Origin of the sequence: uncultured Pluralibacter sp. (assembly GCF_913775985.1) — a bacterium.
Taxonomy (GTDB): Bacteria; Pseudomonadota; Gammaproteobacteria; order Enterobacterales; family Enterobacteriaceae; genus Pluralibacter.
The window spans coordinates 55,856-107,772 of sequence record NZ_CAJYMB010000012.1 but is presented as its reverse complement, the minus strand read 5'-3'; the positions used below and the strand labels follow the sequence as shown (position 1 = coordinate 107,772).

Below are 51,917 nucleotides of genomic sequence, written 5' to 3'. Positions count from 1 at the left end.
GCTACCAGTGGGACCGCGCGGACCAGATAGTGCGGCAGATGCAGACGGACGGGACGCCGGCGCTGCCGGAGGAGAAGTACCGTCAGGCGCAGTGGGGGTACGACGCGGCGGGAAGGATGACGCGCAGCGTGCAGCCGGAGGCGGACGAGCGGTTCTGGTGGGGCGCGGCGGACAACCGGACGACGGCGGAGCGGCTGCCGGTGTGGAACAACATGCTGCGGCGCCTCGACGGGGTGGCGCGGGAGTACGACGGTTTTGGCCGGATGACGGTGCGCCGCGACACTCACCGGGACGTAACCCAGCGCTATTCCTGGGACGACGAGGACCGCATCAGCGCTTTAGGTTTCCTGCAGATAAAAGAAGTTTCGACCGAGTGAATAGTCGTCCGTGGTCAAAGACAGGAAAACAAGTTAATTTTGAAACTAAAAATGTAGATGGCGATGTTATTGCTAACGTTCATTTAGATGTCGGGAATTTTTAATTATGCAAAAAAAACAAACCAAAACTGATTTTATATGACATTTCTTCAACGATTTTTGATCCTCTCATTGAGTGGCAACCTGCCTCTCTTGAAGAGACATATGTAGCGATTGACTTATGTATTGGTATGGGCGATGGTGAAAAAGGGAGTAATTATTTCTATGTAACAATTGCCACTCCAGAAGCTTTGAGAAAGCGCGCTCGTAATTTCTTAATAGTAGAGAATAGAGTCATTGTCATTGATTATTTTGACTACTTTTCACTTGTGAAAATAATTGGGGATATACTTGAAAAGTTTATCAAGGAGAGCTGGGATGAATCTTGTTGCATGTTGCAACGTTATTTTTCCTAGGAGTATGAAGACTATCATCATGAAAAATAATGGTTAAGCTGCGGAGCTGAACGGCCTGCCGGAGATGATGACCGACGCGCAGGGCGAAACGGTGTGGCAGGGGGCTGAACACGTATGGGTATGTGGTGGAGCCGCTGACGTGGATGGATCCTCTGGGGTTTATAGATGTTCTAATTTCGTAGATAAAGGTAAATTAACTTCTCACTTTAATAAACATGATGGAGAATTTAGAACAAAAACTGAAGCTAATTATCTGAATATAGGTCGAGACATAATAAATCATGGACATAAAAATCAATATAATTATAAAGGCGAGTTAGGGACCGATTTATGTTCCTTTAATGGATAATACATTTAAAGATGCTACAAAAGTAGATTTTATCGGGGCTAATTCTGAAGGTTATATCACGACTATCCATACTAAAAGTGGGAAGGATATCTGGAAAATTCTTAATGGAGATCCTAAGGATACCGTTAGCAAAACTGTTACAAGAAATATAGATGGATTATAAATATGAAATGCTATGCTAGATTAATATCTTTAAATGATGACATCGAAGAAGAGGCTGTTATATCTTTGGGTGATAGAGAAATATATTGCTTTATTGATAGCGCTCCATATCCATTAATTGAAGGTGTTATATACTTAGTAGATATAGGTTTATCCTTCCTCGACGAAGAGCTGTTGAGTGAGACTGAGGATGCGCACCTTTCTCTCAGAAGGATTAGTGATACGTTTTCATATGAAATTGTTGGTTTTTTGTCTAACAACCAGCTAATCACCGACGGTGTTATTTTCCAAGATGAAATTTTTTTAGAGGGGTTTTCATTTCTCAATTCTAAGTATGTAGCGCTAAAGCCTAATAGAATTAATATTTCTTTTTTATAAATTTATCCGCTGAACACATTCTATGTGGCTGATGTTTTTTTGAGAGAAGTACAACTGGAGTAAAGTTTAATTTCACTTATTCTTTTGTTTTATAAGTCTTATGAATGAACACGCATGATTTTTCTGCTGTGTAATGTGATATTGCTAGCTATTTACGTTACTAACCAATTTTAATTTTATTTAATAACGCTTTTTGACTATGAAAAATATATTATTTAGCCTTGTGAAGGCTGAAATTCTTCATGATCTTCCCAACATTAAAACCAGATAATAAAAGTGTTCATATTAATTCTATGGGGACATGAGGTTCTTAAAATTTATAGGCGTGCTGTCTATGATCTAAAAAGGATATTAAATGGTTTTTATATATGAAGAATAGCATTGAAAAAATAATTTATTTAGAGTGAATGCAACTAATCACACGGTGCCGAAATGCTAACTATTTGCCACATTCATAATTATCCTGAACACCATTTTATATCCACCGTATTAAGCCGGGTGAATTGCAACGACATTGATTGTAAGTTAGTTAAGGTTATAATTTACAAGGTTGAGGATGGCGAATGTATAAACAATTATACCTATTATGCGACAGGCGCGGAAATTGAGGCTATCATACCTGATAACCAAAGTATTGATATTGTCCTTTATGATAGAGATAAAAAGAGAAGAAATAATAATGACAGATTTATTGTTTTAAAGATTAGATCTATTATGACGAAAATGATATGTAAATATTGCCTGGATAATATACTGTGTCGCTTTAGTCATAAGGTTTAACTACTTGAATTAATATTCTGCCTCCCACCACCTCAAAATCCCTACCCGCCACGTCACAATTACCGGCAATCCCCCTCCCCCCACACCAAAAAAATCAACACCCACCCTCTATGTGTCTTTCGATAAATTCGCTAGCCTGTCTGAAGCCAATGGGGATCCTTCCACACCTTTTCCCCGTTTTGCGCGACCCGCCACGATCCCCCGTGGCAATAAAAACGACAGAGGAGGCAACCGTGAGCCCAGCATCCACTTCACCGCACGCGTTAGCGCAGCGCGTGCTTGAGACAGAACCCCAATACATTGATGCGCCGATGACGCCCGCCGCCGCGTTTCTGGTTGTGAAAGTCAAAGACGACAGCGCATCCCTCGACACGGTTCGCTCGGTTATCGCCAGCACTGAGGACCTGATTAAAAATGTTCAGATACGCTCCATTGCGGCGGGCTTCAACTGTAATGTCGGTATTGGCTATCGCGTCTGGCAGAGCCTGACCGGCAAGCCAATGCCCAAAGAGCTGAGGCCGTTTCAGGAGGTGAAAGGCGCGCAGCATACGGCGGTGGCGACCGAGGGCGATTTGCTGTTCCACATCCGCGCCGGCGCGACGGATCTGATTATCGAGTTCGAGAAAATCCTGCTGGATGCCTTTGGTGATGCGATTACCGTCGTTGACGAGGTGGCGGGGTTCCGCTACTTCGACGGGCGCGACCTGCTCGAATTTGTTGACGGTACCGCGAACCCGGTTGGGCATTCACTACCGCAGGCAACCATCGTCGGCGATGAGGATCCCGATTACGCGGGCGGCAGCTATGTGGTTATCCAGAAATACCTGCATAACCTGGCCGCCTGGCGCGCGCAGAAGGTGGAGACTCAGGAGGCGATTATTGGGCGTACCAAGTACGACAACGTCGAGCTGCCGGATGCGGAGGAGGGACAAAAATCCCATAAGACGCTGTGTACGATAGAGGACGAGCAGGGGGAGCACGATATTTTACGCAACAATATGCCCTTTGCGTCACCGGGGCGCGGGGAATACGGCACCTATTTTATCGGCTATTCCCGCCATCTGTGGGTTATTGAGAAGATGCTTGAGCGGATGTTTATTGGCAACCCGCCGCCGCTGCACGATCGGATCCTGGATTTTTCCACGGCGGTGGCGGGGGTGACCTTTTTTGTTCCCGCCCGCAAATTCCTGAGCGATCTGGCCGACTGAGCGCTTATCGCTGCTCTCGTATCTTAGGGCCGGGCGGTATTTCCCGGCTTTAATATCCGGGCGTGAGTCATAACGAGCAGTAAAATCAGGTGATCACCATCGGCCATTCCGGCGGGGTCTGCTGCATGACCTGTACCATCACGTCTTTGATGTTGTTCCACACCGCGGCGAGTTCCACGAGGGTGATGCCGAGCAGGCCGGTGGCGAACCAACAGGCGGCAGCGAGACCGGCGAGGCTGGTGAGCACCGCCAGTCCGGCAAGATCGGATTTACGCAGCTTGATATTCAGGGTACTGGCTAAAAACATCAGCACGGCGCTTACGAGCGGCCAGCGGAGCAGGGCTACGCCGGTAGTGACAGAAACCATGACAAGATCCTCAGAGTGTGCAATTCCCTGGATAGCTCGGCGTTGCGGTATAGCTGCAGGCAATCTGGCTATCGGCGGGCGATAATGTAATACAAAATAGCAGCAGAGCTGACGCTCAATAGTGTGAACTATATCACATTTGTTCTTTTATTCACCAGAGGTGTGCTTAAGGCCTGGCCGCGTTTTTATATGCGGAAAATTACGCTGAAAAGAACAGGTGGGTAAGGTAATACCATTAATAATTCAGGCAGTTATGTGTTCAGGTATTCAGGCGTTGCGCTGCACGATCCGCCGCCGGAAAGGGGTTTCGCAATTAAAGTAACGCCAGCGGCGCTGTATTCATCGTATGATTAAAAAATCGTCCACAAAAATTTACGTTATCGTCAACTCAGCAGACCAGTTTTTTCATTGCAATCCTGCGCAATTAACCGCCGATTGTGCCGCAGTCCGAATCTCCCCGATGTTGGCTAAAAGCGCAAATACCCGGCACGCCGCTATTAAGTGTGTTGCCTGCGGGGAATTATTAATGCAATTTACGTGTCTGTCTGCCGGGTTCAGACTGCATAACAGAGACTTTTAACAGGGATATCCGCTGAGTATGGCAGGCCGTTCGCGATGTAATGCGCTAAATTGTATAGCTATTGTGGTACTGGCCGCGATGCCGGTGCTGTGCGCCTTGTGGCTGGCGCAGGTGCGGGCGGTGACGGAAACCCATAATCAGCACAGCGTGTTGGGGCAGCTGATTCTTAATAAGTCAGAGCGGGTTATTCAACAGATTGGGCTGGCTATCGACAGCGCGTCGGCCTGGCGCGGCCCCGCCTGTTCGCCGCAGCATCAGCAGGATATGCTGAACATCGTGCGCGGTCGGCTGTATGTTGAAGATCTTATTTACGCCCGCGGCCGCCAGTTTATGTGCTCCACCGCCGTTCATCCCGCCGGCCCCTGGACGATGGCGCCCCCCAACTATCACCGGCAGCCTGAAATCTCCATCTACTATTATCGCGACACGCCATTTTATCCCGGCTACCGCATGACCTATATGCAGGTGGGTAACTACGTAGCGGTGGTTAATCCGCTCGCCTACAGCCAGGTGGAGTCGGAAGATGCTTCCCTGATTTTTGGCCTGTACGATACCCGGGCCGACTCCTTTTTTACCCTCAGCGACCGGGCCGACCCGGCGCTGCTGAAATCGCTGGTGCGCGATGACGTGCCGCGGTTTACCCACGACGGTCGCTTCTACACTATTGTCCACTCCGCGAAGCGCCACATCGCTATAATTCTTTCGTCATCCGCCGCGCGCTGCGCGCAGAACTTCCGCTATCAGCTGGCGCTCACGCTGCCGGCGGGCATCATTGTCAGCATCATTCTCCTGCTGCTGTGGGGGCGCATTCGCCAGCGGCTGGCCTCGCCGGAGCGCCTGCTCCAGCGGGCGATCAACAAACGCCAGCTGGCGCTGTACTATCAGCCGATTATCAATATTAAAAATCAGCAGTGCGCGGGCGTGGAGGCGCTGCTGCGCTGGCCCGGCGGGGCCGGGCAGGTGATGACGCCGGACGAGTTTATTCCGCTGGCGGAGCGCGTGGGGCTTATCGAGCAGATTACGGACTACGTCATTAAAGAGGTGTTTATCGATCTCGGCGATTTCCTGCACCGCAATCCGCAGATGTACGTCTCCGTTAATCTGGCGGCTAGCGATTTTCTCTCGTCGCGGCTAATCGCCGTTATTGATGAAAAAACGCGGCGCTACCGGGTCAATCCGCAGCAGATCAAAATTGAAGTTACCGAGCGGGCGTTTATCGACGTGCCGAAAGCGTCGCCGGTTATTCAGGCCTTCCGTCAGGGCGGCTACGAAATCGCGATTGATGATTTTGGCACCGGCTATTCCAACCTTTATAACCTTTACTCCCTCAACGTCGATATCCTCAAAATCGACAAATCCTTTGTGGATACCCTGAGTAACAACAGCAGCCACCTGATTGTCGAGCACATTATTGAGATGGCGCAGAGCCTGCGGCTGAGGATCATTGCAGAGGGCGTGGAAAACGGCGAGCAGGTGAAATGGCTCTACAAGCGCGGGGTGCAGTGCTGTCAGGGGTGGTACTTCGCGAAGGCGATGCCGCGCCAGGAGTTTATTCACTGGCAGCGGCAGTCGGCATCCTGGGTGGCATCGAAAATGGATCAGGCAGAGATCTGATGCCGGTAGTCGCTCGGAGTGCGGTCAAACTCGCGGCGGAAGACGCGGGAAAACGTCTGCTGCGATACGTAGCCTAAATCCATCGCGATATCAAAGATCGGGCGGCGCGTGTTGCGCAGCTCTTCAGCCGCCAGCAGCAGCCGGCGCTGGCGGATGTATTCGCCCAGCGTCTGGTGCGTTACGGTGCGGAACATCCGTTGCAGATACCACTTCGAATAGCCAGATTTCCTGGCGACAACGTCAATATTTAGGGGTTGATCGATATGTTCATCAATCCATTCAACCAGAGTCTGAATAATTTGCTGATGGGACATAAGCGGCCTCTCTCACAATTCTGATTCGTCGTTTCGTCTGCGGGCGAGTATAATTCCTCAAGTTAACTTGAGGTAAAGCGCTTTATGGAAAAGAAATCAACTCGCGTAAAAACGCTGCTCACGCCGGGTGAAGTGGCCCGCCGCAGCGGCGTTGCCGTATCGGCCCTGCATTTTTATGAGAGCAAAGGGCTTATCCAGAGTACCCGCAACGCCGGCAACCAGCGGCGCTACCGCCGCGACGTGCTGCGCTTCGTGGCGATCATCAAGATTGCCCAGCGCATCGGCATCCCGCTCTCTACTATCAGCGACGCGCTCGGCGTGCTGCCGGAAGGGCATAGCCTGAGCCCGAAGGCGTGGAAGCAGCTCTCTTCCCAGTGGCGCGAGGAGCTGGACAGCCGCATTCACACGCTGGTGGCGCTGCGCGACCAGCTCGACGGCTGCATTGGCTGCGGCTGCCTGTCGCACCGCGACTGTCCGCTGCGTAACCCCGGCGATATGCTGGGCGAGAAGGGGCCGGGGGCGCACTTCCCGGAGGAGGAGAGTAAAGGCTGAGCCGCGCCGTGGCGATTATGCTGAAAAATCTCCCGCTCTGTGCTGCGGTTCTATAGTTAGGATTGAAACCAACGGGAGACAGACATGCTGACGCTGCACCACCTTAACCTTTCCCGCTCCCAGCGCGTGCTGTGGGCGCTGGAAGAGCTGCATTTGCCTTACGAGATTGTTCACTACCAGCGCGAGCCCACCATGCTCGCCCCGGCGGCGCTGAAAAAGGTGCATCCGCTGGGTAAGTCGCCGGTGCTGGAAGACGACGGGCAGGTGCTCGCCGAGTCCGGGGCGATCCTTGAGTATTTGCAGGAGAACTACGATCCGGACAGCCGGCTAAAACCCGCTTCAGCGGCAGACAGGATCCAGTACCGCTTCTGGCTGCACTACGCGGAAGGATCGCTGATGCCGCTGCTGCTGATGAAGCTGGTATTTAGCCAACTCGGCAAGCGGCCGGTGCCGGTAGGCCTGCGCACCGTGGGTAAAGTTCTGGGAAAGGGGATACAAAAAGCCTGGCTTGATAAGCAGCTGGCGACCCACGCCGGATTTATTGAAGCGCATCTGGCGGAGCATATCTGGTTTGCGGGGGAGCAAATGAGCATGGCGGATATTCAGATGATCTATCCGGCGTTTGCCCTGCTGGCCCGGGGAGAGCAGGGGCCGCTGCCGCATCTCGAACGCTGGAAGCAGCGGGTCGAAGCGCTGCCGGCCTGGCAAAAGGCGATTGCCCAGGGCGGGCCGCTGGACTTTCCGGGGAGTTAAGCGGGTTGCCTTGAGACGTGGAGAGTGCCACCGGCGCTCTCCACGGGCGACTAGTGCTTGAAGCTGCCGAAGAAGCCGTGCAGGCCGCCTTCAATTAGTGCGCCGATGGTGTGGCCCGCTACGGTGCCGATGCCCGTACCGGCGACACCGCCGACCACGCCGCCGAGTCCGGCGCCAGCGCCGCCGCCGATAATATTACCCGCGACCGGGATCACGGTCCCGATAGCCGCGCCAACGGTGCCGGCAGCGGCTGAGCCGACGCTGGTGCCGATAACGCCGCCGAGCGCCGCGCCGCCAAAGGTCAGAGCGTCCTGAATAAAGCCCGCGCCGCTGACGTCTTCTACTTCATGAACAGTTAATTCCCGCATGATTATTTCCTCATTAATCCATCAATCCCTGCCACGATCAGTGGCTTTTGAAAATGCCGCCGACCAGAGACGTTACGCCGTGCCATACGCCGCCAATGGCGTTTGCGACGCCGTGGACGCCGCTCTGGAGCGTATTGCCAATAAAGCTGCCGATCGCATCGCCGGTATTACGCGCCGGCGCGTCAAGCTTATCGTTGATAAAGCCCGTGATGGCATCGGAAATAAACCCGGCGCCGCTAACGTGCTGAACTTCTGTTTCGCTTAATTCTTTCATACCTGTCTCCTCATAAGAATCGAGAATATAACCCTAAAGGGTTAATACCATAGTCCATTACACAGCTGGGTAGGATATAGCGCAGCAGGGATGTTGAAAATATATCCTGGACAGGCGTGAAGCCTGTCTTTTTGATATCTCTCCCTGGTACGATGAGTTAAGTTTAAAACATATTTGGCACATTGCGACAAGTTAAATTTTTAAATTTTGAGCCTGTCTAAAAATAGGGTTATAAAACATTGGTTTTATTCCCCACTTTCATTGTGAACTGTGCAGAGCGAAGCCTTTTTATTTTTACGGGTATAAACAGGAATAATATATAATCAAATGGAATTAACCTCTGGTCAATTTACAGCACCGCTAAGGTATTATACTCTCAGCAGAATCTCTCAGGTGGAGCGCCGTCTATGTTTCGCAAGGAAGCTCTTGAAAACAGAAAAATGAAATGGAAAGGCCGGGCGATCCTGCTGCCCGGTGTGCCTTTCTGGCTGGTGAGCTCGCTGTGCCTGCTATTTATCATTGCGTTCATCACCTTTATTATTAGCGGAACCTACACCCGGCGGGTCAGCGTTAGCGGCGAAATCAGCAGCTTACCGCGCCCGGTTAAAATATTCTCTCCCGAGCAGGGCTTTATTACCCGCCAGTTTGTGACTGAATCCCGGCACGTTAAGAAAGGGGACCCGCTCTATCAGATTGACGTCAGCAAAAGCACCCGCAACGGCGTCGTTAGCGATAATCAGCAGGAGAATATACGAAATCAGCTTAAGCGCGTTGATGATATTATCGCCAGGTTGAAAGAAAGTAAGAATATTACCCTCGCCTCGCTGGAGAAACAGCGCGCGCTATATAGCGATGCGCTGAAAAACTCTGCCGATATTCTGGCGAAAGCCAAAGAGGGGATCCGGATCATGAAAAATAACATGACCAATTATCAGGATTACCAGCTACGGGGCTTAATCAATAAAGATCAGCTTACGAATCAGGTGGCTATTTACTATCAGCAGCAAAATAATTTGCTGGGGCTCAACGGACAAAATGAGCAGAACGCGCTGCAGATAACCACCCTGGAGAGCCAGATCCTCACCCAGTCGGCGGATTTTGATAACCGTATTTACCAGATGGAGTTCCAGCGCTACGAGCTGGAAAAAGAGATGGCCAATGCCGATGCCAGCGGCGAGATAATTATTCGCGCGCTTTCAGATGGCAGAATCGATTCATTGAGCGTTACTCCCGGCCAGATGGTCAGCCCTGGCAGCAGCCTGCTGCAAATTATTCCTGAAGATATCAGCGGCTATTATTTCGTGCTGTGGGTGCCTAACGACGCGGTGCCTTATATCTCGGTGGGCGATAAGATTAACCTGCGCTATGAAGCTTTCCCTTCCGCCAAGTTTGGCCAGTTCGCCGCCACCATCACTCTGATATCCCGCACGCCGGCCTCTCCGCAGGAGATGCAAACCTACCAGGGCGCGCCGGGCAGCGAGCAGGGCGCGTCGGTGCCCTATTACAAAGTGCTGGCCAGGCCCGCGCTGCAGCATATTCGCTATAACGACAAGCAGATGCCGCTGGAAAACGGCATGAAGGGGCAGGCGACGCTGTTTCTCGAAAAGCGCCGCATCTACCAGTGGATGCTCTCTCCCTTCTACGACATGAAACAGAGCGCGACGGGGCCGGTACATGACCAATAAAACGCCATTTAAACGCCTGCTGTCGCAGCTGGAAACCAGCATTCGCCAGCGCATACCGATGGTGCACCAGACTGAAGCCTCGGAGTGCGGCCTGGCCTGCATGGCGATGGTGTGCGGCCACTTCGGCAAGAATATCGACCTGATTGCCCTGCGCCAGCAGTTCAATCTCTCGGCGCGGGGGGCGACGCTCGCCGGGATTAAAGGTATCGCCGGGCAGCTGGGCATGGAGACTCGCGCCCTGTCGCTGGACATGGATGAAATCAGCGCCCTGAAAACGCCCTGCATCCTGCACTGGGACTTTAACCACTTCGTGGTGCTGGTCAGCGTCAGAGGCAACCGCTTCGTGCTCCACGATCCGGCCCGCGGCCGGCGGGTGGTCGGACAGGCGGAGATGTCGCAGTACTTCACCGGCGTGGCGCTGGAAGTGTGGCCCGGCAGCGAGTTCACTCAGGAAGTGGTGCAGAACCGCCTCAACCTGCGCTCGCTGGTGCGCAGCGTCCACGGCCTGAAAAAGACGCTGGGCAAGATCTTCTGCCTCGCGGTGGTGGTGGAGGTGATCAACCTGATGCTGCCGGTGGGCACCCAGCTGGTGATGGACCACGCGCTGCCCGCCGGGGATCGCGGGCTTCTGACGCTTATCTGCCTCGGACTGCTGTTTTTCATTTTGCTGCGATCGGCGCTTGGCACCCTGCGGGCCTGGACCTCGCTGGTGATGGCCACGCTTATCAACGTTCAGTGGCAGTCCGGCCTGTTTAAGCACCTGCTGCAGCTGCCGCTGGGCTATTTCGAGCGGCGCAAGCTGGGGGATATTCAGTCGCGGTTCGGATCGCTGGATACCCTGCGGGAAACCTTCACTACCAGTATTGTCGGGGCGATCATGGACGGCATTATGGTGGCGGGCCTGCTGGTGATGCTGGTGCTGTACGGCGGCTGGCTGACCTGGGTGGTGCTCGGGTTCACCGCCGTATACGTGGTGCTGCGACTCGTAAGTTACAACTACTATCGCCAGCTGTCAGAAGAGTCGCTGGTGCGCAACGCCCGGGCCAGCTCCTATTTTATGGAGACGCTGTATGGTATCGGCACCGTAAAGATGCAGGGAATGGGCGAGCGGCGCGGCACCCACTGGCTCAACCTGAAGATCGACGCCATTAACTCGGGGATCAAAGTCACCAAAATGGATCTGCTGTTCGGCGGGATCAACACCTTTGTCTCCACCTGCGATCAGGTGGCGATCCTGTGGCTCGGCACCAGCCTGGTGATCGATAACCAGCTGACCATCGGCATGTTCGTGGCTTTCGGCGCGTATCGCGGCCAGTTCTCAGAGCGGGTGGCGTCGCTCACCAACTTTATGCTGCAGCTGCGGATGATGAGCCTGCACAACGAGCGTATTGCCGACATCGCCCTCCACGACCGGGAGCCGAAAAAGCCCGACTTGCCCGGCGCGGCGGCCGGTACCATGCAGCCGCTGTCGCTGGTGACCGAAGGGCTCAGCTTCCGCTACGACAGCCAGTCGCCGCCCATTTTTAGCGCCGTCGATCTGCACATTGCCGCCGGGGAAAGCGTGGCGATCACCGGCGCATCCGGCAGCGGAAAAACCACCCTGATGAAAGTGCTGTGCGGCCTGTTCGAGCCGGACAGCGGCAAAGTCTTCGTGGAGGGCAGCGATATCCAGCTGATGGGCCTGAACAATTACCAGAAGATGATTGGCTGTGTGATGCAGGACGATAAGCTCTTTTCCGGCTCGATCCGCGAAAATATCAGCGGCTTCGCCGAAGAAGTGGACGAGGCGTGGCTGGTGGAGTGCGCGAAAGCCAGCTACATCCACGACACCATCGGCAAAATGCCGATGGGCTATGAAACCCTGATCGGCGAGCTGGGCGAAGGGCTCTCCGGCGGCCAGAAGCAGCGGCTGTTTATTGCCCGGGCGCTGTACCGGCGGCCGGGGATCCTGTTTATGGACGAGGCCACCAGCGCCCTTGACGCGGATAGCGAACGCTTCGTCAATCAGGCCATCCGCCAGCTGCGCATCACCCGCATTATTATTGCGCACCGGGAGTCCACTATCGCCTCGGCGGACAAAGTACTGACCCTGAATGTTGCCAGCTAGTTTAGCGCCTGTTTCATTCTTCTTGATGAGTGGTGAATTTTAGCCAAATGACGCAATCATCGGTTGAAATACCCCTGCCAAAAGCCAGATAATCGTTTGCCTTTTTTGCCGAAGCCTTTCGGCCGCCGGTTTTTATGCCGTTCATGCCGGACGAGGTTTGCTTTGAATACCGTTTTACCTGCGCGGAGCTAAACGTTTGCTTTTTGCGGCACCCCTCGCCGCAATACGGCACATGGAGATGACGTTTAACTGGCAGTGGAGTGTCCACCACGCGGGTAGGGCAACGATAATAACGCTTAGGGGAAGTTTTTATGTCAGTGCCTTCAGCACGCAGCGGCGGTTCGTTAGACGCCTTATTCAAGATTTCAGCGCGCGGCAGCAGCGTGCGTCAGGAAGTGCTCGCCGGGTTAACCACCTTTCTGGCGATGGTCTATTCCGTGATTGTGGTGCCGGGTATGCTCGGCAAAGCGGGCTTCCCGCCCGCCGCCGTTTTCGTCGCCACCTGCCTGGTGGCCGGGGTCGGCTCCATCGCGATGGGCCTGTGGGCAAACCTGCCGCTGGCCATCGGCTGCGCCATCTCGCTGACGGCATTTACCGCCTTTAGCCTGGTGCTGGGCCAGCACATCAGCATTCCGGTAGCGCTCGGCGCGGTGTTCCTGATGGGCGTGCTGTTCACCATTATTTCCGCCACCGGTATCCGCAGCTGGATCCTGCGCAACCTGCCCCAGGGCGTCGCCCAGGGCACCGGTATCGGCATCGGCCTGTTTCTGCTGCTGATTGCCGCCAACGGCGTGGGGCTGGTGATCAAAAACCCGCTGGACGGGCTCCCGGTAGCGCTCGGCCACTTCGCCAGCTTCCCGGTGATCATGTCCCTGATTGGCCTGGCGGCCATTATCGGCCTTGAGAAGCTCAAAGTGCCCGGCGGCATTCTGCTGACCATTATCGCTATCTCGATTGTCGGGCTGATTTTCGATCCGGCGGTGCACTTTACCGGCATTTTCGCCATGCCGTCCCTCAGCGACGGGCACGGCAACTCGCTGATTGGCAGCCTCGACATCGTCGGCGCGCTCAATCCGCTGGTGCTGCCGAGCGTGCTGGCGCTGGTGATGACCGCGGTGTTTGACGCCACCGGCACCATTCGCGCGGTGGCCGGGCAGGCCAACCTGCTGGATAAAGACGGTCAGATCATCAGCGGCGGCAAGGCGCTGACCACTGACTCCCTTAGCAGCGTATTTTCAAGCCTGGTGGGCGCGTCTCCTGCCGCGGTGTATATCGAATCCGCCGCCGGCACCGCCGCGGGCGGCAAAACTGGCCTGACGGCGATTGTGGTCGGCCTGCTGTTCCTGCTGATCCTGTTCCTTTCGCCGCTCTCCTACCTGGTGCCCGCCTACGCTACCGCGCCTGCGCTGATGTACGTGGGTCTGCTGATGCTGAGCAACGTGGCGAAAATCGACTTCGGCGATTTCGTGGACGCGATGGCCGGGCTGATTACCGCCGTGTTTATCGTCCTGACCTGCAACATCGTCACCGGTATCATGATTGGTTTTGCGACGCTGGTGATTGGCCGCATCGTCTCCGGTGAGTGGCGCAAGCTGAATATCGGCACGGTGGTAATTGCGCTGGCGCTGGTGGCGTTTTACGCCGGCGGCTGGGCGATTTAAGCTTTTACAGTGAGTCAGTAAACGGGCGGCCCTGGCCGCCCGTTTTGTTTTTTAGGGCACATCCTGTTGCGTCTGTGCCGCGGGCGCGAGAGTATTATTGCGGAACAACACAGGTTTAACATCGCATACAGGGATAGCATGGAAATCTTCTTCACAATCTTGATTATGACCCTTGTGGTCTCGCTCTCCGGAGTTCTCACCCGCGTTTTGCCGTTCCAGGTGCCTCTGCCGCTGATGCAGATCCTGATTGGCGCCGTGCTGGCCTGGCCGACGTTCGGCCTGCACGTTGAATTCGACCCCGAACTGTTCCTGGTTCTCTTTATCCCGCCGCTGCTGTTCGCCGACGGCTGGAAAACCCCCACCCGGGAATTTATCGAGCACGGCCGCGAAATTCTCGGCCTGGCGCTGGCGCTGGTGCTGGTCACGGTGATCGGCATCGGCTTCCTGATTTACTGGACCGTGCCGGGCATCCCGCTGGTGCCGGCGTTTGCGCTGGCGGCGGTGCTGTCGCCGACGGATGCCGTGGCGCTGTCGGGTATCGTCGGGGAAGGACGGATACCGAAAAAAATCATGGGCATCCTGCAGGGCGAGGCGCTGATGAATGACGCGTCCGGCCTGGTGTCGCTGAAGTTCGCGGTGGCGGTGGTGATGGGCACCATGATCTTCACCGTCGGCGGCGCGAGCCTTGAATTTCTCAAGGTCGCTATCGGCGGTATCCTGGCCGGGTTTGTGGTCAGCTGGCTCTACGGCCGCTCGCTGCGCTTTCTCAGCCGTTGGGGCGGCGACGAGCCGGCGACGCAGATCGTGCTGCTGTTCCTGCTGCCGTTTGCTTCCTATCTGATTGCTGAACACCTCGGCGTTTCCGGCATCCTGGCGGCGGTGGCCGCGGGCATGACCATTACCCGTTCCGGCGTGATGCGCAGCGCGCCCCTGGCGATGCGCCTGCGCGCCAACAGTACCTGGGCGATGCTGGAGTTTGTGTTTAACGGCATGGTGTTCCTGCTGCTGGGTCTGCAAATGCCGGGCATCCTTGAGACGTCGCTGGTGGCCGCCGAGGCCGATCCGAATGTCGAAACCTGGATGCTGTTCATGGACATCGGCCTTATCTACCTCGCCCTGATGGTGGTGCGCTTCGGCTGGCTGTGGACCATGAAGCGTCTGAGCCTGCGTTTCCTCAAGAACAAGCCGATGGAATTCGGCAGCTGGAGCACCCGCGAGCTGCTTATCTCCACCTTTGCCGGGGTGCGCGGGGCGATTACCCTCGCCGGTGTGCTCTCGATTCCTCTGCTGCTGCCGAGCGGTGACGTCTTTCCGGCGCGCTACGAGCTGGTGTTCCTGGCGGGCGGGGTGATCCTGCTGTCGTTGGTGGTGGGCGTGCTGGTGCTGCCGATGCTGCTGCGCCATATGGAAGTGGGCGATCACTCACAGCAGCAGAAAGAGGAGCGCCTGGCGCGTTCCGCCACCGCCGACGTGGCGATTGTCGCCATCCAGAAAATGGAAGAGCGCCTGGCGGCGGACACCAAAGAGAACATCGACAACCAGCTGCTGACCGAGGTCAGCTCGCGGGTTATCGGTAACCTGCGCCGCCGCGCCGACGGGCGTAACGACGTGGAAACGTCGATGCTGGAAGAGAGCCTCGAGCGCCGCTTCCGCCTGGCGGCGCTGCGCTCCGAGCGCGGGGAGCTGTACCACCTGCGCGCCACCCGCCAGATAAGTAATGAGACCCTGCAGAAGCTGCTGCACGATCTCGATCTGCTGGAGGCGCTGCTGATCGATAAGCAGTAATCGCCGCTAATTGTCTGCACTAATGAAAAAGCCTTCTCAGCGAGAAGGCTTTTTTTTCAGGTACCGGCGGGCTAGGAGAGATCGACGTTGCGGCTGCCGAACAGCCAGGTCAGCGCAAACCCCGCGCCGTAGGCAATCAGCAGCCCCGCCGCGTAGACCAGCATTCCGGCGAAGATCCCCTGCCCCGAGGTCATCAGCGGCAGCGACACCAGCCCGGACGGGCCGAACACGGTGTTGAGACCAACGGGCAGCCCCAGCCACGACACCAGCCCGATAAAAAAGCCCCCTGCGGCGCCGCCGATGCAGGCGGTAATAAACGGCTTGAGGCGCGGCAGCGTCACGCCGTAAATCAGCGGCTCGCCGATGCCCAGCAGCCCCGGAATAATCGCCCCTTTGATCTGAGTGCGCAGCACCGCGCCTTTCCTGGCCCGGACGTACAGCGCCAGCGAGGCACCTACCTGGCCCGCGCCGGCCATCGCCAGGATCGGGAACAGCGAGTTAAAGCCCTGGGCGTCCATCAGCGCGAAATAGACCGGCACAAAGCCCTGGTGAATGCCGAACACTACCGCGATCAGGAACAGCCCCGCCAGCAGCGCCGTGCCGAACGGATTGCCGTTAAGGTGCAGGAATAGCCACGACATTCCGCGGAACAGCTCGCCGCCGATGGGCATAATCGCCGTGAAGGTGACGGCGCCGGTAATCAGCAGGGTGATGGCGGAGGTGAGGATCATATCGAGGTCATCAGGGATAATGCGTCGCACCCGGCGCTCGATCCACGCCCCGAGCATGCAGGCCAGCAGCACGCCGATAATATTGCCGCGCGGGTCGATGGCCAGCCCGAAGAAATCCGGCATCCCGGCGTAGTAACCCACGGTGCCGTCCGGCACGTAGCGCAGCACGAACAGCGAGGCAATAATCGCCCCGTTGACCCCGGAGCCGCCGAACGCCTTTTGGGTGTTAAAGCCAATCAGGATGCTGAGAAAGGTAAACAGCCCGGTGCTGAACAGCTTCATGTAGGCAATCAGGCTGCCGAGCCAGCGTGCCTGCACCGCGCCGTCGACGGCGAATATCTGCTGCAGCAGGGTGGCGACGCCCAGCAGCAGGCCCGCGGCGATAAAGCCCGGGATCAGCGGAGTAAAAATGGTGGCGAATTTAGTCAGAAAGTTATGCACGGCGCTGTTCTGCCGGCCTTTCATTTTGGCTTTTTGCTCGCTGGCCTGCGCCTTCAGGCTGGCGCTGGCAGGTGCGGTTTCTGCCCCGGTATCACCATCTTCCAGTAGCGCGCTCATCATCTCGCTGGCGGTCTGGGCTTTCCCCGGCCCGAGAATGATTTGCAGCTGATCGTCGCCGTTAATCACCCCCAGCACGCCGGGCGCGGCTTTCAGCCCCGCGATGTCGGCGGCGTTACGGTCAACCAGCGTCAGGCGCAGGCGGGTCATGCAGTGGCCGCAGAGGCGGATATTATCTTTGCCACCCGAGAGGCGCAGCAGCTGCGCGACGGTGGCCGGGGTGAGCTTTGCCATCGTTAGCGGCTCCCGATGTCCTGAATAGCCTGGCGGATAAAGCCGCGGCTGCTTGAGAGCAGGGCGCGGGCGTCGTCGGCGCTTACGTCCGCCAGCAGCATCACGATAGCGGTTTTGCAGTGGCGATCGCAGGCGTTCAGCGCCGCTTCGGCCTGCGCCGGCGTACACTCGGTGGCCTGCACCACAATATTCACCTGGCGCTGCAGCAGCTTGGCGTTGGTGGCTTCCACGTCAACCATCAGGTTACCGAACACTTTGCCGGATCGGATCATCGCCCCGGTGGTCAGCATGTTGAGGATCAGCTTCTGGGCGGTGCCCGCCTTCATGCGCGAGGAGCCGGTCACCACTTCCGGGCCCACCAGCGGTTCGATGGCGAAGTCCGCCAGCTTGCCAATTTCGCTGCCGCGGTTGCAGGCCACGGCGGCCGTTTTTGCCCCGACGCTGCGGGCGTAGGTCAGCGCGCCAATCACGTACGGCGTGCGCCCGCTGGCGGCAATGCCCACCACCACGTCGCGCTCGCTGAGGGCCAGGTTGCGCAGATCTTGCTCGCCCATTTCCCGGCTGTCTTCGGCGTTTTCTACCGCCTGCAGAATGGCGGTTTTACCGCCGGCAATCAGGCCAACCACCTGTTCACGTGGGGTTCCGAAAGTTGGTGGGCACTCACTCGCATCCAGGATGCCGAGGCGGCCAGAGGTACCCGCACCGCAGTAAATCAGGCGTCCGCCAGCGGCGAACGCGGCGGTAATCGCATCCACCGCGCCGGCGATCGCCGGCAGCTCGGCCTCGACGGCCAGCGCCACTTTCTGGTCTTCGGCGTTAATCACCTTCAGCATCTCCAGCGTTGATAAGGTATCGATATTTTCGCTGGCGGCGTTACGGCTTTCGGTGGTCAGGGCGGATAAATCAATTTTCATGGCAGTCTCGGTCATGGTGGTTGGTTGGAATAATATATTCCAAAACTGGGAGTGTTTAAGTAATTTTTTATGAATATGGCGAGATCTGCGATCCCGGTAGCGGATTGGATACCGTCAGGCCGGCGGCTGCCAGAAGCCTTCGCAGCACTCCAGCCACGCCCGGGCGCTGTGGGAAAGGTAGGCGCCGTCGCGCCAGATCATGCCCAGCGACCAGTGCAGCTCGCTGTTGAGGGGCAGCCAGCGCAGGGTTTTCTTGTCGAGCCGCTCGCAAATAGGCTCCGGCAGCACCGCCACCCCGATACCGGCCTGCACCATTGCCGCCAGGAAGTCCCACTGGCCGCTGCGAACCGCGATGCGCGGAGTAATACCGCGGGCCTGAAACAGCTGCATCAGCTGGCGGTTAAGGGCGAAATCTTCGTTGTAAATCAGTAGCGGATGGGCGGCGAGCTGCTCGGGATCGAGGGTTTTAACCTTCAGCCACTCGCCGGAGCGCGGCACCAGCACGCACAGGGGATGACTGAACAGCGGCAGGGTAGCAAGGCCGCTCTCTTCGTCACCGGGCAGCACGGTCATCGCTACGTCCAGATCGCCATTCATTACCGCCTGCTGCACCGTCAGGCCGCCAAATTCAGAAATTTTTAATTCCACGCCGGGATAGCGCTGGCGAAACAGGCTAATGGGGCCGGCCATCATCATTCCGACCATTGGCGGGATGCCGAGGCGCAGCAGGCCCTTGTGCAAATGGTTGATATCGCTGAGCTCCGCTTCGAGCTGGCGAAACTCGCCGAGAATGGCGAGGCCCCGCTCAAACACTACCCGGCCGGTATCGGTCAGCAGCAGCTTGCGCCCGTCGCGAATAAGCAGGGTACAGTTGAGTTCATCCTCGAGGTTTTTCAGCATTTTGCTGATGGTCGGCTGGGTGACGAACAGCTTCCCCGCCGCGCGGGTAAAGCTCTGCTGGCGTACCACTTCGACGAAATAGCGCAGCGTTCTGATATCCATAATTATTCCTCGGGACTATACCTTTAATGATTTTAATTCATTTCTGCCGCAGCTGGCGCGTCCCTATAATGAAACCCTCCCATCTTTTCAGGAACTCCCGATATGGCCGTGGCCCTGAGGCGCATTGCGCCCGCCTTGCTGCACCGTTTGCTGGTGCCGATTCAGGTTGTGCTGTACGCCGGATTATTTATTTTTGCGCAGCATTTAGTGGACTGGGGACATCTGCCGCTGCCCGCCAATCTGGTGGGGATGCTGCTGATGCTGCTGCTTATTGTTCTTCGCATCGTGCCGCTGGCCTGGGTGCGGGCGGGCTCCCGCTGGCTGCTGGCGGAGATGCTGCTGTTTTTCGTTCCTGCGGTGGTGGCGGTGGTGAACTACGCCCAGCTGCTGATGATCGACGGCTGGCGCATCTTTGCCGTGATTGCTATCAGCACTCTGCTGGTGCTCGGCAGCACGGCGTGGGTGGTGGATAAAGTGTACCGCTATGAAGTGCGCAGGATGAACCGTGAATAATTTTCAGCTCAGTATTCTTTGCCTGGCGATCACCCTCGGGCTCTATTATGCCAACAAGCGCCTCTACCGCCGCTTTCACAAGCTGCCGCTGATGCCGCTGGTCTTTACGCCGCTGCTGCTGGTGCTGCTGCTGGTGTTCGGCCACATCTCCTACCAGAACTATATGGGAGAGGCGCACTGGCTGCTGTGGCTGCTGGGCCCGGCCACCATTGCATTCGCGGTGCCGGTGTATGACAACCTGGCGGTGATCCGCCGCCACTGGATGTCCCTGAGCGCGGGCGTGGTCACCGCGACCGTTGTTGCAGTCACCAGCTCGGTGTGGCTGGCGCGGCTGTTTACCCTGCCCGATGAGATCCAGCGCAGCCTCGCGGTACGTTCGGTAACCACGCCGTTTGCGCTGGCCGCCGCCGGACCGCTGGGCGGCCAGCCGGAGCTGGTGGCGCTGTTTGTGGTGATCACCGGGGTATTCGGCATGGCGGTAGGGGACGTGCTGTTTATGCGGCTGGCTATCCGGGAAGGGATGGCAAAAGGAGCCGGGTTTGGCGCGGCCTCCCACGGCGCGGGCACCGCCCACTCCTACGAGCTGGGGCCCCAGGAGGGGATGGTTGCCAGCCTGGTGATGATGCTGTCCGGGATTGTCACCGTGCTGGCAGCACCGCTGGTGTCGCTGGTTATGTTTTAGCGGATCCGCTGCTTATTTTTAGCTGTCAGTATTTAAATATCCCCATGTTGGGGATATATTAACATCTGGAACAGTGACGAGATAAGCTCATGGATGCGCTCTTCATAGAACTGCCGGCGTTTGAACGCTACCGCGCCGAATACCTTAGTGATGATGACTTTAAAGCGCTACAGCAATTGCTGCTTAAAGATCCTTATTGTGGTGATGTGATTCAGCACACGGGAGGCCTGCGGAAGTTACGATTTGCCGATCCGCGCAGGCACAAAGGTAAGCGGGGAGGTATTCGAATCATCTATTACTGGTACCCTGCTTTGTCTCACTTTCTGCTTTTTACGCTTTACGATAAAGATCAGCAGGATGATTTAACTATCCGGCAGCGTGAAATATTGCACCAGCTTCTGCAGCAGGCAAAACGGAGGACTCGCGATGACTAAGCGCGATATTTTCAGTGAACTACAGGAAGGTATGGAGGCGTGGGATACGTTCAGCGCGGGTAAAAAAACACTGCGCACGCACCGTATCAGCGCTACGGTTCCGGCTATCTCACCGGGCGAACTGATTAAAGTCCGCGAACAGCTTAATTTATCGCAGGCCGTTTTTGCGGGCTACCTGCGCGCAGGCCTCAAAACGTACCAAAACTGGGAGCAGGGTCTTGCCCGGCCTAACCGGCAGGCGGTGCTGCTGATTCGAATGATTGAAAAGAGCCCGTCGGTTTTGTCTCAGCTTGCGGCTATATAAATCACCGCAAGCTGTCTCCTCATCGTCATTCCCCGGCCCCCAGGTCGGGGATAATCTTTCTCTAGTGCGAATGCCCTTTATCAATCCCGATGCCGGTCTGAGAGCGGATAAACTGCGCGCGGAACTGCTCCCGCTCGCGGCGTCCGTCCGCCGTGTTATCGGTGATGGAGAACAGCCAGATGCCGATAAAGGCGATGGCGATGGAGAACAGCGCCGGATACTCGTAAGGGAAAATGGCTTTTTCGTGGCCGAGGATCTGCACCCAGATGGTCGGGCCCAGAATCATCAGGATGATTGCCGTCAGTAATCCCAGCCAGCCGCCGAGCATCGCGCCGCGGGTGGTCAGCTTCGACCAGTACATGGAGAGCAGGATAATCGGGAAGTTGCAGCTGGCGGCGATGGAGAAGGCCAGCCCCACCATAAAGGCGATGTTCTGATTCTCAAACAGAATGCCCAGCAGGATCGCCACGACACCCAGCACCAGCACGGTAATTTTTGACACCCGCAGCTCTTCTTTCTCGGTGGTGCCCTTTTTAAAGACGTTGGCGTACAGATCGTGCGACACCGCCGAAGCGCCCGCCAGGGTCAGCCCGGCCACCACCGCGAGGATCGTCGCGAAGGCCACCGCCGATATAAAGCCGAGGAACAGGTTGCCGCCCACCGCGTCTGCCAGATGTACCGCCGCCATGTTGTTGCCGCCGATAAGCTGGCCTGCCGCGTCTTTAAACGCCGGGTTGGCCCCCACCAGCATGATGGCACCAAAGCCGATGATAAAGGTCAGGATGTAGAAGTAACCCATAAAGCCGGTGGCGTAGAACACGCTCTTGCGCGCCTCTTTGGCGTCGCTCACGGTGAAGAAGCGCATCAGGATATGCGGCAGCCCGGCGGTGCCGAACATCAGCCCGAGCCCGAGGGAGAGCGCCGAGATCGGATCTTTCACCATCCCGCCGGGGCTCATGATCGCCGCGCCTTTCGGGTGAACCGCCATGGCTTCGGCGAAGAAGCGGTTGAAGCTAAACCCGACGTGCTTCATCACCATGAAAGCCATAAAGCTTGCGCCGAACAGCAGCAGCACCGCTTTGATAATCTGTACCCAGGTGGTGGCCAGCATGCCGCCAAACAGCACGTACATCACCATCAGCACGCCCACCAGCACTACCGCAACGTGGTAGTTGAGGCCGAACAGCAGTTCGATAAGTTTGCCGGCGCCCACCATCTGCGCAATCAGATACAGCGCGACCACCACCAGCGATCCGCAGGCAGAGAGCATGCGGATCGGCCCCTGCTTGAGACGGTAGGAGGCCACGTCGGCGAAGGTGTAGCGGCCCAGGTTACGCAGGCGCTCGGCGATCAGAAACAGAATGATCGGCCAGCCCACCAGGAAGCCCAGAGAGTAGATAAGCCCGTCGTAGCCGGAGGTGTATACCAGCGCCGAGATGCCGAGAAACGAGGCGGCGGACATAAAGTCGCCGGAGATGGCCAGTCCGTTCTGGAAGCCGGTGATATTGCCGCCGGCGGTGTAGTAGTCGCTGCGCGAGCGCACCCGGCGCGAGGCCCAGTAAGTGATATACAGCGTCATGGCGACGAAAATCAGGAACATGATGATCGCCTGCCAGTTGGTGGGCTGGCGCTGAACGTCACCGGTGATGGCGTCGGCGGCGCTGGCCGCCAAAGGAAGCGTGGCGACAAGCGCCGTCAGGATCTTTCTCATGGTACTTTCACCTCGCGCAGTACCGCCCGGGTCAGGCGGTCAAACTCCCCGTTGGCCCGCCAGACGTACACGCCGGTCAGGAGAAATGAAATGACGATAACGCCCATGCCGATGGGAATACCGCGGGTGACGCTGGTACCAGGATACAGCGGCGTGCCGAGCCAGCCTGGCGCAAAGGCAATCAGCAAAATAAAGCCGACGTAGACGATAAGCATAATGATCGATAGCAGCGCGGCAAACCGTTGCCGCTTTTCCACAAGCTCCCTAAAGTGCGCGTTATTTTCTATCTGCTGACAAATATCTTGATTCATCACAGCATCTCCAGAGGTCAATCCCCTTTTATGCGAACGGCGGGCGCATCGGGCGCGCCCCCGGCCAACATAGCGGGAGGAAGGGTAGGGTAGAGTTTTTAGTCAGAGCACCGTACAGCGTCCTCTCCGTGCCGGAGAGGGTTAGGGGAAAGGGATATTTCGTACGGGGTATCCCTTTCCGGGGCCCCCTTCTGAACAGAAGAGGGGCGCATTAGCGTTATGAAGGCATGGCGATGGACTGCTTCTCTTCGAGCAGTTTTTCCACGACGCCAGGATCCGCAAGCGTTGAGGTATCGCCGAGGTTTCCGGTATCGCCGGCGGCGATTTTGCGCAGGATGCGGCGCATTATCTTGCCGGAGCGGGTTTTCGGCAGCGAGTCGGTCCAGTGCAGCACATCCGGCGTGGCCAGCGGGCCAATCTCTTTACGCACCCAGCTGCGCACTTCCGCGTACAGCTCCGGGCTCGGCTCTTCGCCCTGGTTGAGGGTAACGTAAGCGTAAATCGCCTGGCCCTTGATGTTGTGCGGAATGCCCACCACTGCCGCTTCGGCAATTTTCGGATGCGACACCAGCGCTGATTCGATTTCGGCGGTGCCGAGGCGGTGGCCGGAAACGTTAAGCACGTCGTCCACGCGGCCGGTTATCCAGTAATAGCCGTCTTCGTCCCGGCGCGCGCCGTCGCCGCTGAAATACATGTTTTTGAAGGTCGAGAAGTAGGTCTGCTCGAAGCGCTCGTGATCGCCAAACAGCGTCCGCGCCTGGCCCGGCCACGAGTCGGTAATCACCAGATTACCTTCGGTGGCGCCGTCCAGAATCTGCCCTTCGTTATCCACCAGAGCGGGCTGAACGCCGAAGAACGGCCGGGTGGCGGAGCCGGCTTTTAGCTCGGTTGCGCCGGGAAGCGGGGCGATCATGAAGCCGCCAGTTTCGGTCTGCCACCAGGTGTCCATTACCGGGCACTTCTCGTTGCCGATTTTCTTCCAGAACCACTCCCAGGCTTCCGGGTTGATGGGCTCGCCCACCGAGCCGAGAATGCGCAGCGAGGAGCGGTCGGTGCCTTCAATCGCTTTGTCGCCTTCGGCCATCAGGGCGCGAATGGCGGTCGGCGCAGTGTAGAGGATATTGACCTGATGCTTGTCCACCACCTGGCACATGCGCGCCGGGGTTGGCCAGTTAGGTACGCCCTCGAACATTAAGGTGGTGGCGCCGCAGGCCAGCGGGCCGTACAGCAGGTAGCTGTGGCCGGTAACCCAGCCGACGTCGGCGGTACACCAGTAAATATCGCCGTCGTGGTAATCAAAAACGTATTTGAAGGTGGTGGCCGCATACACCAGATAGCCGCCGGTGGTGTGCAGCACGCCTTTCGGCTTGCCGGTTGAACCGGAGGTGTAGAGGATAAACAGCGGATCTTCGGCGCCCATCTCCACCGGCTGGTGGCTGTCGCTGGCGCCCGCCATCAGATCGCTCCACCACAGGTCGCGATTTTCCTGCCAGCCGATATCGCCGCCGGTGCGCTTGAGTACGATGACGTGTTCAACGGTGGTGACGTTCGGGTTTTTGAGAGCGTCGTCGACGTTTTTCTTCAGCGGGATTGCGCGGCCCGCGCGCAGGCCCTCGTCGGCGGTGATCACCATCCGCGAGCTGGAATCGACAATGCGCCCGGCGACCGCCTCCGGCGAGAAGCCGCCGAAGATAACTGAATGCACGGCGCCGATGCGCGCGCAGGCGAGCATCGCCACCGCTGCTTCCGGCACCATCGGCATGTAGATGGCGACCACGTCGCCTTTTTTAATCCCCAGATCGGTAAGCACGTTGGCGAAACGGCAGACGTCGGCGTGCAGCGCCCGATAGGTAATGTGCTTGCTCTGGCTGGCGTCGTCGCCCTCCCAGATAATGGCGGTCTGGTCGCCACGCTGGGCAAGGTGGCGATCGAGGCAGTTAGCGGCGAGGTTAAGGGTGCCGTCTTCGTACCATTTGATGGAAACATTGCCCGGGGCAAACGAGGTGTTTTTAACTTTCTGGTACGGCGTCATCCAGTCGAGAATTTTGCCCTGCTCGCCCCAAAAGGCGTCAGGGTCGCTTACGGACTGCCGGTAGTCCGTTTTATACTGTTCCGGGTTTATCAGGCAGCGTTCCGCAACAGATGCGGGAATAGGGTGTTTATGGACCTGGCTCATGGCAATTATTCTCCTTGTTAGGATGTTAATAATATGTCACATAAACGTTAATTAAAGGTCTTTTAACGGGTTTGTTTATAATTTGGGCGACAGATCACGCATTGTTTGTGTTGGGTAAAAAATAATCGAACGAACATCAGCGGTGAAATAATCACCATTGGGTATTTATTTAATTTTATTATTTAAAATATATTCTATAACAATAACTTATTTATACTAACTGTATTTAATTCTGGCTAGATCCACTTTTGTCACATTAAAGCCCCGTTATTAAAGGCTTGCGTAGCATAGCGTGCAGATGATACTGATACGGCGCGTTAAAAAATCTATCTATAGACGCCGCACAAGTCACTCCCATTTAGTATTCGTCATATGTATTAGTTATGGCGCCCTGCACAGAGGAAGTTAACTCATGAAAAAGGCTAAAATAAGCCTCGCCTGGCAGATCCTGCTGGCGCTGGTCTTCGGTATTCTCCTTGGAAGCTACCTCCACTACCACAGCGCGGACCGCGACTGGCTGATTGTCAATCTGCTCTCCCCGGCGGGCGATATCTTTATTCACCTGATCAAAATGATCGTCGTCCCGATCGTTATTTCAACCCTGATCGTCGGCATCGCTGGTGTAGGCGATGCGAAATCCCTCGGGCGCATCGGCGCGAAAACCATTATCTATTTCGAAGTGATCACCACGGTGGCTATCGTGGTCGGCATTACGCTGGCTAACGTATTCCAGCCGGGCTCCGGCATTGATATGTCGACGCTGGCAGCGGTGGATATTTCAAAATACCAGAGTACTACTGCGGAAGTGCAGAGCCACGCCCACGGCCTGGTAGGGACGCTGCTTTCGCTGGTGCCGACCAACATCGTGGCGTCGATGGCGAAAGGCGAAATGCTGCCGATCATCTTCTTCTCGGTGCTGTTTGGTCTGGGCCTGGCCTCGCTGCCGGCTAACCACCGCGAGCCGCTGGTGACCGTGTTCCGCTCCATTTCTGAAACCATGTTCAAAGTCACCCATATGATCATGCTCTATGCGCCGATCGGGGTGTTTGCGCTGATCTCGGTCACCGTGGCGAACTTCGGCTTTGCCTCCCTGTGGCCGCTGGCGAAGCTGGTAATTCTGGTGCACTTCGCGATTCTGTTCTTCGCGCTGGTGGTGCTGGGGATCGTGGCGAAAATCTGCAATCTGAATATCTGGACTCTGATCCGCATCCTGAAAGACGAGCTGATCCTGGCGTACTCCACCTCCAGCTCGGAGAGCGTGCTGCCGCGCATCATCGAGAAGATGGAAGCCTACGGCGCGCCGGCGTCGATCACCAGCTTCGTAGTGCCTACCGGCTACTCGTTTAACCTGGACGGCTCCACGCTGTACCAGAGTATTGCCGCTATCTTTATCGCGCAGCTGTACGGCATTGAGCTGTCCCTCGGACAGGAAATCATTCTGGTGCTGACCCTGATGGTGACCTCAAAAGGGATCGCGGGCGTGCCCGGCGTTTCGTTTGTGGTGCTGCTGGCGACCCTTGGCAGCGTCGGTATTCCGCTGGAAGGGCTGGCGTTTATCGCCGGTGTTGACCGTATTCTCGACATGGCGCGTACCGCGCTGAACGTGGTGGGCAACGCGCTGGCGGTGCTGGTTATCTCCAAGTGGGAGCATCAGTTTGACCGTAAGAAAGCGCAGGCTTACGAGCGTGAGGTGTTAGGTAAATTCGACTCGAAAGCTAACTCTTAATCTTCAGGTATAAAAAAGGGGGAACGTTCGTTCCCCCAACAAATCACCCCGGTTACCGTTATCCCAGCGCGCTCTCGCGCAGCCGCGACTTCAGCTTATTATATTCCTCAATGACGAACTGCTCGGCGGCGCGCTGATCGCTGATGCGCTCCACCCGCACGGCGCAGTATTTATACTCCGGCGTTTTGGTTATCGGGCTCAGGTTTTCCGCCACCAGCTCGTTGCAGGCGCCGATCCACCACTGGTAGGTCATGTATACTGCGCCTTTGTTTGGCCGGTTGCTGACCTTCGCCCGGGTGATTATTTTCCCTTTGCGCGAGTTAACCCACACCAGCGCCTCGTCCTCAATACCCAGCCGTTTGGCATCTTCGGTGTTGATCTGGGCGTAGCCCGGCTCGTCCGCCAGCGCCGCCAGCGCGGCGCAGTTGCCGGTCATCGAGCGGCAGGAGTAGTGGCCCACTTCGCGCACCGTGGAGAGCACCATCGGATACTCGTCGCTGAGTTTGTCCATCGGCGCGACCCAGTCGCAGGTGTAGAACTGCGCCAGCCCGTTCGGCGTGTCGAAGCGCTCCTCAAACAGGTACGAGGTGCCCTGGTCGGCGTCGGACTCGTCCCGGCACGGCCACTGGATATAGCCCAGCTCGCCCATCTTCTCGTAGGTGGCACCGAGGAAGTCCGGGCACAGGTGGCGCAGCTCGTCCCAGATTTGCTGGGTGTTGTCATAGCGCATCGGGTAGCCCATCCGGGTGGCGATTTCGCTGATGATTTGCCAGTCGGTTTTCAGATCCCACTTCGGCTCCACCGCCTTGAAGAAGCGCTGGAAGCCGCGGTCTGCCGCGGTGTAAACCCCTTCGTGTTCGCCCCAGGAGGTGGACGGCAGGATGACGTCTGCCGCCGCGGCGGTTTTGGTCATAAAGATATCCTGCACGATGACCAGCTCCAGCTCTTCAAAGGCCTTGCGTACCGCAGACAGCTCGGCGTCGGTCTGAAGCGGATCTTCGCCCATGATATATGCCGCGCGCACTTCGCCGTGTGCCACCCGGTGGGGCAGCTCGCTGATGCGGTAGCCGGTGTGCTCCGGCAGGCTCTCGACGCCCCAGGCTTTAGCGAATTTTTCGCGGTGCTCCGGGAACTTGACGTACTGGTAGCCCGGATAGGTGTCCGGCAGCGCGCCCATGTCGCAGGCGCCCTGCACGTTGTTCTGCCCGCGCACCGGGTTGACCCCGACGCTCGGCTTGCCGAGGTTGCCGGTGAGCATCGCCAGGCTGGTGAGGGAGCGCACGGTTTCCACACCCTGATAGAACTGGGTGACGCCCATGCCCCACAGGATCGCCGCCGATTTCGCCCCGGCGTACATCCGCGCGCAGCGGCGGATCTCCTGGGCGCTGACGCCGGTGATCTCTTCCACCGATTCCGGCGTGTAGCCTTCGACGATTTTGCGGTACTCCTCGAAGCCTTCGGTACGGCTGGCGACAAACCCCTGGTCGTACAGGTTCTCTTCGATGATCACGTGTCCGATAGCGTTCAGCAGCGCAATATTCGAACCGTTTTTCAGCGCGATGTGCATGTCGGCAATGCGCGCGGTTTCGATTTTGCGCGGATCGCAGACGATGATTTTCGCCCCGTTGCGTTTGGCATTGATGACGTGATTCGCCACGATAGGATGGGAATCCGCCGGGTTATAGCCAAAAATAAAGACCAGATCGGTATTATCGATCTCGTTGATAGCATTGCTCATTGCGCCGTTTCCGACCGACTGGTGCAGACCTGCAACCGAAGGGCCGTGTCAGACGCGCGCGCAGCAGTCCACGTTGTTGGTGCCAATCACCGCCCGCGCGAACTTTTGCATAATGTAGTTGGTTTCGTTACCGGTACCGCGTGAGGAGCCGGTGGTCTGGATGGCGTCCGGGCCGTATTTGGCCTTGATTGCGCTAAGGCGCGTCGCCACGTAGTCGAGCGCCTCATCCCAGGAGACGGACTCCAGCTTGCCACCGCGCTGGCGGCGGATCATCGGGCTTTTCAGACGCGGGGTGAGGATCTGGGTATCGTTAATAAAATCCCAGCCGTAGTAGCCTTTCAGACACAGGGTTCCCTGATTGGTTTTGCCCTGCGCCGCCTCCGCCCGGACGATTTTGCCGTTATCCACCACCAGGTTTATCTTGCAGCCCGATGCGCAGTAAGGGCAAACCGTGACGACTTTTTTCATCGGTTGTGCTCCATTCATTCAATACGTAAATGCACTCAGCGCACTTATATGCAGCTTCTATGCCACTTTTAATTGTGTGGGTATATGGGGGCTTGCGGCGGGTTTAGCAATGACGACGCCGGGATTTCGTCAGTTTTGACGTGTCGAACGGAGGGAATAGAAGAGGGTTAATCGACATTATGCATAAAAAGCGAACATGACGATGCGCGGCATTGTGAGTATGATTAAATCCTATCGGACTAAAAGAGGTGCCTGCGATGAGAACCACTCAGCAGATGAGTATCACGCTGCCGAATGAAATGGCCGCACAGGTAAAGGCCAGAGTAGCCAGCGGCGAATATGCCTCGGAAAGTGAGGTTATCCGTGAAGGACTGCGGGCGCTGATGGCCCGGGATAATGCGGTTGAGAAGTGGCTGCGGGAAGAGGTCGTCCCGGAATGGCAGGCTGTGCAAAGGGGGGAAGCGAGTCGCCTCAGCAGTAATGATGTCAGGGACAGACTCAACGCCGCATACGGTAAGGATACTGGAGATGAATAATGGATTACCGGGTAGAGTACTCTTCGGCAGCGGCGGATCGGCTGGTGGCGCTGTATGAATATATTGCTCAAGCGGCCGGGCCAGAAATCGCGCGAAGATTTACCCACAAGTTAGTGGATTACTGTGATTCGCTGGCGCAGTTTCCGCACAGGGGAAACTGCAGGGACGACATTCTGCCGGGTCTTCGAATCACAAACTACCGTAAACGCACGGTAGTTGCGTTTGTTATCCGCGACAAAACAGTCACTATCGTGGGCATATGGCACGGCGGGCAAGACTATGAAGCCGGCCTGCCCGAGCCAACCCTTTACTGAGGATGCCTGGCCGCCGGTGCTGCGGTTTTCCCCGGCTCCCCCATCGCCTGCTGAATAATCGGAATGGGCGTCAGCAGATGCTCGCGCATCAGGTCGCTGGCGCGGGCCGCGTCCCGGGCGAGAATGGCGTCCACCAGCGCCTGGTGCTGAACGTGTTTATCCTCCAGCATCTCCACTGACAGCACCGTTTTGCGCAGCCAGATAAAGCGGTAGCGGGCGGCGAGGTCGAACAGCCGCTCGCGCATTTGCAGCAGATAGCGCGAGCCGCACCCGGCCACGATGGCGGTGTGAAACGCCTGGTGGCGGCGGTCCCACTCGTCGAGCATCTGCTCGCTGGCGTCAACGGCGTCCAGCTTGCCGAGCATGTGCGCCCGGGCGAGGATCTCGGCTTCCCAGTCGTCACCGCCCCGGGCGATGGCCAGCTCCACCAGCATCGCCTCGGTGCTGGCGCGGGCGTCGAAAATATCCAGCAGCTCCTGAACCGACATCGGCGCCACCCGGTAGCCTTTCTGATTGACCACCGTGACCAGCTGTTCGGCCACCAGCTGCGAGAGCGCCTCGCGCAGCGGCCCGACCCCGAGCCGGTAGCGGTCGGTGAGCAGGCTCATGCGCAGCTTTTCGTCGGGCTGGTAGACGCCGCGAATAATATCGTTTTTCAGCCAGCGGTATCCGTCCAGGGCTGTCGGTTGCGCGGTAGCGGTCATGCATCACTCCTGAGCGTCCCGGCTGCTGCCGGGACGGGCATTATCGGGAACTGTTAAGGGCGATTTTGGGCCACAGCGCCAGCTTGTTCCAGCGCGACATGATCGGCACGGTGCAGATAATCGCAATGGCCAGCGCGCCGGTGGACAGCACTTCCAGCTGCTGGGCCGGGCGGAACAGCATTACCACCAGCACCGCGCAGATAAAAGCGATCACAAGCCAGGTCAGCCACGGGAACAGCCACATTTTCAGCGTCAGCTCGCAGCCCTGGGCGCGTAGCAGCTTGCGCATCCGCAGCTGGGAGACGGCAATCACCAGGTAGACCAGCAGGGCAATCGCGCCGGAGCTGTCGATCAGGAATTTGAAGACTTTCGCCGGGGCGTAATAGTTGACGATAACCGTCAGAAACGCCGCGCCGGTGGAGAGCAGCACCGCCACATAGGGCGTTTTGCTGCGGTTAGTTTTACCCATTGCCGCCGGGGCATCGCCGCGGCGGCTCAGGGAGTAGAGCATCCGCGAGGCAGTATACAGCGCCGAGTTCAGGCAGCTGGTAACCGACAGCAGGATAACCCCGTCCATAATCAGCTTCGCGTAGGGAACGTTCAGCAGCTCCAGCACCGAGCGGTAGGAGCCGATGCTTTTCAGCCCCGGCGTGTTCCACGGGATCAGCGCCACCACCACAAAAATCGAACAGAGATAAAAAATCGAGATGCGCCAGATGACCGAGTTCGTTGCCCGGCGGATGTGCTTGTCCGGCGCGTCGGACTCGGCGGCGGCGATGGTGACGATTTCCGCGCCCATAAACGAGAACATGGTAATAAGCATCGCGCTCAGCACCGCGCCGAAACCGTTGGGCATAAAGCCGCCCTGGTCCCACAGCCGCGAGATGCCGCCGACGTCCGCGTAGGGATAAAAGCCGCTAATCGCCGCGGTGCCCAGCCCGATAAACGCCAGAATCGCGATCACTTTGCACAGCGCCAGCCAGAATTCGAATTCGCCGTAGTTTTTGACGCTCAGCAGGTTGCTGCCGGTCAGCGCCAGGGTAATCACCAGCGAGAAGAGCCACACCGGCACGCCCGGCACCCAGCCGTGCAGAATAATGGCGGCGATATTGGCCTCCAGCGGGATAACCAGCACCCAGAACCACCAGTAGAGCCAGCCGATGGTGTAGCCGGCCCAGCGGCCGATAGCCTTGTCGGCGTAGGTGGAAAACGAGCCGGTATCCGGAGTGGCGATGGCCATCTCTCCCAGCATGCGCATGATCATCACCACCAGCAGCCCGGCGAAGAGGTAGGAGAGCAGTACGGCGGGACCGGCCTCGGCAATGGCGACGCTGGAGCCGACAAACAGACTGGCGCCGATGACGCCGGCAATAGACAGCATGGTGACGTGGCGTGATTTCAGCCCGCCGCCGAGCGCGTGCGATGTTGAACGTTGCTCCATAAAAAGCCTCTCAAAGTAAATTACCCGGGAGAGCGCGCCGGCAGTCTGTACGCGGGAGCCGCGCCGGGAAGGGCGGCGGCAGCGTTATTTACCGCCGCCGAGCCAGGTCCTGGCCGAACGTCCCGCGCCGCTTCCTGCGCCGGAGCACGCGTTTTATTGTTTTTTTACGGCATCGCGAATATTTCCCTGGTCACGATTTTTCTCTCTTACGCTTTTTTCGCTTCGTCAAAGCACTCGCCGATAATCGCCAGCCCCTGGTGCACCTGCGCCTCTTCTACCGTCAGCGGGACCAGAATGCGCAGCACGTTGTAGTACGGGCCGCAGGAGAGCAGGATTAAGCCCTTCTCCCGGGCGCGTGATACCACCTCGGCAGTAAGCTTCGCGTTGGGTTTCTCGCGATCGCCGTCTTCAAACAGCTCGACGGCGATCATCGCCCCAAGGCCGCGCACGTCGCCGATTTCCGGATGCTTCTCGGCAATCGCCAGCAGGCCGTCGCGCAGGGATTTACCCAGCGCGTTGGCTTTCTCCAGCAGGTTCTCCTGCTCGAAGGTTTTCAGCACCGCCAGCGCGGCGGCGCAGGCGATCGGGCTTCCGGCGTAGGTGCCGCCGAGACCGCCGGGGCCGACGGCGTCCATGACTCCGGCGCGGCCGGTGACGCCCGCCAGCGGAAAGCCGCCGGCAATGGATTTAGCGAAGGTGGTGAGATCCGGCGCAACGCCCATCTGCTCCATCGCAAACAGGGTGCCGGTGCGGCCCGCGCCGCTCTGCACTTCATCGGCAATCAGCATGATGCCGTGCTCGTCGCACAGGGCGCGCAGGCGTTGCATAAAGGCCGGGCTGGCGGCGTAAAATCCGCCTTCGCCCTGCACCGGCTCGATAATGATGGCGGCCACGTCTTCCGGCGCGGCGTCGTTTTTAAAGATGCGCTGAATGCTGGCGATGGCGTCATCTTCGCTGATGCCGTGCAGCGGGCAGGGGAACAGCGCGCGGTAGACCTGGCCCGGCATCAGGCCCATGCCCGCCGAGTACGGATTTACTTTACCTGTCAGCGAGAGGGTGTAGTGGGTGCGGCCGTGGTACGCGCCGCTGAAGGCGATCACCCCGGCGCGCTTCGTGGCGGCGCGGGCGATTTTAACCGCGTTTTCTACCGCTTCGGAGCCGGTGGTTACCAGCAGGGTCTTCTTGGCAAAGTCTCCCGGCACCTTCTGGTTCATGATTTCGCACAGCTCAAGGTACGGCTCGTAGGCCAGTACCTGGAAGCAGGTATGGGACAGCTTTTTCAGCTGCGCTTCTACCGCGGATACCACGTCCGGGTGCAGGTGGCCGGTGTTCAGTACCGCAATACCGCCGGCAAAGTCGAGATACTCGCGCCCCTCGACGTCCCAGACGCGGCAGTTTTCTGCGCGATCGGCAAAGATCGGGTGGATCTGGCCAACGCCGCGCGGGATAGCGCTTTCGCGGCGCTGCATAAGGTCTTTGTTGCTGCTCATGATCTGTTCTCCGCTTAGATGCCGATACACATGTATTTAATTTCTAAATAATCTTCGATGCCGTACTTAGAACCTTCGCGGCCCAGGCCGGAGGCTTTGATCCCGCCAAACGGCGCGACCTCGGTCGAGATAATCCCGGTATTGATGCCGACAATGCCGTACTCCAGCGCTTCTCCTACCCGGAACACCCGGCCCAGATCCCGGGCGTAGAAGTAGGCGGCGAGGCCAAACTCGGTGTCGTTGGCCCGGGCGATAACGTCCTCTTCATCGGTAAAGCGGAACAGCGGCGCCAGCGGGCCGAACGTTTCCTCTTTCGCCACTTTGGCGTCGTTGGGGACGTCCACCAGAATGGTGGGCTGGAAGAAGTTGCCGCCGAGCGCGTGCGGCTTGCCGCCGGCCACCAGGCGCGCGCCTTTGGCCAGCGCGTCGGCGATGTGTTCTTCCACTTTGGCCACCGCTTTTTCATCAATCATTGGCCCGACGGTAATGCCGGACTCGGTGCCGTTCCCGACGCGCAGCTTCGCCACCGCCTGCTGCAGCTTTTCGGCGAAGCGGTCGTAGATGCCGTCCTGCACGTATAGGCGGTTGGCGCAGACGCAGGTCTGCCCGGCGTTGCGGAATTTGGACGCCAGCGCCCCTTCCACCGCTTTATCGAGATCGGCATCGTCAAAGACGATAAAGGGCGCGTTGCCGCCCAGCTCCAGCGACACTTTTTTAATGTCTTTCGCGCACTGCTCCATTAGCTGGCGGCCAATGTCGGTGGAGCCGGTAAAGGAGAGCTTGCGCACCAGCGGGTTGCTGGTTAGCTCGCCGCCCACGTCGCCGGCAGATCCGGTGACTACGCTGAATACGCCGTCAGGAACCCCCGCGCGCCGGGCCAGCTCCGCCAGCGCCAGGGCCGAGAACGGCGTCTGGCTGGCGGGCTTGACCACCATCGTGCAGCCCGCGGCCAGCGCCGGGCCCGCTTTGCGGGTGATCATCGCCGCCGGGAAGTTCCACGGGGTAATGGCGGCAGTGACGCCGATGGGCTGCTTGATCACCAGCAGGCGCTTGTCCGCCTGGTGGCCGGGAATGGTGTCGCCGTAAACGCGCTTGCCCTCTTCGGCGAACCACTCGATAAACGAGGCGGCGTAGGTGATTTCCCCTTTGGCTTCTGCCAGCGGCTTGCCCTGTTCGAGGGTCATCAGACGGGCGAGATCGTCCTGGTGCTCCACCATCAGATCGAACCAGCGGCGCAAAATGGTGGCGCGCTCTTTGGCGGTCAGGGCGCGCCAGGCGGGCAGGGCGCGGGCGGCAGCGTTAATGGCTTCGCGGGTTTCGCCAGCGCCCATTTTCGGTACGCTGCCGAGCGTGTCGCCGCTGGCCGGGTTGGTAACGCTGAGGGTTTCGCCGCTGTCGGCGTCGCGCCAGTGTCCGTCAATGAAGGCCTGCTGGTGAAAGAGAGTGCTGTCGTTAAGTTGCATGGTGGCTTCCTGTAAAGAGACATCCTGTGAATAAAAAAGTGGTCGGCCTCAGGCGGCGGGCCTGGCCCGCGCGCGGTGACCGGTCTGAGTTTCCAGCAGTTCCTGCACCTTGCTGACGATGTGCGCGCCGATGGGCAGCGCCGAGGTGGCGGCCGGGGACGGAGCGTTGCAGGTGTGAATGGAGCGCCGGGTGGTGACAAACAGAAAATCGTCGATCAGCCTGCCGTCCGGCGAGACCGCCTGCGCCCGCACGCCCGCGGGGTAAGAATGCAGATCGCCGAGCGTCAGGCTCGGGCAGTATTTCTGCACCCGCTTCAGGTAGCCGCTTTTGCACAGCGAGTTTTTCATCTCGTCGAGGCCGGATCGCAGGTTGTTTTGCAGCACCCGGCGAATGCCGGGGGAGGCGGCCATTTCCAGCAGGTCGGCGAAGGAGACGTCGCGCTTGCGGTAGCCCTCCCGGCTGAAGGCCAGAACTGCATTGGGGCCCACGGTAACGCTGCCGTCGATCATCCGGGTCAGGTGGACGCCCAAAAAAGGCATTGCCGGATCCGGGATCGGGTAGATCAGGTGGTTGACAATGCGATCGTGCTGCGGCGAAAGGCGGAAGTATTCGCCGCGAAACGGGCAGATGATGAAGCCCGGCTCGACGCCGAGCATTTTGACCAGTCGGTCGGCCATCAGGCCGGAGCAGGTAATCAGGGTTGCACCTTCGTATTCCTGACCGCCTTTTGTATGGACCACCACGCCAGCAGCGTGCTCTTTCAGGGCGCTGACTTCGGCGCCGTAAACAATCTCGCCCCCGCGCTGGCGGAAGGTGTTCGCCATTGCTTCGGTGACTTCCCGGTAGCTGACGATGCCGCTGGAAGGGACAAAAATGCCGCCGAGGCCGGAGATATTGGGCTCGCGCTCGCGCAGCTCGGCGGCGCTGAGCCACTGGCGCTCGAGGCCGTTGGCGGCGGTGCGCTCCCACAGCGCTTTCATGCGCTCCATCTCCAGCGCGGAGGTGGCGACCAGCATCTTGCCGCAGGTGTCGTAGCGGATGCCGTGCTCGTCGCAGAACGCTTTGGTGGCGCGGTTGCCTTCGAGGCAAAACCGCGCTTTCAGGCTGCCCGGCGTGTAATACACCCCGGCGTGGATCACGCCGCTGTTGTGGCCGGTCTGGTGGCGGGCGGGTCCGGACTCTTTTTCCAGCAGCACCATGCTGGCATCCGGGTAGCGCTCAATAAGCTGCATGGCGGTGGACATGCCGATGATGCCGCCGCCGATAATCACAAAATCATACATCCGCGTTGTTCCCCGGCGCTTACTGATGCGTTTGATAGTGGCTGGTGGCGTAGGCGAAATAGCCGCGCTGGCGCATCAGTTCCCGGCGCAGATCCGGGTGCGGGGTAAAGCGGTCGCGGCCGTGCAGCCAGAACAGGTTGTTGATCAGCAGGAACTTGCCCACCGGCACCGGCACGGAGAGAATGTTTTTGCTGGTTTCAAGCGCGTCAGAGAGCGCGTTGAGCCAGGTGCCCTCTTCGAAATCTTTTGGCTGCACGAACTGGTCAATGTAGCGCATCACCGGGCGGCCCTGCCTGTCGACGTCGAACACCGGGTGAAACACTTCCTGGGCAACGTTTTTGCTCGGCGGTGCGGCAAAGCGCATCGGACGGCGCGCCAGCGGGTGGCTGAAAAAGGTTTCCAGATGCTCCCAGTCGTCGAGGTGCAGCAGCAGCGAATTGCCGCCCTGCATGTTCTGCTCGTCGATTTTCATCATCAGCACGTAGTCGGTGGTTTCTTCCACGTAGGTGCCGTCGTTGTGCAGCTCCATCACCCGGTGCGGCTGGCGCAGGTAGCTGTCTGAGTTATCAACGTTTTTCACCACGAAGCGGGCATAGTACTGGCCGCTCATTGCATCGAAGTTGGATCGCCCCACCAGGTGCGCGACGGCGGTGGCGAGCTTCACCATCTCGTCGGCCTGAGAGACGTGGTTGAGGCCTTCGCCGTCGATCAGCAGCGCGCCGTCGTGGCGATCCAGCAGCGTTTTCAGCAGCAGAGGCTGCAGCTGATTGCCGCACAGGTCATTGAGGATCTTGCCGACCTGGAAGCGCAGGAAGGATTTGTACTCCAGCGCCTGCACCGGCCACTGCGCCACCTGCGCCAGAAATTGTTCCACGGTTTTCGCTGAAAAGTTCAGCTCCAGCAGCCGCGGCGACTGCGCGGAGGGTTTCAGGGAAAAGCCTGTACAAGGAGCAGAGAGGGAAGCGGCATCAGGTTTTACAGCGGTCAGTGCGTTCATCAGAAGATCCTCGGGTGGATTATCGGGAAGACGGCGGTTGCTCGTGTGTAGCCATATTCTAAAAATATCTACATTTTTCGATTCTGTACGCAAAATGGGCAGGTTTGTTTAATTAATGTGATCTGATTAACGAGAAATTAACAATTGAGCGCAGGCAGAGAGGAATGCCGTTTGATTAGACGGGCCAGAGGAGTGTTGCAGTGGGCAAAGAAAGCGATGTGTCGCGGAAGGTAAAATCAATCGCGCCGAATGAAAATCCGACGCTGGGGGCAGGCGGGCCTGCCCGGAGCAGAACCTAGTTCTTTTTCACAAACTCGGATTTGAGCTTCATTGGGCCAAAACCGTCAATTTTGCAGTCGATGTTGTGATCGCCTTCAACAAGGCGGATATTTTTCACTTTGGTGCCGATTTTCAGCATTGAAGAGCTGCCTTTCACCTTCAGGTCTTTAACGACGGTAACGCTGTCGCCGTCGGCCAGCAGGTTGCCGTTGGCGTCTTTGACTACCAGCTCGTCGCTCTCTTCGGCGGCCTGCGCGTCGTTCCATTCGTGGGCGCATTCGGGGCAGACGTACATCTCGCCGTCCTGATAGGTGTATTCAGATCCGCATTTTGGGCAATGTGGCAGGGACATAAAAAACCTCATAATAAGCAAAAAAGCGCCGTTGTCCGTCAGGGAACGGTCAGGGCGCCAAAAGTGCTTTTATTATACGTCATATCCCTGCAGTTGTCGGGACTATTCGCCATGCGGGCGAAACGAGGCTGTGCGGGCGCTGCGGCGGTTTTATCAACAGATAAATTTACCTTTATTAAGAGACCTTTACCGGCGTCGCGCATTTCCGTGAAGTTGATCACACTACTAAACACTGGTAGGGTAAGGGAGATTGTGAAAAAAATAGCCCATTGCTCTGTTTCAGAGTCTTTAAAAGCCGGGCAAGCTAGCGCAGATGCAATTGCTCAGGTTGTAACCAACCCGTAGATGCTTATCTGCTACGCTTAGGTCGGGAGCTTTGTGTTCAACGCTCTCGACCGCATGCAGCGAACCATTCACCTCTCTCTGCGTGTGCTCACGGCGAAAAGTTAACGAGGACAACAATGCTTAAAAGGAAAAAAGTAAAGCCCATTACCCTACGCGATGTAACAATCATTGATGATGCCAAACTGCGTAAAGCAATTACGGCCGCATCGCTTGGTAACGCGATGGAGTGGTTCGATTTTGGCGTGTATGGCTTCGTAGCCTATGCACTTGGTAAGGTCTTTTTCCCCGACGCCAGCCCCGGCGTGCAGATGATTGCCGCACTGGGTACCTTCTCTGTACCGTTCCTGATCCGCCCGCTCGGCGGTCTGTTCTTCGGCATGCTCGGAGACAAATACGGTCGTCAAAAAATTCTGGCGATAACTATCGTCATCATGTCGCTCAGTACCTTCTGTATCGGGCTCATACCTTCGTATGCCTCAATCGGCATCTGGGCACCCATTCTGCTGCTGCTGTGTAAGATGGCGCAGGGCTTTTCGGTGGGGGGCGAGTATACCGGGGCGTCTATCTTCGTGGCGGAGTACTCTCCTGACCGCAAGCGCGGCTTCATGGGGAGCTGGCTCGACTTTGGTTCCATCGCGGGCTTCGTGCTCGGTGCGGGCCTGGTGGTGCTGATCTCGACGATTGTCGGCGAAGATAACTTCCTCGAGTGGGGCTGGCGTATTCCGTTCTTCGTGGCGCTGCCGCTGGGGATAATCGGTCTGTATCTGCGCCATGCGCTTGAAGAGACCCCGGCGTTCCAGCAGCACGTTGATAAGCTGGAGCAGGGCGATCGTCAGGGGCTGCAGCACGGTCCGCAGGTCTCTTTTAAAGAGATTGCCACTAAGCACTGGCGCGCGCTGCTGGTGTGTATCGGTATCGTTATTTCCACTAACGTCACCTACTACATGCTGCTGACCTACATGCCGAGCTACCTGTCGCATAACCTGCACTACTCGGAAGATCACGGCGTGCTGATCATCATCGCCATCATGGTGGGGATGCTGTTCGTGCAGCCGGTCATCGGCATGATGAGTGACCGCGTAGGCCGTCGCCCGTTCATCCTGATAGGTAGTATCCTGCTGTTCGCGCTTTCGATTCCGGCATTTATGATGATCAACAGCGGTTCTACGGGGCTGATTTTTGCCGGCCTGCTGACCCTGGCGATTGTTCTGAACTGCTTTATCGGCGTCATGGCATCCTCGCTGCCGGCGATGTTCCCGACCCACATCCGCTACAGCGCCCTGGCCAGCGCCTTTAACATTTCGGTGTTGATTGCCGGTCTGACCCCGACGCTGGCGGCGTGGCTGGTTGAGTCCACTAACAATCTGATGATGCCGGCTTACTATCTGATGGTTATCGCAGTGGTAGGCTTTATCACCGCGCTTAACATGAAAGAGACGGCGAACCGACCGCTGAAGGGCGCAACCCCTGCGGCATCGGATCTTCAGGAAGCGAAAGAAATCCTGCAGGAGCATCACGATAACATCGAGCACAAAATCGAAGATATCGATGAGAAGATTGAAGAGCTGCAGGCTCAGCGTTCTCGCCTGGTGGATCAGCATCCGCGCATTAACGAATAATTCGCGCGCTTATGCTGGCTGAAACTGAAGCCCCCGCCTGACGGCGGGGGCTTTTTTTAATGGCTGGTAAAGCGGGTGAGTCGCTGTATCAGCTGATGGTTCTCGCGCTGCAGGCGGCGGTTCTCTTCCAGCAGCGTTAGCGTAACGGCGGTCCCCGGCCAGTCCAGCGCCAGCTCGCGGCGCAGGCGCATTGCTTCCTGGACCAGTGCCACTGCGCTGTCGTCGAAGTGCCACGGCGGATTGCGGGTGTCGCAGGGCTCAATCATGCCCAGCCCGACTATTTCGTCTAGCTCCTCTTCGCTGACGCCGGTATACAGACAAAACTCGGTCACGGTAATAGTGATATTAGCCATGTTATTTACCCCACTCTTTGCGCGGATCGTAGCCTGACTGCGCGTCAGCCAGCTGCTGCCACAGCGCCGCGGTTTTCTCATCTCCTTTTGGCGGCATCACCACTTTTATCACGGCGAACAGATCGCCGGTGTGCTGCTTGCTCACCAGACCTTTTCCCTTAATACGCAGTTTTTGCCCGGCCTGAGTACCTGCCGGGAGGGTGATAATCACGCTATCCTTGAGAGTTGGCACGGTGACTTTGGCGCCCAGCGCTGCCTCCCAGGGTGCGACGGGAACCACGATTTCCAGGTTCTGGCCGACAATATCAAACAGCGGATGCGGCGCGATGTGAATAACCAGCCACAAATCGCCCGCCGGCCCGCCGTTCTCGCCGGGCGTACCCTGGCCTTTCAGGCGGATGCGCTGTCCTTCAGTGACGCCAGCCGGGATTTTAACATTGAGGGTTTTAGGGATTTCCTGCTCGACCATGCCGAAAGCGTTGTATACCGGTAGCTTGTAGCTGATAGTGCGGCTGTGGGTATCGAGTGTCTCTTCAAGAAAAACCGCGACTTCAAATTCCACATCGTGGCCGCGGGCGCTGCGCGGCTGCCGGGACTGACGCCCGTGCTGACCGAACATCGAGGAGAAGATGTCTTCAAAATCCTCCTGGCTGTAGGACTGCTGCTGCTGGCCGGCTCCCGCCTGCTGCTGGCGAAACTGCGGATCGTTGCGGTGGGCCCACAGGTTGTCGTATTCGGCACGGCGCTCTTCGTCGCTGAGGACTTCCCAGGCTTCGGCGACTTCTTTGAAGCGCGCCTCAGCATCGGCTTCTTTACTGACATCAGGGTGATATTTGCGCGCGAGTCGGCGATAGGCGGTCTTAATTGTCTTGAGATCGTCCGACGACTTTACGCCCATAATGGCGTAATAATCCTTTAACTCCATGGCGTTATCTCTTCTTAGTCAAACCATCAGAAAAAAATAGTACACCTTTTAGTGTAGAAGGCGCGAGGCCGTTTTGGGCATTCTGTAGTCAGGAAGGGGAAGCAAGCAAAGAGAGGGGCGGCGACGGTCGAGGAAGGCCGATGGCCGTTAAGCGCTCCGCCGCTGGGGCAGTGCTAATGAGCGGGGGGCTATCAGGCGTATTTGGCTTAAATGTTAAGTCTTTTTTTATGTGTTTATTTTCTGAGCCCTCCTGCAGGATTAAGATCGTAGCGTCAGAGTATTGAATCCGACATACCTCAGGTTGCCCGGGCACTCGCGATGTTCCTCTCCTCATCCACGGACCTTGCCCTGCAGGCACGCCGGGCTGATACGGTCAAATCCGTGCCGGAGAGCGGTGCCTTTCAGCGCAATCACACATCCCGTTTTGGTTCTGCGGGTTCACGCACTTGCGCCGGCATGCAGCACAAGTTATTCAGAATATATTCTTTAACGACAATTATGTTTAAAGAGTGTTTATCTTGAGAGTGTTAACATTTTATTTACGCTGATTATTGTTCCATTATTTAAAATAGTCGCTCTCGTGTTTCTGCATCTCTTCTTAATTATTCCTTCCCTAATATTAACTCAGGTGACAATTAGCTCATCTAATATCAGCAGGGCAAGGATAGTGCTGAGCTGGGAGTGTGACTTAGTACTACTACCCTACTAAAGAATGATGATAACCTTATAAAAGTACGAAATATTTTAGCTGTATATTAAGAATTTACTTATCAGCAGATAAAATTCCCCTGGCAGCATGTTGATAATTCGTCCCGGTTATAGCGTGGCGCAGTCTTAAAAGTTAGCCCAGCTCGGTCAGGTATATAAGGACATCCATTCACTATGAAAATCCATTATTTGGTTACCAGCCTTGAAACCGGCGGCGCCGAGTTTGCAATTCCGGATATTGTCAAAACGCTGCAAGATCTCGGGCACGAGGTATCCATTATTGCCTGCGAACCCAGGGACATGGGCGCGGCCATTCGGCTGGACGAGGCGGGGCTAACTTACCAGGTGTTATCCCGCCGGCGCCGGGCGCTGCCGATTATTCTCGCTGCCTACCTGCGAAAAGTGCTTACCGATCGCCCGGATGTTATCTGGACCTCCCTGAGCTGGGGCAATCGCATCGGGCAGTGGGCCGGGCGCATTACCGGCATTCCGGTGATCAGCTTCAAGCACAGCGCCAGCGTCAGGCGCTACACCTACCGCATGCGCGAAATGTCCCGTCTGTGGGTGGGGGATTCGCAAACTGTCGTCCAGTTCTTGCGTGACGAAATGCATATCCCCGAGCAGCAGGTGCTGGCGTGGCCGCTGTTTCAGGGCAATCCTGCTTTGCCCCAGGCCCGCGCCTGGGACGGCGAGTCCGTGCTGCAAATCGGCAGCGTCGGGCGGCTGCATGAAGTGAAAAACTACGCCGGATTAATGGACGCGCTGGCCTTCTTTCTGCAGAAGCATCCTTCCCTGAGGACGCGTTTGCACCTTACGATCCTTGGCGACGGGCCAGAGCGCCAGGCGCTGGAAGCACAGATTGCCCGACTTGGCATTGGCGACGTGGTTTCTCTGCCCGGCTTTTCCGCCGACGTGGCGGATTTCCTCGCCGGGCTGCACGTCTATATCCAAACCTCCCGCTACGAAGGCATGTGCCTGGCCGTACACGAGGCGATGAATGCGGCGCTGCCGGTTATCGCCACGCCGGTGGGTGAGATCCGCGATGCGGTTACCGAAGGTGAAACAGGCTATGTGCTGAACGGTAGCCTGAACGAGGCGCTGACTGACGCGCTGGAGCGCATTTTTGCCGCGCCGCAGCAGCTCGGACGCTTCGGTGAGCAGGCCCGGCACTATGTGCTGAAGAAATTTAGCCGCGAGCGCTATACTCAGGCCGCAGCCCGCATTATCGACAGGCTGAAGGAAAGTGTTCACTCCAACTAGAGCCGTACTGTCATGAATATGTTTGAAACTGAAATCTGGCGTATTGGCGTTGTCCGCGCGCCGATTCAGCAAGTCGCGGCGGCCGGCAGCCTTGAGGGCTTTCCGATCCGCTGGATCGAAGCCGACCGCTCTCTGTGTTTTTTAGCCGATCCCTTCGGCATGTGGCGTGACGATCGCCTGTATCTGTTTGCCGAAGCCTATGACTACCGCACCCGACGCGGGAACATCGTCGCCTACGTGCTGGATGCCGATCTCAACGTGCTGGAGCACCGCACGGTGCTTGATGAGCCGTGGCACCTCTCCTATCCCAACGTCTTCGAGGCTGACGGCGAGATCTGGATGCTGCCGGAAGGCTACAAGTCCGGCAAGCTGACGCTGTATCGTGCGGTTGAGTTTCCCTGGCGCTGGGAGGCGGTTCCTGAATTTACATTCCCCTGTGCCGCCATCGATCCTTCACCGCTCTTTTACCATGACCGCTGGTGGATGTTTTACACGCCGCCCGCGCCGAAAGCCGCACGCACCAGCGCGCTGATGCTGGCGAAGGCCGATCGCCTGACCGGGCCCTGGGAGAACGTCAGCGAGGAAGCGATCCGCGTAGACAAAAGCGGAGCGCGAATGGGCGGTACGCCGTTTTTCCTCGACGACAAGCTGGTGCTGCCTACCCAGGACTGTAGCCAGACCTATGGAGGGGCGCTGCGCCTGCTGACAATGTCGCCGGATACGCTCTCTTCTCCGGCGCTCAGTGCCGGTGCCTACCTGCCCCCGCCGGCCAGCAATGCGCCATTTACGGACGGGCTGCACACGCTTTCCGCCGCGGGCGACGTCACGCTTATCGACACCAAGCGCCATCTGCACGGCTCCCCTGCGCGTATCGCGGTGGACTTAAATCGCAAGCTGCAGAAGCTGCTGGGGCGTCGATAGCCCGGGAGAGTCGGCGCGGTGCAGCCCGCCGCACGCGCCTTCTCTGTGGTTGAATAGCTCCTTACGGGCGGTGAAATGCCGCCGCGCGACCTGTTTTTATTCCTCTCACCAATAATATACCCACTCCCTTTTCGCTCTGATGTTGTAGTCTTGCTAAAAATTCAATAAATATTTGAGCATGCCTTTATCTTATCAATCATAGCGGTCGCGGATCGGCGGCTGGTTATTTTAAAGACTATCGCGATGAGCCTAATTGAGGCCGCAGGTCGGTCGGATGAGATATAATTGTGGTAAATGATACAGGCTGGCAGTTAATGATTTAATGAATTGTTATACTCATTAATGGGTAAATTATTTTAATAATTTATTGTAATTAATGCTGTTGCTTTTTTTACTTAGAATGCGCTTGTCATAAAGTTTATTTTTATCAATAGGTTATATTAATGATTTTGGTTTCTTAAATTACTTAAACACGTAATTAAATCGGGATTAATCGAGATTGATACTCGATGCCGGACGCGGCATTGGCTGCTAAAATTTGTGCTGCTGAATTTTTAGACGTACTGGAGAGCACAGGATACGCACGTCAACATATAGCTGCCGCTCTCAGTTAGCGTATTTGAATATTGCGCTGGCTATGTGCATTAGCAGATAATACGGGCGCTGTCGGCGCCTGTGCAACGAGCGGCTGAGATTTTACCGGTTAATTTCTGAGTAATCTCAGAAATGTTTGCACGTAATACTTAGGATATGACTACATGAAAGGGGTTCAAAATATGCTGGTGCAACACCGGAAAAAAATGAAAATTATGCTGCCCGTACTCGGATGCGTTCTTCTGCTGGCCGGATGCCAGAACCAGGCTAAACGCGCTGATACTAAGTCAGGCACCGCGTCTGCTTCCGTATCGCAGAAAACCTCCGGATCGCTGTCGGCATCTCCTTCCGCCGATCGCGGCCGCGTTGGCCTGTGCCAGAGCGAGCTGTCAGCGCTGCGAAGAATCAATCCTTCCGTTTACGCCACCAAAAAAGCGGCTTTCGACAATCTGGTGAATAACGCGACGGTGTACACCTCCGTGCGCGGCGACATCAACGATGAAACGAAAGATACGCTGGATGCCCTTTACAAGTACAAAACCAATCAGATGTGCGGTGAAATCCAGCGCGCGGTGATGGAAGGGCTGATCAGCCGGGGCGAAAGCATTAAGTAAACGCGCAGGTTTTGAAGAGAGCGGAGCGTTGACTCCGCTTTTTTATGCTCGCAGCTGCTCCCCGCGCTGCTTTCCTATTCGCACGCGGGCAACGCGTTAAGCGAGATCGATGGTGATCAGGGCCAGCGTATTGTTCCCGGCGGAGACGGGATCGTTATCCTTAACCACCACCTGCCGGTTGGCAGGGATCGTCTCGCTGGCGGTATGGACAATGGTTTCACCATCCAGCGACGCCAGCTGGCTCCCCTGAAAGACTTTGCGTACCGTCACGGTATATTTCGTGAAGCCCGCCGGAATATCCGTCACGGTAATGGTGTAGCCCGATGATGAATTGCTGTAATCAGCAGAGTCGGCAGCGAGCTGGTTATTCTGGTTTGACGAGAAGGGCCCCCGCGGTATCTCCCCGCCGTTATAGGTGAACTTGTTATTGTTTCGCGGTGGCACCAGCGTCGTGCCGTACCAGCGATTGGCGTCGATACTTTGCGCCGCAATATTGCTGTCGATATAAAATTGACCGTACAGCGAGACGCCGCCGGGCAGCTTATCCCGGTTATCGTTGCCCACCAGGTCACTGGCCACTTTATAATTCGCCAGCAGTATTTGGATCTGATTTCCTGCCTGGTTTTTAGCCCCGGTGGCGGTAATGCCGGTTTTATCGGTATTGGTATTTTTGACGATGGGCAGCGCTCTTTGCGCGGCAAACGCGTTATATAACCAGAAAGCCTGTGCGGCGTAGGTGGCAAAATTCTTGCCGACGCCATTGTTGGTGTTTTGATCGTTAAACAGGCCAAATTCAGCACCGTCGCCGCGATAGTAATAGGCTTTGTCCACCCCGGCCTGCTCCGCGTCGATAAGGAACGAGACGATGAATGCCGCATTGACCACGCTCTGTAATTTGGTGTTATTTACCTTGCTCGCATATGCCGTCAGGTTCCACTCAGAGATGTAGGTTTTGGCATTAGGAAATCCTTTGCTGTTAAGGGTGTCCCGAACGTATTTCTGGATCTGGAAAATGTTTTTCGAATCGCCGGTCTGGTCGGCATAAAAATGGTAGGAGTAAAAATCCAGCGGCAGACTATTGGCCTTAATATAGTCAATTAAATTATCCACATAGTCTTTATTACCGAATGCGTTTGCCGTACCGCAGGGGCCCACCAGCGCCGTCGAGGCTGCCGCTTTGATCGTACTGGCGACCGCTTTGTAGAACGCGTAGAACTGTGTGACCGAAGTGTCTTCTGAACCCGGTGTTGACCAGAAGAGCCCAAGATCCGGCTCGTTCCAGATTTCATAATTCGTAATGGGCACGGGCAGGCCAATTGATTGATAGTTATTGGTATAGCGGTCAACGATTTCTCTGACGACGTTACAGTAATTGGTAATATTTCTCGGCACGCCACGGCCGCCGTTAATCATCCGGCCAATGCGAAACAGCACGTTGGGTTTCTGCGTGCCTTTATAATATTGATTGGCTAATGTTCTTTTCAAATAGGCATCGGTAGTGACCCAGTTAAATTGCGGCTCAACATTCTGAGCATTTTCAGCAAGATATTCTGCGGCATTGAGTAAAATGGTTCTTCGATTAAAAAAGTCCATGGTAAACGTTTTAATGGCGGCTACTTTATCTGCCGGCGCATTATTGGTTATCTGATCTAAAAAATCGCTGTAGGTCGTGTCGTAGTCAGTATCTATATCGGCAACGCCGTACCAGTCATGTGCCCTGAGATCGACCGCGCCTATTTGCCCAAACTGGTCCTCCAGGTCCGGCAGACCGGGAGAAAGTGAAACCGGCGTTCCGTTCAGCTGGTTTAAATAGGTTCCACCGGGGACGGCGCGCTGCTCTACGCCGTGGGCAGAGGCTGTCGACGTTTTTGCTGAAAAGCTGATTTGTACTGGCATGTTTCTCTCCTGTTATTCAAAGATAACGATCAAAGGAATGTAAAAGCGGTATTCCTCAAATAATTAATATTTTATGAAGATAGTTTTTACTCATGGGCAATGGCTAATAATCGATCCGTATATAAAAAAAGATCCGTCGACCAATCCTTGGCCCTTGCGTTTACTCTATTGCTGCAATCAATTGATTTATTGATTCATTTACGTAAAGAACGGATTGATATATCTTGCGCCAAAAAAGTATCGAGCAATAAGCTTGTCAGCTTTGACCTAACGGAGATTATTTCTGTACTGTTGAGTGGGCGAGGTTATCGCTATTAACGCTTTGCGGAATAAAGGTGCGACTAAATAGGTCGGAATATTAAATTCAATGAATTAATATGGCCGAGTGTGTAATTGATAGCGCGTTAAAACTGACGGAGTGGGTGTGGAATTTTGGGGAGGCCTTGGTGGAATTAGGTATTTGTGCTGGAGAATATACTTATTTCTTTTTTCTTCCATAAAAGGCCAGGACGCCGGGACCTGCCGCTGTGATTATCCGGCAGATACGAACCGAAAAGCACCGCGTCGCCCGCTGCATGTTAGCTGGCGGGATCATGGGGAGAACAGAAGGAGAGGGGATAGATGGCAGAAACGCCAAAAAGCAAAAACCCGCCTTGTGGGCGGGTTCTTTAGAATAGTGGTGCCCGGACTCGGAATCGAACCAAGGACACGGGGATTTTCAATCCCCTGCTCTACCGACTGAGCTATCCGGGCAACGGGGCGCATTAAACCGTAATCCCCTGCACCCGTCAACCTTATTTCCACAAAATCGTGTCATCTGGCTGACTTTTCGACAGTTTGCGCACAACGTCGGCAATCAGGTAAGCGCACCGCCGGCGCGGCACTGGGCGAAGCGCAGAATATCTTCCGCCAGACGCCGGGCTGTGTCCACGTCCTGCTGGCTGCGTTTCACCAGCATGCGGCTCAGGCAGCCCTCCAGCACCAGCTCCATCTGCCTGGCGACCATCTCGGGATCTTCAATTTTTAGTGCGGCCAGCAGATCGTGAGTGTGTTCCCACGCGGCCTGCTTTTGCCGGTCGGCGATCTGGTGGATCGGATGCGTGGCGTCGGGATACAGGGAGCAGGCGGCGATAAACAGGCAGCCGGGATAGCGGTTGTTGCTCACGCACTCGGTTAGCGCGCCGTAGCGGGCCAGCAGCTTCTGCTCTTTGCTCAGATCGTCGTTCATGGTGAGCTGGCGGCGCCAGATATCGACTTTGTCACTCAGATAGCGCAGTACGTCATACAGCAGCGCCTCTTCGTTGGGCCAGAAGCGGGCTAAATCGCTGCGCGGTATGTTAACGCGCTCGGCAACCATCTCCAGCGTGGTATCGGCGATCCCTTTTATTTCAAGCAGCTGTAGCGCCTGTTCCAGAACATCTTCGCGTTGCACGACATTACCCTCCATTTATTTCTGTCAAAGTGTCGCCTACCGGGGGCGATTGTGCAAATGCGCCGCAAAGGCACCGGCATCCATAAATCCGGCAACGCGCATTCCGGTTTGCTGCTGTCCGTCGGGACCGAAAAAGACGATTGTCGGCAGCCCCTGCACCTGCAAATGCCGGAGCAGCGCGCTATCTGTCGCGCTATTGCGGGTGACGTCCGCCTGCAGCAGAACGGTGTTCTGCAGTGCTTTCTGCACCTGCGGATCGCTAAAAGTGTATTTCTCAAACTCTTTACACGCCACGCACCAGTCGGCATAAAGGTCGAGCATCACCGGTTTACCTTTGGCCTGCGCCAGCGCCCGATTAAGGTCGTCCACGCTGGCGATGCGCGTAAAGTTGAGGTGCGCCTGCTGCTGCGGTGCGGCGCTGCCAAAGGCCCAGTCCTGCAGCGGACGAACGCTGATAAGCGCGGCGGCCAGCAGCAGGATCTGCCCCAGGCGCATCCACCCCCGGGTGGCGCTCAGGCTGCTGATAAATGCCCAGCCGAAGAAGGCAACGCCCAGCGCCGACCACAGCCGCAGGCCCCAGGTCTCTCCAGTCAACCGTTCGAGCAGGAACACAGGCAGGGCGAGGATCACAAAGCCGAAGGCGATTTTGACCTTGTCCATCCACGGTCCGCTGCGGGGCAGCAGGCGGTTGCCGAAGACGGTAACCAGCATCAGCGGCAGACCCATACCAAGGGCGTATAGATAGAGCGTGCCGCCGCCGAGCCACAGGTTGCCGCTCTGGGCGATATACAGCAGGATCGCGCTGAGCGGGGCTGTCGTGCACGGAGAGCAGATAAGGCCGGCAATGGCGCCCATCACGAACACGCCGGTTGTGGAGCCGCCCTGCTGGCGGTTGCTCATCAGGGTCAGGCGCGTCTGCAGCGATGACGGCAGCTGCAGGGTGAACACGCCGAACATCGACAGCGCCAGCAGTACAAACACTACAGAGAGCGTTATCAGCACGTACGGGCTTTGCAGCGCCGCCTGAAACTGCATGCCCGCAGCGGCGACCACCAGCCCCAGCGCGGTATATGTCAGCGCCATGCCCTGCACGTAAATAAAGGCCAGCCCCAGCGCGCGGCCGGTAGAGAGCTGCCGGCGGCCGCCGAGCACAATCCCGGCGATCAGCGGATACATCGGCAGCACGCACGGCGTGAAGGCGATACCGATGCCGATCAGCAGCGCCCACAGGGCAGAGAAGGGCAGCACGGCGTTGTCGGCAGGCGGCGCGTCTGGCGATGCGGCGGCAGGCGTGACGGATGTGGCAGGCGCTTCCGGTTGCACCGGTTCGCCCGCCACCGCTTTCAGCGGCACGTCCCGGGTTTCCGGGGGATAGCAGAAGCCCGCTTCGGCACAGCCCTGATAAGTGACTCTCAGCGTCGCGTCTTTATCGGCCTGGGCCACGGGAACCGGCACGCTGAGGCTGCGGCGGTAGATTTCGCTTTTGCCAAAAAACTCGTCTTCGTGCCAGTCGCCTTTGGGCAGGGTAATTGCCCCCAGCGTCGCCCGCTCGGGAATGACTTCAATCTGTTTGCGGTAGAGGTAGTAACCCTCTTTAATCTGCCAGTTAAGTGTAAGATCGCGGCCGTTTTGCTGAAAATCGAACGCAAAGGCCTGGTCGGCAGGCGTGAATTTCGCGCTGCCCGGCGCGTCAAAGAGTCCGGCGAAAGCTGATGAGCTGCACAGCAGCAGGATCAGCGTAATGATGCGTTGAGCCATGAGAGGTAGTCGTTGTCTCCGTGAGATACGGGAAGAACCAGCAGTTCAGGGGTTTGATACGGGTGATGAGATTTCAGGCAGTCCAGCAGCGCCTGCTGCTTTTCCACGTCGGACTTGAGCAGCATCTGCACTTCATACTCCTGCTCGAGTTTGCCTTCCCAGTAATAGAGGGAAGTGGCGCCGGGCAGCAGCGTGGCGCAGGCCGCCAGCTTTTCGGCCAGCACTTTAGCCGCCAGATCCTGGGCGGTAGCTTCATCCGGGGCGGTACAGAGTACAACAACAGCAGAGGGCAGTGTCATCATCAACCTCGTATCGGCGAAAAAAGCACTATACCACGATGCGTCCGGGGGCGAGGAATAAGACGGGCCGCGAAAGCGGCCCGGAGGAGGTTTACCAGCGCTGACTTAGAGGATCAGGCCGCCCAGCACAAAGCCGAAGCAGACGGAGAAAATTACCGCCATAGTGCCGGGAATAAAGAACGGATGGTTGAAGACGAAGCGCCCGATGCGCGTCGTGCCGGTGTCATCCATCTGTACCGCAGCTACCAGCGTCGGGTAGGTCGGCAGGATAAACAGGCCGGAAACAGCGGCAAACGAAGCCACCGCAGTGAGCGGAGAGACGTTCAGCGCCAGCGCCATCGGCATCAGCGCTTTGGCGGTCGCCGCCTGGGAGTAGAGCAGCGCGGAGGCGAAGAAAAAAATCACCGCCAGCAGCCACGGATGGCCCTGAATCACGCTGCCCGCTGTCTCTTTGATCCAGTCGATGTTGGCGGAAACGAAGGTATCGCCGAGCCACGCAACACCAAGAATACAGATACAGGCGCTCATCCCCGCTTTGAAGGTGCTGGAGTTGAGGATGCTGTCGGTATCTACCCGGCACAGCAGCGTGGTCAGCGTCGCCACGCTGAGCATAATGATAAGAATTGCGCTGGTGGTGTTCATCAGCGGCTTCGCCACCAGACCGAGGCTCGGGCTGTTGATAATGGCGTACGCCACGATGCCGAGCACGCCAACCAGGAACAGCAGCACCGAGAATTTAGCCCGCGGTTTAATGGTCACCACGCGCTCGCCGCGCAGCTCAATCAGCCCGTCCTCAAGGCGCTTGCGGTATACCGGATCGTCAGAGAGTTTTGAATTGAAGAACATGGTGACCAAGAAAGACATCAGCAGGATAGCCAGCAGCGTCGAGGGGATCACCACCGACAGCAGGTGAATATAGCTGACGCCGTGCCCTTCCATGACCGAAGACATATAGACCACGGCGGCGGAAATGGGCGAGGCAGTAATGCCAATCTGCGCGGCAACCACCGCGGTGGATAGCGGGCGGCAGGGCTTAACGCCCTGTTCTTTCGCCACTTCAGC

The 51,917-nt window shown here is 57.1% G+C and carries 47 protein-coding genes, 1 tRNA gene and 1 pseudogene (1 of these 49 cut by a window edge); 23 read left to right on the top strand and 26 right to left on the bottom strand.

Annotation, left to right across the window (positions count from 1 at the left end; all coding sequences use genetic code 11):
* The 5 genes and pseudogenes from QZ766_RS01945 to QZ766_RS01925 all read left to right on the top strand — a co-directional run.
* Positions 1-377 (top strand): annotated as a pseudogene (locus QZ766_RS01945) (Rhs-family protein); the annotation flags it as partial.
* 128 nt (positions 378-505) lie between these two features.
* On the top strand, positions 506-832 hold the full coding sequence (locus tag QZ766_RS01940) for an Imm8 family immunity protein (protein ID WP_366509359.1): 327 nt from the start codon (positions 506-508) through the stop codon (positions 830-832).
* A 46-nt stretch (positions 833-878) separates the two neighbouring features.
* Positions 879-1,181, top strand: coding sequence for an RHS domain-containing protein (locus QZ766_RS01935; RefSeq protein WP_366509358.1), 303 nt, complete (start codon positions 879-881; stop codon positions 1,179-1,181).
* A 165-nt stretch (positions 1,182-1,346) separates the two neighbouring features.
* Complete coding sequence (locus QZ766_RS01930) at positions 1,347-1,721, top strand: hypothetical protein (protein WP_297196673.1); 375 nt, start codon at positions 1,347-1,349, stop codon at positions 1,719-1,721.
* Between the two features lie 1,013 nt (positions 1,722-2,734).
* A complete protein-coding gene (locus QZ766_RS01925; protein WP_297196671.1) occupies positions 2,735-3,709 on the top strand; it encodes a Dyp-type peroxidase in 975 nt (324 codons plus the stop codon).
* A gap of 85 nt (positions 3,710-3,794) precedes the next feature.
* Here QZ766_RS01925 and QZ766_RS01920 read toward each other — a convergent pair whose 3' ends face one another.
* Entirely contained in the window at positions 3,795-4,076 is a 282-nt protein-coding gene (locus QZ766_RS01920; protein WP_297196669.1) for a YjcB family protein, read from the bottom strand.
* A gap of 598 nt (positions 4,077-4,674) precedes the next feature.
* Here QZ766_RS01920 and QZ766_RS01915 point away from each other — a divergent pair.
* Positions 4,675-6,270 (top strand): EAL domain-containing protein, encoded by a 1,596-nt coding sequence (locus tag QZ766_RS01915; RefSeq protein ID WP_297196667.1) that lies wholly within the window; start codon positions 4,675-4,677, stop codon positions 6,268-6,270.
* Here QZ766_RS01915 and soxS read toward each other — a convergent pair.
* On the bottom strand, positions 6,255-6,584 hold the full coding sequence (soxS, locus tag QZ766_RS01910) for a superoxide response transcriptional regulator SoxS (protein WP_297196665.1): 330 nt from the start codon (positions 6,582-6,584) through the stop codon (positions 6,255-6,257). The two genes, QZ766_RS01915 and soxS, sit on opposite strands and share 16 nt — an antisense overlap.
* An 84-nt stretch (positions 6,585-6,668) precedes the next feature.
* On the opposite strand from soxS, the gene soxR reads away from it, so the two are divergent.
* Both soxR and QZ766_RS01900 read left to right on the top strand, forming a co-directional pair.
* On the top strand, positions 6,669-7,136 hold the full coding sequence (soxR, locus tag QZ766_RS01905) for a redox-sensitive transcriptional activator SoxR (RefSeq protein WP_297196663.1): 468 nt from the start codon (positions 6,669-6,671) through the stop codon (positions 7,134-7,136).
* An 84-nt stretch (positions 7,137-7,220) separates the two neighbouring features.
* Positions 7,221-7,889 (top strand): glutathione S-transferase, encoded by a 669-nt coding sequence (locus tag QZ766_RS01900; RefSeq protein WP_297196662.1) that lies wholly within the window; start codon positions 7,221-7,223, stop codon positions 7,887-7,889.
* A 50-nt stretch (positions 7,890-7,939) separates the two neighbouring features.
* On the opposite strand, the gene QZ766_RS01895 is transcribed toward QZ766_RS01900, so the two are convergent.
* Both QZ766_RS01895 and QZ766_RS01890 read right to left on the bottom strand, forming a co-directional pair.
* Complete coding sequence (locus tag QZ766_RS01895) at positions 7,940-8,257, bottom strand: hypothetical protein (protein ID WP_297196660.1); 318 nt, start codon at positions 8,255-8,257, stop codon at positions 7,940-7,942.
* A gap of 37 nt (positions 8,258-8,294) precedes the next feature.
* The gene (locus QZ766_RS01890) at positions 8,295-8,531 is read right to left on the bottom strand and encodes a hypothetical protein (protein WP_297196658.1); all 237 of its coding nucleotides are present in this window, start codon (positions 8,529-8,531) and stop codon (positions 8,295-8,297) included.
* Between the two features lie 407 nt (positions 8,532-8,938).
* Here QZ766_RS01890 and QZ766_RS01885 point away from each other — a divergent pair, with 407 nt between their 5' ends.
* From QZ766_RS01885 to QZ766_RS01870, 4 genes are all read left to right on the top strand, one after another.
* Positions 8,939-10,216 (top strand): HlyD family secretion protein, encoded by a 1,278-nt coding sequence (locus QZ766_RS01885; RefSeq protein ID WP_297196656.1) that lies wholly within the window; start codon positions 8,939-8,941, stop codon positions 10,214-10,216.
* A complete protein-coding gene (locus QZ766_RS01880; protein WP_297196654.1) occupies positions 10,206-12,323 on the top strand; it encodes a peptidase domain-containing ABC transporter in 2,118 nt (705 codons plus the stop codon). Before QZ766_RS01885 ends, QZ766_RS01880 begins: the two co-directional genes overlap by 11 nt.
* Positions 12,324-12,634: 311 nt before the next feature.
* Entirely contained in the window at positions 12,635-13,984 is a 1,350-nt protein-coding gene (locus QZ766_RS01875; protein ID WP_297196652.1) for an NCS2 family permease, read from the top strand.
* Positions 13,985-14,122: 138 nt separating this feature from the next.
* Complete coding sequence (locus QZ766_RS01870) at positions 14,123-15,769, top strand: Na+/H+ antiporter (protein ID WP_297196650.1); 1,647 nt, start codon at positions 14,123-14,125, stop codon at positions 15,767-15,769.
* 71 nt (positions 15,770-15,840) lie between these two features.
* Here the strand turns inward: QZ766_RS01870 and murP are convergent, their stop codons facing one another.
* The 3 genes from murP to QZ766_RS01855 form a co-directional block, all read right to left on the bottom strand.
* Complete coding sequence (murP, locus tag QZ766_RS01865) at positions 15,841-17,292, bottom strand: PTS N-acetylmuramic acid transporter subunit IIBC (RefSeq protein WP_297196648.1); 1,452 nt, start codon at positions 17,290-17,292, stop codon at positions 15,841-15,843.
* A gap of 2 nt (positions 17,293-17,294) precedes the next feature.
* Positions 17,295-18,221: an N-acetylmuramic acid 6-phosphate etherase gene (gene murQ, locus QZ766_RS01860; RefSeq protein ID WP_297196646.1), complete on the bottom strand. Its 927-nt coding sequence runs from the start codon at positions 18,219-18,221 to the stop codon at positions 17,295-17,297.
* Between the two features lie 99 nt (positions 18,222-18,320).
* Entirely contained in the window at positions 18,321-19,208 is an 888-nt protein-coding gene (locus QZ766_RS01855) for a LysR family transcriptional regulator (protein ID WP_297196645.1), read from the bottom strand.
* A 102-nt stretch (positions 19,209-19,310) separates the two neighbouring features.
* On the opposite strand from QZ766_RS01855, the gene QZ766_RS01850 reads away from it, so the two are divergent.
* From QZ766_RS01850 to QZ766_RS01835, 4 genes are all read left to right on the top strand, one after another.
* Positions 19,311-19,721: a CidA/LrgA family protein gene (locus tag QZ766_RS01850; protein ID WP_297196643.1), complete on the top strand. Its 411-nt coding sequence runs from the start codon at positions 19,311-19,313 to the stop codon at positions 19,719-19,721.
* Entirely contained in the window at positions 19,714-20,403 is a 690-nt protein-coding gene (locus QZ766_RS01845; RefSeq protein WP_297196641.1) for an LrgB family protein, read from the top strand. Before QZ766_RS01850 ends, QZ766_RS01845 begins: the two co-directional genes overlap by 8 nt.
* A gap of 89 nt (positions 20,404-20,492) precedes the next feature.
* Positions 20,493-20,837 carry a toxin gene (locus QZ766_RS01840; RefSeq protein WP_297196639.1) on the top strand — a complete coding sequence of 115 codons (345 nt, stop codon included), beginning with the start codon at positions 20,493-20,495 and terminating at the stop codon, positions 20,835-20,837.
* Positions 20,830-21,141, top strand: a complete 312-nt coding sequence (locus QZ766_RS01835; protein ID WP_297196638.1) for a type II toxin-antitoxin system MqsA family antitoxin — start codon at positions 20,830-20,832, stop codon at positions 21,139-21,141. The genes QZ766_RS01840 and QZ766_RS01835 overlap by 8 nt, the downstream gene beginning before the upstream one ends.
* A 61-nt stretch (positions 21,142-21,202) precedes the next feature.
* Here the strand turns inward: QZ766_RS01835 and actP are convergent, their stop codons facing one another.
* The 3 genes from actP to acs all read right to left on the bottom strand — a co-directional run bounded on the left by actP (position 21,203) and on the right by acs (position 25,339).
* Positions 21,203-22,852 (bottom strand): cation/acetate symporter ActP, encoded by a 1,650-nt coding sequence (gene actP, locus QZ766_RS01830; protein WP_297196636.1) that lies wholly within the window; start codon positions 22,850-22,852, stop codon positions 21,203-21,205.
* Entirely contained in the window at positions 22,849-23,163 is a 315-nt protein-coding gene (locus QZ766_RS01825) for a DUF485 domain-containing protein (protein WP_297196634.1), read from the bottom strand. Before QZ766_RS01825 ends, actP begins: the two co-directional genes overlap by 4 nt.
* Positions 23,164-23,380: 217 nt before the next feature.
* Positions 23,381-25,339 carry an acetate--CoA ligase gene (acs, locus tag QZ766_RS01820; protein WP_297196632.1) on the bottom strand — a complete coding sequence of 653 codons (1,959 nt, stop codon included), beginning with the start codon at positions 25,337-25,339 and terminating at the stop codon, positions 23,381-23,383.
* A gap of 412 nt (positions 25,340-25,751) precedes the next feature.
* On the opposite strand from acs, the gene gltP reads away from it, so the two are divergent.
* On the top strand, positions 25,752-27,065 hold the full coding sequence (gene gltP, locus QZ766_RS01815; RefSeq protein WP_297196630.1) for a glutamate/aspartate:proton symporter GltP: 1,314 nt from the start codon (positions 25,752-25,754) through the stop codon (positions 27,063-27,065).
* Positions 27,066-27,123: 58 nt separating this feature from the next.
* Here gltP and fdhF read toward each other — a convergent pair whose 3' ends face one another.
* The gene (fdhF, locus tag QZ766_RS01810) at positions 27,124-29,271 is read right to left on the bottom strand and encodes a formate dehydrogenase subunit alpha (protein WP_297196628.1); all 2,148 of its coding nucleotides are present in this window, start codon (positions 29,269-29,271) and stop codon (positions 27,124-27,126) included.
* 257 nt (positions 29,272-29,528) lie between these two features.
* On the opposite strand from fdhF, the gene QZ766_RS01805 reads away from it, so the two are divergent.
* Together QZ766_RS01805 and QZ766_RS01800 are read left to right on the top strand one after the other, a co-directional pair.
* A complete protein-coding gene (locus QZ766_RS01805; protein ID WP_297196626.1) occupies positions 29,529-29,807 on the top strand; it encodes a type II toxin-antitoxin system ParD family antitoxin in 279 nt (92 codons plus the stop codon).
* Positions 29,807-30,121: a type II toxin-antitoxin system RelE/ParE family toxin gene (locus QZ766_RS01800; protein ID WP_297196625.1), complete on the top strand. Its 315-nt coding sequence runs from the start codon at positions 29,807-29,809 to the stop codon at positions 30,119-30,121. The genes QZ766_RS01805 and QZ766_RS01800 overlap by 1 nt, the downstream gene beginning before the upstream one ends.
* Here QZ766_RS01800 and csiR read toward each other — a convergent pair.
* The 7 genes from csiR to QZ766_RS01765 all read right to left on the bottom strand — a co-directional run bounded on the left by csiR (position 30,115) and on the right by QZ766_RS01765 (position 38,131).
* Positions 30,115-30,825: a DNA-binding transcriptional regulator CsiR gene (gene csiR, locus QZ766_RS01795; RefSeq protein ID WP_297196623.1), complete on the bottom strand. Its 711-nt coding sequence runs from the start codon at positions 30,823-30,825 to the stop codon at positions 30,115-30,117. The genes QZ766_RS01800 and csiR overlap by 7 nt on opposite strands.
* 40 nt (positions 30,826-30,865) lie before the next feature.
* Positions 30,866-32,266, bottom strand: coding sequence for a GABA permease (gene gabP / locus QZ766_RS01790; protein ID WP_297196612.1), 1,401 nt, complete (start codon positions 32,264-32,266; stop codon positions 30,866-30,868).
* Between the two features lie 206 nt (positions 32,267-32,472).
* Positions 32,473-33,756: a 4-aminobutyrate--2-oxoglutarate transaminase gene (gene gabT / locus QZ766_RS01785; RefSeq protein ID WP_297196610.1), complete on the bottom strand. Its 1,284-nt coding sequence runs from the start codon at positions 33,754-33,756 to the stop codon at positions 32,473-32,475.
* A gap of 14 nt (positions 33,757-33,770) precedes the next feature.
* On the bottom strand, positions 33,771-35,219 hold the full coding sequence (gene gabD, locus QZ766_RS01780) for an NADP-dependent succinate-semialdehyde dehydrogenase (RefSeq protein ID WP_297196608.1): 1,449 nt from the start codon (positions 35,217-35,219) through the stop codon (positions 33,771-33,773).
* Positions 35,220-35,267: 48 nt separating this feature from the next.
* Positions 35,268-36,503 carry an L-2-hydroxyglutarate oxidase gene (lhgO, locus tag QZ766_RS01775; protein WP_297196606.1) on the bottom strand — a complete coding sequence of 412 codons (1,236 nt, stop codon included), beginning with the start codon at positions 36,501-36,503 and terminating at the stop codon, positions 35,268-35,270.
* Between the two features lie 19 nt (positions 36,504-36,522).
* Positions 36,523-37,500: a glutarate dioxygenase GlaH gene (gene glaH / locus QZ766_RS01770; RefSeq protein ID WP_297196604.1), complete on the bottom strand. Its 978-nt coding sequence runs from the start codon at positions 37,498-37,500 to the stop codon at positions 36,523-36,525.
* Between the two features lie 295 nt (positions 37,501-37,795).
* Positions 37,796-38,131, bottom strand: a complete 336-nt coding sequence (locus QZ766_RS01765; protein WP_297196602.1) for a zinc ribbon domain-containing protein YjdM — start codon at positions 38,129-38,131, stop codon at positions 37,796-37,798.
* A 461-nt stretch (positions 38,132-38,592) separates the two neighbouring features.
* On the opposite strand from QZ766_RS01765, the gene proP reads away from it, so the two are divergent.
* Entirely contained in the window at positions 38,593-40,095 is a 1,503-nt protein-coding gene (proP, locus tag QZ766_RS01760) for a glycine betaine/L-proline transporter ProP (protein ID WP_297196600.1), read from the top strand.
* A 56-nt stretch (positions 40,096-40,151) separates the two neighbouring features.
* Here the strand turns inward: proP and cbpM are convergent, their stop codons facing one another.
* Positions 40,152-40,448, bottom strand: a complete 297-nt coding sequence (cbpM, locus tag QZ766_RS01755) for a chaperone modulator CbpM (protein ID WP_297196598.1) — start codon at positions 40,446-40,448, stop codon at positions 40,152-40,154.
* A 1-nt stretch (position 40,449) separates the two neighbouring features.
* Positions 40,450-41,373: a curved DNA-binding protein gene (gene cbpA / locus QZ766_RS01750; protein WP_297196596.1), complete on the bottom strand. Its 924-nt coding sequence runs from the start codon at positions 41,371-41,373 to the stop codon at positions 40,450-40,452.
* 882 nt (positions 41,374-42,255) lie between these two features.
* Between cbpA and QZ766_RS01745 the strand changes: the two genes are divergently transcribed.
* From QZ766_RS01745 to QZ766_RS01735, 3 genes are all read left to right on the top strand, one after another.
* On the top strand, positions 42,256-43,341 hold the full coding sequence (locus QZ766_RS01745; RefSeq protein ID WP_297196594.1) for a glycosyltransferase: 1,086 nt from the start codon (positions 42,256-42,258) through the stop codon (positions 43,339-43,341).
* Positions 43,342-43,353: 12 nt separating this feature from the next.
* The gene (locus QZ766_RS01740; protein WP_297196592.1) at positions 43,354-44,262 is read left to right on the top strand and encodes a hypothetical protein; all 909 of its coding nucleotides are present in this window, start codon (positions 43,354-43,356) and stop codon (positions 44,260-44,262) included.
* An 800-nt stretch (positions 44,263-45,062) separates the two neighbouring features.
* Positions 45,063-45,470, top strand: a complete 408-nt coding sequence (locus QZ766_RS01735; protein WP_297196590.1) for a hypothetical protein — start codon at positions 45,063-45,065, stop codon at positions 45,468-45,470.
* A 96-nt stretch (positions 45,471-45,566) separates the two neighbouring features.
* On the opposite strand, the gene QZ766_RS01730 is transcribed toward QZ766_RS01735, so the two are convergent.
* From QZ766_RS01730 to QZ766_RS01705, 6 genes are all read right to left on the bottom strand, one after another.
* Complete coding sequence (locus QZ766_RS01730; protein WP_297196588.1) at positions 45,567-47,366, bottom strand: hypothetical protein; 1,800 nt, start codon at positions 47,364-47,366, stop codon at positions 45,567-45,569.
* 677 nt (positions 47,367-48,043) lie between these two features.
* Positions 48,044-48,119 (bottom strand) — tRNA-Phe (locus QZ766_RS01725).
* Positions 48,120-48,222: 103 nt separating this feature from the next.
* Positions 48,223-48,798, bottom strand: a complete 576-nt coding sequence (locus QZ766_RS01720; protein ID WP_297196578.1) for a transcriptional regulator — start codon at positions 48,796-48,798, stop codon at positions 48,223-48,225.
* Between the two features lie 36 nt (positions 48,799-48,834).
* On the bottom strand, positions 48,835-50,556 hold the full coding sequence (locus QZ766_RS01715; RefSeq protein WP_297196576.1) for a protein-disulfide reductase DsbD: 1,722 nt from the start codon (positions 50,554-50,556) through the stop codon (positions 48,835-48,837).
* Complete coding sequence (gene cutA, locus QZ766_RS01710; protein ID WP_297196681.1) at positions 50,532-50,855, bottom strand: divalent cation tolerance protein CutA; 324 nt, start codon at positions 50,853-50,855, stop codon at positions 50,532-50,534. Before cutA ends, QZ766_RS01715 begins: the two co-directional genes overlap by 25 nt.
* A gap of 105 nt (positions 50,856-50,960) precedes the next feature.
* A protein-coding gene (locus tag QZ766_RS01705; RefSeq protein WP_297196574.1) for an anaerobic C4-dicarboxylate transporter crosses the window boundary here: on the bottom strand, positions 50,961-51,917 show its 3' portion. 345 nt of this gene lie beyond the right edge of the window; 957 of the gene's 1,302 nt are visible here — the last part of the coding sequence; its start codon lies beyond the right edge, outside the window — the gene reads right to left on this strand; it ends in the stop codon at positions 50,961-50,963.

Coding starts and splice junctions, on each gene's coding strand:
- QZ766_RS01900 (WP_297196662.1), top strand. CDS start 7,221: ATGCTGACGCTGCACCACCTTAACCTTTCCCGCTCCCAGCGCGTGCTG.
- QZ766_RS01835 (WP_297196638.1), top strand. CDS start 20,830: ATGACTAAGCGCGATATTTTCAGTGAACTACAGGAAGGTATGGAGGCG.
- QZ766_RS01880 (WP_297196654.1), top strand. CDS start 10,206: ATGACCAATAAAACGCCATTTAAACGCCTGCTGTCGCAGCTGGAAACC.
- QZ766_RS01850 (WP_297196643.1), top strand. CDS start 19,311: ATGGCCGTGGCCCTGAGGCGCATTGCGCCCGCCTTGCTGCACCGTTTG.
- QZ766_RS01870 (WP_297196650.1), top strand. CDS start 14,123: ATGGAAATCTTCTTCACAATCTTGATTATGACCCTTGTGGTCTCGCTC.
- QZ766_RS01885 (WP_297196656.1), top strand. CDS start 8,939: ATGTTTCGCAAGGAAGCTCTTGAAAACAGAAAAATGAAATGGAAAGGC.
- cbpA (WP_297196596.1), bottom strand. CDS start 41,373: ATGGAGTTAAAGGATTATTACGCCATTATGGGCGTAAAGTCGTCGGAC.
- gltP (WP_297196630.1), top strand. CDS start 25,752: ATGAAAAAGGCTAAAATAAGCCTCGCCTGGCAGATCCTGCTGGCGCTG.
- QZ766_RS01735 (WP_297196590.1), top strand. CDS start 45,063: ATGAAAATTATGCTGCCCGTACTCGGATGCGTTCTTCTGCTGGCCGGA.
- QZ766_RS01825 (WP_297196634.1), bottom strand. CDS start 23,163: ATGAATCAAGATATTTGTCAGCAGATAGAAAATAACGCGCACTTTAGG.
- QZ766_RS01805 (WP_297196626.1), top strand. CDS start 29,529: ATGAGAACCACTCAGCAGATGAGTATCACGCTGCCGAATGAAATGGCC.
- csiR (WP_297196623.1), bottom strand. CDS start 30,825: ATGACCGCTACCGCGCAACCGACAGCCCTGGACGGATACCGCTGGCTG.
- actP (WP_297196636.1), bottom strand. CDS start 22,852: ATGAGAAAGATCCTGACGGCGCTTGTCGCCACGCTTCCTTTGGCGGCC.
- QZ766_RS01875 (WP_297196652.1), top strand. CDS start 12,635: ATGTCAGTGCCTTCAGCACGCAGCGGCGGTTCGTTAGACGCCTTATTC.
- gabP (WP_297196612.1), bottom strand. CDS start 32,266: ATGGAGCAACGTTCAACATCGCACGCGCTCGGCGGCGGGCTGAAATCA.
- soxR (WP_297196663.1), top strand. CDS start 6,669: ATGGAAAAGAAATCAACTCGCGTAAAAACGCTGCTCACGCCGGGTGAA.
- proP (WP_297196600.1), top strand. CDS start 38,593: ATGCTTAAAAGGAAAAAAGTAAAGCCCATTACCCTACGCGATGTAACA.
- gabT (WP_297196610.1), bottom strand. CDS start 33,756: ATGAGCAGCAACAAAGACCTTATGCAGCGCCGCGAAAGCGCTATCCCG.
- acs (WP_297196632.1), bottom strand. CDS start 25,339: ATGAGCCAGGTCCATAAACACCCTATTCCCGCATCTGTTGCGGAACGC.
- glaH (WP_297196604.1), bottom strand. CDS start 37,500: ATGAACGCACTGACCGCTGTAAAACCTGATGCCGCTTCCCTCTCTGCT.
- QZ766_RS01745 (WP_297196594.1), top strand. CDS start 42,256: ATGAAAATCCATTATTTGGTTACCAGCCTTGAAACCGGCGGCGCCGAG.
- QZ766_RS01730 (WP_297196588.1), bottom strand. CDS start 47,366: ATGCCAGTACAAATCAGCTTTTCAGCAAAAACGTCGACAGCCTCTGCC.
- cbpM (WP_297196598.1), bottom strand. CDS start 40,448: ATGGCTAATATCACTATTACCGTGACCGAGTTTTGTCTGTATACCGGC.
- QZ766_RS01765 (WP_297196602.1), bottom strand. CDS start 38,131: ATGTCCCTGCCACATTGCCCAAAATGCGGATCTGAATACACCTATCAG.
- QZ766_RS01855 (WP_297196645.1), bottom strand. CDS start 19,208: ATGGATATCAGAACGCTGCGCTATTTCGTCGAAGTGGTACGCCAGCAG.
- murQ (WP_297196646.1), bottom strand. CDS start 18,221: ATGACCGAGACTGCCATGAAAATTGATTTATCCGCCCTGACCACCGAA.
- lhgO (WP_297196606.1), bottom strand. CDS start 36,503: ATGTATGATTTTGTGATTATCGGCGGCGGCATCATCGGCATGTCCACC.
- QZ766_RS01740 (WP_297196592.1), top strand. CDS start 43,354: ATGAATATGTTTGAAACTGAAATCTGGCGTATTGGCGTTGTCCGCGCG.
- soxS (WP_297196665.1), bottom strand. CDS start 6,584: ATGTCCCATCAGCAAATTATTCAGACTCTGGTTGAATGGATTGATGAA.
- QZ766_RS01890 (WP_297196658.1), bottom strand. CDS start 8,531: ATGAAAGAATTAAGCGAAACAGAAGTTCAGCACGTTAGCGGCGCCGGG.
- murP (WP_297196648.1), bottom strand. CDS start 17,292: ATGGCAAAGCTCACCCCGGCCACCGTCGCGCAGCTGCTGCGCCTCTCG.
- gabD (WP_297196608.1), bottom strand. CDS start 35,219: ATGCAACTTAACGACAGCACTCTCTTTCACCAGCAGGCCTTCATTGAC.
- QZ766_RS01840 (WP_297196639.1), top strand. CDS start 20,493: ATGGATGCGCTCTTCATAGAACTGCCGGCGTTTGAACGCTACCGCGCC.
- cutA (WP_297196681.1), bottom strand. CDS start 50,855: ATGACACTGCCCTCTGCTGTTGTTGTACTCTGTACCGCCCCGGATGAA.
- QZ766_RS01895 (WP_297196660.1), bottom strand. CDS start 8,257: ATGCGGGAATTAACTGTTCATGAAGTAGAAGACGTCAGCGGCGCGGGC.
- QZ766_RS01715 (WP_297196576.1), bottom strand. CDS start 50,556: ATGGCTCAACGCATCATTACGCTGATCCTGCTGCTGTGCAGCTCATCA.
- QZ766_RS01930 (WP_297196673.1), top strand. CDS start 1,347: ATGAAATGCTATGCTAGATTAATATCTTTAAATGATGACATCGAAGAA.
- QZ766_RS01920 (WP_297196669.1), bottom strand. CDS start 4,076: ATGGTTTCTGTCACTACCGGCGTAGCCCTGCTCCGCTGGCCGCTCGTA.
- QZ766_RS01915 (WP_297196667.1), top strand. CDS start 4,675: ATGGCAGGCCGTTCGCGATGTAATGCGCTAAATTGTATAGCTATTGTG.
- QZ766_RS01800 (WP_297196625.1), top strand. CDS start 29,807: ATGGATTACCGGGTAGAGTACTCTTCGGCAGCGGCGGATCGGCTGGTG.